Raw genomic sequence first — 45,121 nt, 5'->3', positions numbered from 1 at the left:
TTTATGAAGGCTAAAATATTCTCACCCCTAAAAATATTGTTCATATATTCGATTTTGATACTAATATACGTGTTTATTAAGTAAGTAACTCGATTAATATATTCTTCTGCTGGTAACTCAGATAACCCAAGTTTTTCTTTTTCTTTCTGAATCCGAATATTGACTAATTCTCTTTCTATACCTTCAAACTCTTTTTTGTTTTTTAAAACTTTACTTTCAAGTAATTTTAGCGAGGTTTGATGTTCAGAAAATTCAGAATCATATCCGTTTAACGTCTTTTTAATTTTTAAGTTATTTAAAATCAGATATAAACATATTGCAGTAAGAATAATTATTATGGTAATATTCATTTCGTTTTATCCTTGATTTTAGCTATGCCTAAGGTTGATGTATATGAGTTGTGGCGTGTAGCACGAACCTCTCCAAATAAAAACTGGCTTTGGAAAATCCGCAGCATTTTCCAAGAAGGCACGGACTCAGCCATAGCTTATATACGGTGCTGTATACAGTCTTTTATCACTTGTAAATTTTCATAAATTCCTCCATACTTAATTTATAACCTTTCATAAGTTTAAACAACTCTTTTCCAACAACGAACATATTAAATGCGTAATCAACTTTTTTATGGACTGGGAATTCAGTTGTTTCTGCGAGACGTATATACATTATGAAATCTTCGTTATTTTCAACTTTATCATTATTTATAGCAATATGTTCTTTCGAGAAATGAATAAAACCACTTGTGTTCTCATAAAGCATTTTAAATCCAGGATAAAGAATGTCCAGTTTTTTTGACAAGTAATTGTCAGTCATTTTATTTCCTTCTCCGTCTTTTAAATTCCTAATATGCTCTCCGTTTAAAATTCTTTGATAGAAATCAAGTCGGTCAGGAACTAAACTTAATGCAAATAATCTCATACAATTATCGGATTGCAGTCTAATTAAATTAATTGCGGTAATCCAATTATTCGCTTCAGATAGTGTTTTAAAACCTCTATTTAATTCTATTGCTCTGTGAACAATTGAAAAAGTAAAATGACTTGGTTTAGACAACACTTTTTTATCAGTCTCATTTTTGAAAATTTCCAAAGCAACATTATTTAATTCCTTATTTAATTCATCAATAGAATTATAAATAAGGTTTAAATCTTCTTCGTTTACATTTTTGTTAATCGGTTGGAAGTCCATTTCAGTTCTTAGATTGCATACAACTTTTATATATGTTAGGCAATATCGACCCTATACACCCAAATCAGGGCGACTTTGTATAGCAAACGCCACATAAACGTTAACCGTAAATATATAAAAAATGACTAGTGATTTTAAGGTCAAATTTAGAATGCCAATCGTAATATACGTGCTATATTTATCAATAAAAAATCGCTCTTTAGGGTTAATCTAACAAGTTAATTCCCCTCAAAACAAAATCACCGCCTGCTTCACAATCAAATATCCCGCAAGGCAAAAAAGAAAAATAGCAATAGATTTATTGATGATGAGACTGCTGAGCGTAAATTTTTCTTGTATATACGTGGCAAAATGTGCGTAGCAATACAGCGCCAGCGCAGAACCGAAGCCAGAACCTATGCTAAAGATAACGAGCGAAAGGTAATCGGTATTTATCCAGTTATGTAGAATTACATAATTGCCAAAGAATAACCAAAACGGAATTTGAACGGGATTAAGGACGCCCAGAATCATGCCGTACCAAACGCTATTGCTTCCTTTGCCTTCTTCTTTGGTAACAGGTTGCTTTTTTCTATTGACCCAAGTAATGGTGCCCATCGCAGTAAGCAGCACAATCATAAAACAATCTACCAGGGTGCCGAGCCTTACTTGGCTAACAGCAACGTTTGGATTTATATCGCTCATTGCCCATCGCGCAAAGCGCATCATACCAAAAGTAAAACAGACTTCTACGCACGAAAAGGAAAGCACAAAATTCCACACTTGGCGCATGCCCTTGTTAATGGAAATTTGTGCAACAGTAAGGTTAATGTTTCCCGGCGGGATGTAACCCATGGCATTTAAGGCCAAGCCAATGAAAAACGTTAAAAAAAGCATTGCCTAAATTATGATTTTAATTTTAAATGCCCAGCCAAATATTTGCCCGTGTGTGATCCTTTAATTTTCGCTAAATCTTCTGGAACGCCTTCAAAAACCAAGTGTCCGCCGCCATCGCCACCTTCTGGGCCAATGTCTATTACCCAATCGGCGCTCTTTATCATATCCATATTATGCTCTATAACCAAAATGCTGTTTCCTTGTTCTATTAAGGTATTTAAAGCGATAAGCAGTTTTTTAATGTCGTGGAAATGGAGTCCTGTAGTGGGTTCATCAAAAATAAACAAGGTTTTATGTGCGTTATTTCCCTTTATTAAAAACGAAGCTAACTTTATACGCTGTGCTTCGCCACCCGATAAGGTATTGCTAGACTGGCCTAAATGCACATAGCCTAAACCCACATCTACCAACGGCTGCAGCTTGTTTGATATTTTTTGTTCTTTGGCGAAGAAAGCAACAGCGTCTTCTATGGTCATTTCTAAAATATCTGCAACGTTTTTTTCTTTGTAGGTTACGTCTAACACCTGCTGCTTAAACCGTTTTCCGTTGCAAGCTTCGCAGAGCAGATAAATGTCGGCCATAAATTGCATCTCTATTTTTACCTCACCTTCGCCTTGGCAAACCTCGCACCTCCCACCTTCTACGTTAAAAGAAAAGGCCGATGGTTTAAGGCCTGCCGCTTTCGAAGCAGGAAGTGCTGCAAACAGCGCACGCACATCATCCCAAGCTTTTACATAAGTTACCGGGTTAGAGCGGCTGCTACGGCCAATGGGGTTTTGATCCACCAATTCTACCTGACTCACCAACTCTACCGCGCCGCTAATGGCATTGTAAGCGCCTGTTTGTTCGCCAGAATAATTTCCAATAGCTTTTTGCAAAGCAGGATAAAGAATTTTTTTAACCAAACTGGTTTTACCAGAACCAGAAACTCCGGTAACGGCTGTGTAAATGCCAAGAGGGAATTTAACATCTATGTTTTTGAGGTTGTTTTCTCTCGCACCTTCAATAAGAATGTTATCCTTCCATTTTCTACGGTGTTTAGGAATTTCAATTCGTTCCTTTCCAGACAAATACCTTCCCGTAAGGCTATTTTTGTCTTTTAAAATTTCTTTGTAATCGCCACTAAAAACTAAATTGCCACCATGCGTACCAGCTTCTGGACCAATGTCTATAATATGGTCTGCAGCACGCATCATTTCTTCCTCGTGTTCTACCACCAAAACCGTGTTGCCCACGTTGCGCAAACTCAACAGCACTTCTATCAATTTATTGGTATCTCTTGGGTGCAGCCCGATACTGGGTTCATCCAACACATAGATAGAACCAACCAAGCTGCTTCCTAAAGATGTAGCCAAATTTATCCGCTGAGACTCGCCGCCAGAAAGTGTATTCGACAGCCTATTGAGCGTTAAATATCCCAAACCCACGTTATTAAGATACAACAGGCGGCTTTGAATTTCTGCAAGCAATCTTTTTGCGATTTTTGCCTGATTGGCTTCGAGTTTTAAACTATCGAAAAAAACAATTGCTTTGTCGAGTGGCATTAACACTGCATCTACGATAGATTTCCCATCAACCTTAACGTAAGAAGCATCTTTACGCAACCGAGAGCCCTTGCATTCTGGGCAGATGGTTTTGCCTCGATACCTAGAAAGCATTACCCGATACTGAATTTTATAGGTCTGCGCCTCTAAATCTTTAAAAAAAGCATCTAAGCCTTCAAAGTATTTGTTTCCGCTCCAAAGCAAGGCCTGCTCTTTTTCAGTTAATTCGCTGAAAGACCTGTGTATTGGAAAGTCGAATTTACCCGCTACCTTGATAAAATTCTTCTGATAGATTCCCATTTTTTCACCACGCCAGGGCGCAATCGCATTGTCATATATACTTTTGCTTTTATCTGGAACAACAAGATCTCCATCAATACCAATCACATTCCCATAACCTTCGCAACGTTTACACGCGCCGTAAGGGTTGTTAAAAGAGAAAAAGTTTGGAGTGGGTTCCTCAAAAGTAATCCCATCTAATTCAAACCGATCGCTAAAGTGTTTTATAGTTCCGTTTGCGTCTACAAAACAATCGCCTTTGCCTTCAAAAAAAGCAGTTTGCACACTATCTGCCAATCTGTTAAGCGTTTCCTCTTCGTTGTTAACCACCACTCGGTCTACCAAAATCTGGACAGTTTTTTCGTCTGTAAGCTTTTTATCTTTAAAGCTAGCGTCGTCTAAAACGGCTTCTATTTTCAAAACCTCATCAGCAATTAAAACCCTTAAAAAACCTTTTTGCAGCAAAATAGCCAACTCTTCTTTAATCGTACGTTCGTTGTGCGGGTATAATGGACAAAAAATGGTGGCAGCTGTTCCTTCTTCTAAGTCAGCTATAAAATTTACAACCGTTGTTACGGTATCTTTCTTTACTTCTTTACCACTAACGGGCGATAGTGTTTTGCCAATGCGAGAAAAGAGCAGCTTTAAATAGTCGTAAATCTCGGTAGATGTTCCAACTGTAGAACGTGGATTGCTGGTAATAACCTTTTGTTCTATGGCAATGGCAGGTGCTATTCCTTTAATATAATCTACATCTGGCTTGTTCATCCGCCCCATAAATTGCCGGGCATAAGCAGAAAGACTTTCTACATAGCGCCTTTGCCCTTCTGCATACAGTGTATCGAAGGCCAAAGATGATTTACCCGAACCAGACATGCCAGTAATGACCACCAATTTGTTTTTGGGGATGGCCACATCTATGTTCTTTAAATTGTGTACACGGGCACCTTTTATTATAATATTTTTTTGTGGATCTTTCTCGGCTTCGTTTTTGCTCATAGATGTTGTGTAAACTTACGCTCTTCTTGAAATAGAAGAATTAAAGAGTACAAAAATAAGTTACTTGCGCCGCTTTTTTCTTTTTAATATGTTATTTTTTGCTTTTTGAAAAAAAAAACACTTTCTTTGGCAATTAACAGGCTCAAAGCCAAATCATTCAATAAACATAGGAGATACGTTATAGAAATTAAACTTCTACCAAATTAATTTTTAGAAACATACTACATTACTGTCAAGTAAAAACCTATGAATTTACGACCACACAACGAGCAGGAGCTAGTAAGGCTTTATATTACAGGCAATGAACTTGCGCTTGAAGAACTTATAATTAGACACAAAACAAAAATTTTTACCTCCATTTACCTGATGGTTAAAGATCAGTATTTGGCAGAAGATATTTTTCAAGACGCTTTTATTAAGGTAATAAACACCTTAAGATCCGGAAAATACAATGAAGAGGGGAAGTTTTTGCCTTGGGTAATGCGTATTGCGCACAACTTGGTTATAGACTATTTTAGAAAAGAAAAGCGCACACCTGTAATTACAAGTTCAGATAGTGTAGATGTTCTTAATACCCTACATTTTTATGATGAAAATGTAGAAGAGAAAATGCTGAGAGATCAAAGCCATAAAGATTTAAAGGCACTTATTCGCAATTTGCCCGAAGAGCAAAAAGAAGTTTTGCTGATGCGCCATTACGCCGATTTGAGTTTTAAAGACATTGCCTACGTTACAGACGTAAGTATAAACACAGCTCTTGGCCGAATGCGCTATGCGTTGAGCAATCTACGTAAGATGTTAAGTTCGAGAGAAATTAGTTATAAAGGTTAATTTTATTTTTCTTAACTGTAAAATAAAGCATAAAATCAAGCGTTTAAATAGAAAATATAAAACTATTTATTGCTTATGATTAAAACCTCTACAACTAAAAACAGTGTAAATTCTCCTCAAAACCATCCCGACGTTACTCAAGAAGTAAAGTTCGGTGTAGATTTGGATGCCTTTTATGGTCACATCAGTCCTAAATTAGACCTTCTCAAACGAAATCCGTCCGCAGACATAATTCAACGGATTTTAGATTACAGCAAAAGCAAGTAATTTACCACAAGAAACCAAGCCGCGCAAAATGTGCGGCTTTTTTTATGTCCATTATTTTTCCAACGCTAATGAAATTGTGTTGAAATAATTTATTTTAAATCGTTTTTTGGGCGTTTTAACACGCTTTCTCCTATATCTTTTACCCTGCTAAAAAGCAGGACAAAAGGATGCCGGGTCAATCGTTAACGCGCATAACCGTCGATGGGCTACCTTTAAAAAACTCGAACTAGATCACCGATTAATTATTTCTAAAAAACAACCGACACATAAAAGTTTGCTCGTTATATTTGCCTATGCTAAAGAAAGAACGCTATACACTTTTTGTAGATTATTTTTCTGCTCATCAGCCCGAGGCCGAAACCGAGTTACATTACCACAACCCTTACCAATTATTGGTTGCTGTAATTTTATCGGCACAATGTACCGACAAAAGGGTAAACATGGTTACTCCCGCGCTTTTTCAACGTTTTCCAGATGCAAAAGCACTGGCAGCGGTTACATCAGATATAGTTTTCGACTATATTAGGAGCATTAGCTATCCAAACAACAAAGCAAAACACTTGGTAGGCATGGCAAATATGCTCGTAAACACCTTTAATAACGTGGTGCCTAGCAATGTAGACGACCTCCAAAAAATGCCTGGTGTGGGGCGTAAAACAGCTAACGTTATCGCATCTGTAGTGTACAATGCGCCTGCAATGGCTGTAGATACGCACGTTTTTAGAGTATCGAGGCGTTTGGGCCTAACAAATGGAAAAACACCCTTAGCAGTTGAAAAAGATTTAGTTAAAAATTTACCCCAAGACAAAATTTACATTGCACACCATTGGCTTATTTTGCACGGCCGGTACACTTGTTTGGCAAGAAGCCCAAAATGTAACATCTGCCCGATAAGTGCTTTGTGTAAATATTACGCAAAGTTGCAAAAGGCAGAAGCAAATACCGAAAAAACTCCAACCGTTAAAAAAGATTAAAATATTTAAATAAATACTATTGTATTTAGCAAAATAACATTTACATTCGCTAAATATATTAGTACAGATAATTTAGGTTTAGCATATAAATAATAGGTATATTTACGAGATACGTTCCGATAAAAATTAAAGATGAATAGCAATTCAAATCCAGACAAATTAAAAGCCTTACAGTTAACGCTTGATAAATTAGAGAAATCTTACGGCAAAGGCGCTATTATGAAATTGGGCGATAGCCCAATAGAAAGTATAGAATCTATTTCTACAGGTTCCATCAGTTTAGATATCGCCTTAGGGATTGGCGGCATACCAAAAGGTCGTGTAATAGAAATTTACGGACCAGAATCTTCTGGTAAAACTACCTTGGCAACGCATATTATAGCAGAAGCCCAAAAGAGAGGTGGCATTGCAGCCTTTATAGATGCAGAACACGCTTTTGATCAATTTTACGCTAAAAAATTAGGCGTAGACACTGACAATCTACTAATTTCTCAACCAGATAATGGGGAGCAAGCTTTAGAGATTGCCGATAATTTGATTCGCTCTGGAGCAATTGACGTTATTGTAATTGACTCGGTTGCGGCATTAGTACCAAAAAGCGAAATCGAAGGAGAAATGGGCGACAGCAAGATGGGGTTACATGCCCGTTTAATGAGCCAAGCCCTTAGAAAACTAACCGGTACCATTTCTAAAACCGGATGTAGCTGTATTTTCATCAATCAATTGCGTGAAAAAATCGGTGTAATGTTCGGAAATCCAGAGACAACTACAGGCGGTAATGCATTAAAATTTTATGCTTCAGTGCGGTTAGATATACGTAGAATTTCTCAAATCAAAGATTCTGATGAAGTATCGGGAAATAGGGTAAAAGTAAAAGTTGTGAAAAACAAAGTTGCCCCTCCTTTTAGAATTGCCGAATTTGACATTATGTTTGGAGAGGGAATTTCTAAAAATGGCGAAATTGTAGATTTAGGTGTCGACTTTGGAATTGTTAAAAAGGCTGGCTCTTGGTATTCTTATGGAGACACTAAATTAGGGCAAGGAAGAGATGCTGTAAAACAGTTGTTAAATGACAACCCAGAATTAGCTGACGAGCTGGAAAATAAAATTAAAGTGGCTGTTTTGGGCGATAAGCCAAAGACTAAATAGAACCTATTGCAAAAAATACCTAGGCTATCGATTTTTATCGATAGCTTTTTTTGTTTATTTTGCTTGGTAATTAGGATATTTGGCACAGAAATAGGTTTTACAAATCAACCGATAATATGCCTTTCTTTAATTTATAGATCAGATTCTAAATAGTATTAATGGATACCGACGACTTATCAAAAGAAGCATACAACGGCATACTTACAGAGGCAGGAAAATTTAATCGAGATTTGACATTGCAATTTGGCCTATTGGCTTCTAATTGCGAAAATGATGATGATTATTTGAACCAAACAGAAGCTTTAATTACAGAATGGCTAAATGTAGAAGATTTTGAAGACATTATAGATGACATTTTCTTTGGAGAAGAGGTAAACCTAAAATTATTTAGAAATGTACTTAAAAAAATTCTTGGAAACATTTCAAAAATTAGAAAAACGGCAATGGACAAACGCACATTTGAGGATTGGTAAAAATGATTTTAAAAAATTAAATTTCCTAGAAAACAAACTTTGTTTTAGCCAGTCTCTGAGAGGGGCTACTTAATGCTTCCAATTATCTTGAAAAATCCTCAGAAAACATTGCATTAAAATCGTTTGTTTTATATAGGATCATTAACACACCTGCCACAATCAACAAAAACAAAATAATCATGCCAATGCTACCCGCAAATTTGTTCTTATCTTTCCTAATTAGCCAATAAATTAATCCTATTAAGGGTAATCCACATAAGATCCAGAATATTAAAGATGCCGCTGCCATAGAAATACTTTATTTTGCCAATTATACTTCAAAAAACTGTAAGTCGAGTTCGACTGATGTAAAATTTTCTTTTTTAAAATTCCATCCTTGCCATAGGCGACACACTTTGGTCTACGAAGTCTTTCTCCAAAAACTTATAATAACCTGCTATGGCGATCATTCCTGCATTGTCTGTACAGTATTGAAATGGTGGAATAAAGGTTTGCCAACCTAACTTTTCATGGTTTGCTTCTAACGCATTTCTCAATCCAGAATTTGCAGAAACCCCGCCAGCTATGGCAACTTGCTTTATCCCAAACCTTAGCGCCGCTGTCTCTAATTTGTTCATCAAAATTTGTACAATGCTGTACTGAACCGATGCACAGATATCATTAAGGTTTTCTACAACGAAATTTGGATTCGCTGCCACATGTTTTCTCAAGAGGTATAAAATAGATGTTTTAAAGCCACTAAAGCTAAAATTAAGATCAGCAATTTGAGGTTTCGCAAATTGGAAAGCCTGCGAATTTCCAACTTTTGCATGTTTGTCTATCAGCGGGCCGCCGGGGTAGGGCAAGTTTAAAAGCTTCGCAGTTTTGTCAAATGCTTCACCTGCGGCATCGTCTAAAGTCTCGCCCACAATTTCCATATTAAAATAATCTTTTATCAGCACAATTTGTGTGTGACCTCCAGAAACAGTTAAACACAAAAACGGAAACTCGGGCGGATTTTTATCGCCAGGAATAAAATGTGCTAGAATATGGGCGTGCATGTGGTTTACAGAAACTAATGGGATGTTTAGCGCCAATGCAAAGGATTTGGCAAAAGAAACCCCAACCAAAAGAGACCCTAACAACCCTGGGCCACGGGTAAATGCAACCGCATCTATCTCCTTTTTGCTAACTCCCGCTTGTTGAAGCGCTTGATGGATTGCCGGAACAATATTTTTTTGATGTACCCTAGAAGCGAGCTCGGGAACTACACCACCATAATTTTGATGAATTGTTTGGTTTGCAATAACATTGGATGTAATTTTACCGTTGTTACAAATAGCGACCGATGTATCGTCGCAAGAAGATTCAATAGCGAGTATAATTGACAAGATATAATATTTAAGCTGCAAAATTATTAAAAAACTATTTAAAATACTCATTTGGGTAATTGCATCGATAATATTATTGGTGACACTTATTATTTTTGTTTTGCAGTTTAAACCTGTACAAACTTATGTTGCCCAAAAAGCGGCTAGTTATCTTTCGAAAGAACTTAACACGACAGTAGCAATAAAAAGCCTATACATAAAGCCCTTTAAATCTATTGTTTTAGAAGATTTGTTGGTGTTAGACTTACAGAAAGATACGCTACTAAGTGCCCCAAAATTTCTGGTAGATATAGGTAACTTTTCTATTAAAAATAAAGTTGTAAAAATTAATACCGTTCAGCTAAACAGCGCACATCTTTTTTTAAAGGAATATAAAGACGCCACAACCAACTTAGATTTTATCATCAATTATTTTGATACAGGCCAGGCGACACCAGTTAAACAAGACAGCACCAAAAAGCCGTTCGATTTAACTTTTGGTAAGCTCATTTTAAATAACGTTGCCTTTAAATATAAAAATTATACCGCTAAAGATACCGCGCAGGGTAAAAGCATAAACTTTGATAACGCGGCCTTGCGAAATTTAAGCGGCATTATTGAGGGGATAGATTTTAAAAACCACTTATTTAAAGCAGACATTAAGAATCTTACCTTCAGGGAAAGAAGTGGCTTTTATCTTAAAAATCTTACCGCCCAAACCACGGTAGACAGCAATGCCATAGAGCTGAAAAACATGTTACTGGTAACTGATAGAAGCAGGCTATCTAACTATTACCAAATGCGTTTTAAAAGTTACAGAGACTTTAACGACTATGTGAATAAGGTTAGGATGAAGGCTATTTTTAAAAATAGCCACCTCAGCAGCCGAGATGTTGCCTATTTTGCGCCAGAGCTTGAAACTATGAAGTTGGATGTGGATGTTGATGGACAGATAACGGGCTTGGTAAATAATTTGCGAGCAAAAAAGTTGATGGTTAAAGCGGGAAAAGCCACCTACATAAGAGGGGATTTTAGCTTAAGGGGACTGCCCCACTTGCAGAGCACTTTTATGGATTTAGACATAGATTTGGCAGGCACAAATAAAAAAGATCTTGATGAAATTTTAGGGGGCATTACCGGAAATAAAGCAAACATTACCCCCGCCATTGTAGAAAAATTTGGCAATGTTAATTTCAACGGTTCATTTACCGGCTTCCAAAACAATTTTATTGCCTATGGCGAATTTAAAACAAAACTGGGGCGGGTGGTTTCTGATGTAAATATGAAGATTGATAAGCAAAACATTCCCTCCTATTCTGGCAACGTGAAGACTTACGATTTTGATATAGGGAATTTAATTGACGAAAAATCGCTGGGCAAAATTAGTTCATCTTTATATGTACAGGGGCGTGGAACCGAAGTTAAAACACTTAACGAAAAGTTACGCGGCCAAGTTGCTTATTTAGATTTTAATGGTTATCGTTACCACAATATTAAGGTCGATGGGAATTTTGACAAGAAATTCTTTAAGGGCAAACTGAGCATAAACGATGCGAACGTTAAGCTTAATTTTGATGGCGGGGTTAACTTAAACCCAAAACTACCTATCTTTAACTTCAACGCAAATATACAAAATGCCAATTTGCGTAAATTAAAGTTGCTAAAAGACTCCATATCCATAAGCGCAAAATTTAACACTAATTTTTCTGGAACAAATCTTAACAACATAGAAGGTAGGTTGTTGGTGCAAAACATTACCATGAGAAATCCTAAAGGCATTTATGCCGTGGATTCTGTACGGTTGGTAGCAGAAGGTGTTGGCCGCGAAAGAAATTTGGCCATCAACTCTGATATATTAGATGCAAGTCTTACTGGCCAATATGATTTGAACTCCATCGGATCCTATTATAAAGCCATTGCAAAAACCTATATTCCTTCACTTAATACCAAAGTATTTAAGTACAATGATCAGTTGTTTACGTTTAGTCTAAAAATAAAAAACTTCGAACCTTTGGCGCAGATTATTGCTCCGGGTCTTGTTTTGGATCAAGGCGCCTCCTTTTTAGGAGATTTCGATTCTAAAAACAATAAGGCCTCACTAGCAGGCTCAATCAAAAGCTTAAATTATAAAGGTATTCTGGTAGATAATATCATTCTGGATGAAAATACTTCTGCAGAGCAATTGCAAGTAATCTTAACCTCTGATAAAGTGCAGATAAATGATAGCCTTTATTATAAAGATGTAAACATTAGCAATATTTTGAGGAATGATAGCCTGGCATTCAACGTAAAGATGTCTAATGCAGATGAGGCAAATCAGCTGGATTTAAACGGCTTAGTAGAGTTTACCAAAAACATAGATACCACTGCAAGGCTAAGTCTATTGCCATCTATTGTTAAAATAAACAATGAAGAATGGCGAATTGAAGAAAAAGTTAGAATTGTGCTCAACAACGGCAAAACAGAAGTTTCTAATTTCGATTTAACCAATGGAACACAAACGATTACCGCAAATGGATTCATATCAGACAATGAAGAAGATGCGTTAAAAATTGGTTTTGAAAACTTTAATTTGAGCACCTTAAACCCGTTTACAAAAGGCTTTGGGGCAATTCTTAGTGGCAATGTAAATGGAACGACCAAACTATTTGGCATTTTAAATAAGCCCAAAATAGACGACAACGTTAAAATAGATTCTCTAAGTTTTAACAACATCTATTTGGGTACGCTAACAGATACTTCTTCTTACAATCAGAATACCAATAAAATAAACGTTTACACCAAAATTATAAGCAACGATAAAGAAAACCTAAAACTCACCGGCGATTTAGACTTAAAAGATGAAACAATAAATCTGGCAGTCAAAATGCGAGACAGCAAACTAACTATTTTAGAGCCGTTTGTAAAAGAATTAGTTTCGAACCTTAGCGGCAACATTTCTTCTGATCTAACGGTAACTGGCAACTTGAGCAGTCCAGATATTAACGGTAGCGTTTCTTTAGATAAAAGTAAACTTACGGTTAACTATTTAAAAACTACGTACATCATTACCGACGAAGTTGAGGTAAATAACAGTAGCATAACACTAAACGATTTTAAACTTGAGGACGTTGAGGGACATGAGGGCATTGCCAATGGAACAGTAGATTTAAAAAACATTAACGATCCCACCATAAACGTTACGCTAAATGCTACCGATTTTATGGCGCTAAACACAACTTCTAAAGACAACTCGGTGTATTACGGCCGTGCCTACGGAACAGGCGAGTTTAAATTTAACGGGCCTACTTCTAAAATGAAGATTGTTATTAAAGCAAAGACAGAAAAAGGCACTGTATTTAATTTGCCCTTAAATAGTTCGGAGACCGTATCTAACAACGATTTTATCAACTTTGTAAGCAGCGATACCAGCAAGATAGTTAAAAAGAAAACCAATTTTGATGGCCTTACTTTAGTCTTTAAATTAAACATCGACCCAAATACAACGGCAAATATTTACACCGATCTTGGAAATTTAAGTGGTAAGGGAAATGCCGATTTAAACCTAAACATAAACAGTTTGGGCGATTTTGAAATGAGTGGCGATTACATTATCGAAAGTGGAAGTTTTGATTTTACGGCTCAAGAGGTCATCAACAAAAAATTCGACATTAGACAGGGCGGCACCATTCGTTGGACTGGAAATCCAAGTGCTGCTCAGATTAATTTAAAGGCCATTTATGCCGTAAGGGCAGATTTAAGCGAGCTCTATCGTGCGGCAAATAGAGACATTAGTGCCGAGGCCAACCAACGTGTAGATACAGAGGTAGAAATGGGCCTAACTGGTCTTCTACTCCAACCAACAATAAAGCTAGATATTAATTTCCCATCTCAACCTTCGGTTAAAGAAAGGCTGCAAACTTATTTAAGCGATGTGAATAATGTAAATCTTCAGGCATTTAGCCTAATTATTCGTAGAAGTTTTGCGCCTGGAAATGGTGGGGAATCTTTTGGAAATCAAATTGGTTCAACCGTTTCTAAAACAGCAACAGAACTGGTATTTAACCAGTTTAACAATGTATTGTCGTCATTAAACCTAAATTTTGTAGATTTAAACGTAAGGTCTTTGAGTGAGGCAAATGCGTCTTTTAAATTATTTAGCAACAGACTGGTTATTAATGCAGGTATTGTAGATAGGAATAGTGTAAATGATCTGTCGTTAATAGATTTTTCTAAAAATAACGTGGGCAGCGAAGTTGAAGCACTTTTCTTAATTAAAAAAGATGGTAGTTTAATTGGTAAGTTAGCAAATAAGCCACCAACACAGCAGAGCATTTTCTTAAACAGCGGCATCAATCCAAATGCAAATGTAACCTCATTTGGCCTTGTTTACGCGCAACAGTTTGATACATTTAAAGAATTTATCCAAAAAATATCTGGCGCGTATCGTAGAAATCTAAAGCGTAAGCAAGCAGAAAAGCCAAACATAACCAAGAAGGCATTGGATAGGAAAATCATCGAGGCCGGAAAAAATCAACCGCGCAGGTAAGTTTTAAACAGAAGAGCAGTTTTTTGAAAATAAGGTCTGAAAACAAATATTGATTTTTATAAACGTAAAAAAGATTTAGATTTACCGTTATAAGCCGTTGCAAAATACCGTCGACCAGCACTATATTTTGCTGTCGAATTTTAAGCCTCTATAAATAGTATTTAACCTATATCATCAAAATTAATTCATCAATGAAAAGCACCGTAAAAACCTTTCTTTTTTTATTTCTAATTTCTTTCTCGGCTGTTGCCGGAACAAAAATTAAGTTTTTTAAAGCTAACAACTCTAGTATACAATATGTTGGACGGATTGATTTTTCTAACAAAGCGATGCCAAAGTTTTGGGCACCGGGAGTTTATCTGCAAGCAACTTTTGAAGGGAAAAAGTGTGAGGTTTTAATAAATGATGAGGTAAAGGACCCAAAACTCCATAACTACATTACTATTGTGGTAGATGGTGGCATTCCTAAAAGGATCCAATTAAAGGATAAACAAAATACAGTTTTAGTTGGCGACAATTTCTCGGCTGGTAAACATACCGTGTTAATTTGTAAAGCTACAGAGGCAAGTATTGGCTATTTAGAATTTGTTGGTATTAAGTGCAATAAGCTTTTAAAACCAGTACCACTTCCACAACGTACCATAGAATTTATTGGAGATTCTATAACCTGTGGTTTTGGTGCCGATTTAACAATTCCGTGTGGCACTAACGAGTGGTACGACGAACATAATGCGTATTTGGCTTACGGTCCAACAACAGCCAGGGCATTAAATGCACAGTGGCACCTAACCGCGGTTTCGGGCATTGGACTTATACATAGCTACGGTGGTGCACCATTATTAATGCCGGCAACATTCGATAAAATAAGTTTACAGGAAGATTCTATCAAATATAATTTTAACTGTTACCAGCCAGATGTGGTTTCTATTTGTCTTGGCCAAAACGATGGCATCCAAGACTCGGTAGCGTTTACTTCTGCTTATGTAAAGTTTATCAATCGCTTGCGCACCATCTATCCTAAATCAACTATTTTGTGTTTAACTAGCCCAATGGCAGATAGAAAGTTAAATATAGTTCTACAAAAATATATTGCTGCTGTAGTTGCAAAAGCGCTCGAAAAAAATAATAATGTGTACAAGTATTTCTTTTCGAAGCAATTCTCGGGCGGCTGTGGCGGTCACCCAGATTTAGCGGAGCATAAAGTGATGGCTTCTGAGGTTACAAATTATATTAAACAAATAAAAAATTGGTAAAACCTTTCGACTTTACTGATTAAGCCAATTCCTCCATAACATTAATTGGGTATTATTTCTACATGAAATTAAACGATACTTTTTATAAGCGAGACGACACCGTAGAAATGGCAAAGGAACTTATTGGGAAGTTTGTGTACACCAATATCGACGGCGAAATAACCGGTGGAATGATTGTAGAAACCGAAGCCTATTTGGGCGCCACCGATAGCGGCTGCCACTCATTTAACAATAAAAAAACACCCAAAAATGCTACCATGTTTAATAATGGCGGCGTTGCCTACATGTACATTTGCTATGGCATACATGATATGCTAAACATAGTTGCCGGCGCAGAAGGAACCGCCGAAGCAATATTAATAAGAGCAATTGAACCGACCGAGGGCATAGACCTAATGCAAATACGAAGAGGAAATGTTCTCTTAAACCGCTTGGCAAAAGGACCTGGGTCTTTGGCGAAAGCGTTAGGCTTAAATAAAACTTTCGATAATATTTCGCTTTTGGGCGATGTTCTTTGGATAGAAGATGAGGCAATAAAAATTGTAGAAAGCGATATTGTTGCAAGTCCACGCATTGGCTTGGGCTGCCCCGAACCTTATTTTTCTATACCTTGGCGATTCTTTTTAAAAGGGAATAAGTTTGTTAGTGGAAAGACGAACTATATTTGAAATTTCTCGTTTCTAAGCTCTTTTTGTAGCAATTATAATCCCTGTCGACCAGTTCATTTTTGTAAGGCTTAAATCTTTTCTGTTCTCCAAATAGTCAACTAAACCATCTACATTTTCCTGATGTCCAAGTGGCCAGTTCGGCTGAGCTTGCATATCATCGATGACGTAAAATCCACCAACCCTGATTAACGCTAAAATTTCGTCTAACTCGCTGTATTTTCCAGGCCAGGCATCTGCAAAAACTAAATCGAAAAGTTCGCCTTCGTAATTTTTGATCCAATCACTTCCATCGGCGCAAATTAGTTGTACACGTTTGTCTTCGCCAAAAAACTCCTTGGCAATAGCCGTTAAATTTTTGTCGTTATCTACACTCGTTAATTTTGAGTTCTCATCCATTCCATCAATCATCCACGATAAAGACAAGCCGATTCCGGTGCCAAGTTCTAAAAGGTTGCTATTAGGTTTAGAGGTAATCAAAGTTTTTAAAAGTGTGCCTATGTACAAGTCAGAAGGCATGGTAAAGCCAATTTCTTTAGCCTTTTTTTCAATTTTCGTGTGGACTTTCGGTTTGTCGGTTATGTTAGTATCGTTCATGTTAGAATGTTCGTTTTTACGAAGTGGTTCAAATCTCCTGTGCTAAAAATTCTTTGGCAGTTAAAACGGGGAGTTTTGAACTTTTAAAATCTTTTTTATTGCGCGTAATGATTATATCTATTTTGTTCTCGATAGCCGAATAATACTGTAATCCATCTTCTAAATCAAAAAAATCATCGTCGCTAAGGGCTAACTCAGTAATTTTATCGTCAAGAGCAAGAATTTCCACCAGCACCTTAAACTTTCTTAAAATCCCCCTAGTTTCTTTGGCCGATTTCAGTTTAGTTATAATGTAATTAGTGTTGGCAAACGTTAGGGCAGAAATCGTTAAAGCAATTTTCTTTTTGTCGCCATGAGAAAACAAATCAGCTGCGTCTTTATAAAAGGGCTCTCTTTTTGCAAGCAGATCAATAACAATATTATTATCAATCAATATTCTCCTCATTTGTATTTTTCGATTAAATAGTCAGTATATGCGTCTTTGAAATCAAAATCTTGATTGAGCTTGATTACGCCACTTAAACTTTTTACTAATGGTGTAATTTCTGTTTCAGTTTCTTTTTTCTTAGTTAGCGAAGCTAAATACGATTCGATTAGTTTAGATAAACTTATACTATTTGATTTTGCATATTCTTTGGCAACTTCAATAATTGATTCGTTAAGACTTAGTGTGAGTTTTTTATCCATTTCTTTTAATCTACGTACAATTTTAAGTATTTGTTACGTAATATACAAAAAAATAATTCAGAGTTTGATTTTTTTTTCCGTTAAGCTTAAACTTATGGAAACGACTTGCTATCATTCAGTTCCTTTTGATTTCTTTCTTCCTCAAGATCAAAATCATCTTGTAAGCCCAACCAAAATTTTGCGCTTGTTCCGAAAAACTTAGAAAAACGTATTGCCGTATCAGCGGTAATTCTTCTATTTCCCCTAACAATCTTAGAGATACATGTTTGTGGAATAAAAGTTTCCTTTGCCAAAAGATAAGCAGAAATTTCCATCGGAAGCAGAATTCGTCATTTAGAATTTCACCTGGATGGATATTTTTTAACTTTTCCATTGCTTTTATTAATGATAGTCGCTGCTGTTGTGAAGTTACACATTTTAAGGCATGTTATTCTAAACTAAAAAAAGAAGAGTAAACATGGCTTAAATAGTAGTGGAAGCTCCAACCTATGTTACGGGTGTCGTGAACAATCTCCTCCGCTCGATCTTTAAATTCCATAAGCAAATTTTCTTTTCTCATCAGTTTCAAAGCAGCGCCATAAGTCGCCTCTAGGACAGAATAGAAGCTTTCGCTAATGTCGCCATATTCGTTGGTAAATTTCACACCTGTTTCCACATAAAAAAGCATCAAATCAACAATAAGTATTGAGGAGGGACCTAGCTTCTTAAAATCGCTAATGGCCTTTTTACCGTCGCTAAGTTTAAAATCATAGCCCCGTTTGGGATAGAAAGCCTCAAACACCTTACTGCGGTATTTCTAAAAGAGTGCTGCCTCATTTGGGTTTACGTAAAAATCGAGGTATTCCTTTACCGACTTGTTATTTTTATATAACTCAGAAATTAGGCTTATCAATTTTTCTTTACCTAGTTTTTTAAGCTCTTTCTTTATGTCTGTTAATCCCATGGATTAGTTTTCTTACTGAATCACTCTAGCGTTAATTTAGGTTTTCATCGTAGTTGCTTGTTTTCATTACATACCGACTCTTGCAATCTCTCCGTCAAACAACAAGAATAGAATCTACTAGTATGCCTAAATTTTACACTTTACATCCACAAAAAAAGCGGCTTCGTCGCTGAAACCGCTTTTTATATATTTAACAGAAATTATTTCGCTAATTCCTCTGCCATGGCAACACCAATCTCAGCAGGACTTTCCACTACTCTAATTCCGCATTCGCTCATAATCTTCATTTTTGCCGCAGCGGTATCATCTGCGCCGCCAACAATGGCACCAGCATGCCCCATTCTTCTGCCCGGAGGCGCTGTTTGCCCTGCAATGAATCCAACAACTGGTTTTGTACCATTCTCTTTGATCCAATAAGCAGCATCGGCTTCCATACTTCCGCCAATTTCGCCAATCATAACAATACCGTGCGTCTCAGGATCGTTCATAAGTAATTTTACAGCTTCTAGAGTTGGTGTTCCAATAATTGGATCTCCACCAATACCAATCGCCGTAGTAATTCCCATTCCTGCTTTAACCACTTGATCAACTGCCTCATAAGTTAAAGTTCCCGATTTAGATACCACACCAACGTGGCCTTTCTTAAAGATAAAGCCTGGCATAATACCGATTTTAGCTTCATCGGCAGTGATAATGCCTGGGCAATTTGGCCCTATAAGCGTAGTGTCTCTACCTACCAAATATTCTTTTACCAAAATCATATCTTTTGTGGGTATGCCTTCGGTAATACATACAATTACTTTAATTCCACCTTCAGCAGCTTCCATAATAGCATCTGCAGCAAACGCTGGGGGAACGAAAATGATCGATACATTTGCGCCAGTTTTTTCTACCGCATCTGCAACCGTGTTAAAAACAGGCTTTTCTAAATGCAATTGCCCACCTTTGCCAGGAGTTACACCACCAACTACATTTGTACCATAGGCAAGCATTTGCTCTGCATGGTAAGTCCCCTCGTTTCCGGTAAACCCTTGAACGATAACCTTAGAATCTTTATTTACTAAAACGCTCATGTATCAATATTTTTTTGTGCAAATCTACTATTATTGCAGGGTAAATCAAACGTTCTGCGTATTATTTCTGTGAACCGACCATTTAAAACCAATTGCAAGATTAAAAAAAACAGTAGAAACAAAAAGCATTTCTGCTGGAAATTTTTACACTACATGCGTAGAATATGAGCGTAAAATACAGACTCTCGAAACGATGCAACCAGCAATGAGGACAGCTTTTCATGAATCGGCGGCAAGGTTATTTTTACGTCAAACTAATTGACCACACTTTCCTCTTCGAGCATTACTTCTTGCACCACAATATCGGTGGTATAGCGTTTGCCGCCATCTTTTGCAGTATAGGTGCCCGTTTGCAGTTTGCCCTCGATCGTCAATCTTGTACCTTTTTTAATCTGAGCCTCGGCAATATCTGCCTTTGCGCCCCAAAAAGTAAGGTTGAACCAATGGGTCTTCTTCACTTCCTCACCTGCCGCATTCTTATAATTTTCGTTTACCGCAAGGCTTACCTTTGCCAATTTCTGATTGTCAGATAAGTTTTTCACTTCAGCATCTGCTCCTGCAAACCCTGTTAATACTACTTTGTTAAATGCACTTTCCATAATGATAAAGATTTAAGTGATAGAAATGATTAAAGTTCTAAACGCTCTCGACGCTCTTAACGCTCTTAACGCTCTTAATGAATAGCAACCGCCTTGGCTACCGACAGAACAAAGATGCACAGTTTGCTAACGCTAGTCGGATGTTAAACGGATATAGTCGATTATACACGGATGTGGAGCGCTGAATCATTACAAGATTTGATTAGAGATTTAGTGTCGACTACAGCGAAAATAAACTTGCAGCATCATCAAAACTCTTGAACTGGTTTTATTTCACACGTTTATTTCGCGAGTTAAAATATTGTTATAAATTTGTAACCCTTGAGTAAGGTTAGTTAACTTGGTTATGAATGAATATTTAACATTATCAGAAGCGGCGGAGCTAATTGGTAAAAGTAAAGAAACGCTGAGACGTTGGGATCGGGACGGCAAGTTACCTGCTGTTCGCGAGCCAATGAGCAATTATAGAGTTTATAGACGGTCTGATGTGCAGACGTTGTTTTCTGATTTTATGAATCCAGCGGTCGAAGAAGTGTGTTCGAATTTTGTTGAGGCCAAAAGTGAATATAATGTTTTAGAGTTGTTTGCCGGTGCTGGTGGTTTGGCAATTGGAATGGAAAAAGCGGGCTTAAAATGTGTTGCACTTAACGAAATAGATAAATTTGCTTGTCAGACATTGCGTAAAAATAGGCCCAATTGGAATGTGTTAGAAGGCGATATCAAAACATTTGATTTTTCCGAATATCATAATAAAGTCGATGTAGTTACAGGTGGATTTCCTTGTCAGGCATTTAGTTATGCTGGCAAAAAATTAGGGCTTGCTGATGCCCGAGGAACGCTTTTTTATGAGTTTGCAAGAGTGGTAAAGGAAACAAACCCGCCAATTTGCATTGGCGAAAATGTTCGTGGTTTATTGAGTCACGAAAACGGAAAAACTCTGGAAGGAATGCTTTCAATTTTGGATGAAATTGGTTATAATGTAGTTCCAGTTCAAGTTTTAAAAGCCATCAATTTTAAAGTTCCACAAAAGCGCGAGCGGCTGATTTTGGTTGGTATTAGAAAAGATATTTGTTTAAAATACGAATACCCGAAACCTTCAAAGAAAACATACAACTTAAAGGACGCTTTAAAAAAGGGCGAGTTATTTAGCAGTGATGTTCCAAAGTCTAATGGTGCAACTTATCCAAAAAGCAAAATCGAAGTCTTGGACCTTATTCCTCAAAAAGGTTATTGGCGTGATTTGCCATTAGAAATTCAAAAATCTTTTATGGGCGGCAGTTTTTATCTCGGTGGTGGAAAAACTGGTATTGCCCGAAGAATTGGTTGGGATGAACCTTGCCTAACGCTAACTTGTAGTCCTGCACAGAAGCAGACAGAACGTTGTCATCCAGACGAAACTCGGCCATTTACTGTAAGAGAATATGCAAGAATTCAAACTTTTCCAGACGATTGGGAATTTGTAGGCTCTACGGCTCAACAATATAAGCAAATTGGCAATGCTGTTCCGGTAAATTTAGGCAAGGAAGTCGGTTATTCGATTATTAAGTTTTTAAATGAATATTATGATTTACTAAAATCAAAAAGTTGAGAACTTTCTATTTCGTTAGCTAGTTGGGCAACACCTTTGTTCATCAAGTCTTGAGTATCAATATTGTCGATGAGTATGCGAAGGTTTTCTACCAATCCATCATAGAATGTCGGAAAACCGGTTACTCTTGCCCAAAACTCTTTCCCAATTAGAACTGGGTGGGTCTTATCAATCACTTTATAGTGCATGCTCAAGTCTACTTGTTCACCATAAAGAACCCCGACAATAAAATCTGTGTTATTAATATTTTTAAATGCCTTATTTGTTCTGGCGAGATTAATTGTGTCGGTAAACTTCCTTACCAAAGGTTTAACATCCTCAGAATTAATGGTGTTTGGGCCAGATTTTAATTGGCACCATTTTCTTCTGTTATCAATTTTATCCATAAACTCTATGTCCATTCCTTTAATTAAAGAGCCTTCTGCAAGTTTCAAGTCGACGAACATATTTTGTATCCTTGTACCGAACGACGTATTTATCGATGTTCCTAAAACTCTCGGATAAAATAAAGCTTTTGCGACTCCAACAGCTGTATAGCCGCCTTCTAAAACTTTAGATAAGTATTTTACAACTATTGGATTAATATTGTAACTCTTTAGCTTTGAATGGGTATTGATTGAAGCCTTGATGTGATTTTCAAAAATATATGTCTTAAAATATTCTACTATCTCCTCAATAGTTTCTTCTTGAGTTTGCTTTTTCATTCGTTTCCAAAGTGATTTCAGCAGGCAATATAGCACTTAATTTTTGAGCATTTTAGTCTGTAAATTAACGAGAAGTAAACTGGTTTTTACTGATGAAAGATGAGCTAGCACGTTCTGCCAACTTTTTTAACAATAAAAAGTATAGATTAGCTTCTTAGTTTAAGATTATAAAACCAAAAAAGGTAGAAATGATTATGCCTTAACAATCAATTCTAAATAGATTTTTAACAAATAGGTTACTCAATTGTGGCAATCAATATTCCTTACCGTCAAAGAATAACATGAATCATTTACAAAACATAAAGGCCTTATTATTCGGTGTTTCCATAGGCGACGCGCTTGACGTACCAGTAGAATTTAAGGACAGAAAAACAATAGGCAACAATCCTATAACCGACATGGTTGGCTACAAGACGTATAATCAGCCTGCCGACACATGGTAGAAATGCCAGCCGCCATGGTAACTACTTGGAATGAAATTTGGGGAAACGACAAACGACTAAATAGAAAGTACAATTACGATTTTGAGGTTTATGGCGAAGATGCTCAAAAAGGCGAGAATTCTAAGGTTGATATTTATGTGCCGTTGAAAGGTTAGAGACCAAAGCGGAAAGCATAAAGCGAAAAGCGAAAAGACCAAAGCTAAAAGCCGAAAGAATAAAGAATTAATATGTAAGGAGCAAAGATTGAGCGAGTTCGAATTTCTCATATCTCATGTCTCAAATCTCATATCTAACTACTTCTAAACAAGGGATGTCTTGCGTGAGGGGTAGCAGCGGAAAACCCACAGCGAGAAACAGCCTGTCCCGATTTTGTTTCGGGAAGCGAGGATTTGGAGCGAATGACCCGACCCTTGCGCAGCTTGGGGCACGCCCAGAACAATATTTTTTTAAAAAAATAAAACGAATATTAATTTTATAAACGATTGCGATGATAACAATGGCGAAAAAAATCTTGAGAAAAAGCAGCTTATTGGTCTGTAGTTTTGCGATAGTGGGTTTGGCCAGCCAAGAATTACGTGCGATGGTGTTGCAAAAAGCCCCGCAGAAAGACACCATATATAAATCAAGTCAACTGATGTTGGTGAAGCTGTCGAACCACACCTATCAGCACATTTCATTTTTAAAAACGAAAGATTTCGGCAATGTTGAATGTAACGGAATGCTCGTTATAAACGATCATGAGGCAGTGATTTTTGATACGCCGGCAACCAATTCAAGCACCGAAGAACTGATACAATACGTAACAAAAAAATTAAAGGCGGAGATTAAGGTAGTGATACCCACTCATTTTCACCAAGATTGTGTTGCGGGTTTAAATGCGTTTCATAAACACCGCATTCCGATAGAGGCCTCTACCAAAACGATTGCCTTTTTGAAAAGAGCAGGAAATAAATACTTGCCCTTTATAAAAAGTTTTAACCACTTACTTACCCTAAATATCGGGAATAAGAAAGTGTACGCCCAATTTCTAGGCGAAGGCCATACCAAAGACAACGTTGTTGGCTATTTCCCGGCAGATCAAGTACTATTTGGTGGTTGTTTGATTAAAGAGCTTGGAGCACAAAAAGGAAATTTAGAAGATGCAAACGTAGCCGCTTGGCTAGGCACGGTAAAAAATGTAGCCCGCAGCTGTCCGCATGCAAACATTGTTATCCCTGGGCATGGAAAATCTGGCGGAACAGATTTGCTGGATTATACGGCATCTTTGCTCGAGTAAAAAACTACTGTAATGCTATTATAAAAAATGTTTCAAAATAAGGTTTCAGTTGCTAGATGGATGTAAGTTTTATGTGAAGCGAGCAAGCCATGACTAAATTTACTCGGCACTAAATTTAACATCCGTAATGATGTTGCCTTGCAAAAATGATTGACGACCAGTTTGGATTTAATTTCTCGACACCAATTTTCCTTTGCACTTAACTTGCAATTAATTTCTTGCTATATTTATCCTGTCAAATAAGGAAACATCTTAATATAGCATGAACAATTCCGAACAAATCAAACTCATAAACTTAAAAATAGAAAACTTATTGTTGCGTCAGCAGGGTTTCGAAGCCGATATAAATGCGTTGAAAGCGGAGGTAAATCAGCTTCAAACTCCTGGTTTCGTCAAACCGCAAGCTACACCGCCACCTTTGCCGACGCCAAACCCTTTGCCTTCGCAACAACCAATATTTCCACCTAAAAACGCAGCTGCTGGCGACCAAACAAACAATCTCCAATCTCAGCCTCAACCTTGGTCTCAACCGCAACCTCAATTTCCACCGAAACCGACTCAGAATAGGTTCAATAAAGAAAACCTTGTAAAGTCTGATTTTGAAAAATTTCTCGGCGAAAACCTCATTAGTAAAATCGGGATACTCATTTTAATTATTGGGGTGGGCATTGGCGCTAAATACGCCATAGAACACGATATGGTTAGTCCGCTAACCCGTATTGTTATAGGTTACGCTGTTGGCTTGGGCTTAATGGCTTTCGCCATCAAATTAAAGCTGAAATATGAGAATTTTTCTGCGGTGTTGGTTAGTGGTGCGATTGCTATTTTTTACTTCATAACCTTTGCAGCTTACGATTTTTATGCGCTCATTCCGCAGGTTTTAGCCTTTGCGCTTATGGTGTTCTTTACCTCATTTACCATTGTTGCCGCCATAAAATACAACAAACCCGTTATTGCGCACATTGGCCTTGTTGGTGCTTATGCTGTGCCTTTCTTGTTGAGTGATGGCTCTGGAAAAGTGGGGATCTTATTTAGCTACATGGCCATTATCAACATCGGTATATTGGTATTAAGTTTTAAAAAATATTGGAAATCGCTACTGTACGCATCTTTCGGACTAACATGGATTATATTTTTAAGCTGGCGAATGAACGTAAGTCCAAGCGATAAATTCTTCGCCTTATCTTTAATATTTGCCTCTGCATTCTTCGCTATTTTCTACATCGCCAACCTTGCCTACAAGCTTAGAAAAAAAGAAGCTTTCGGTCTTGGAGACGTAGTTATTATACTTTTAAATGCCTTTGTTTTTTATGGGATAGGTTATTTTATCCTGTACAATCATAAAAATACAACCGAACTGCTTGGCTTATTCACACTGGCAAATGCGGTTGTCCACTTTGTGGTAGGCCTAATTATCTATAAGCAAAAATTGGCAGACAAGAATTTGTTCTACCTTATTTTAGCGATGGTAATTACCTTTATTACTCTTGCGATACCGGTACAGCTAGATGGAGGTTGGGTAACCATCTTTTGGCTGGTAGAAGCTGCACTCTTATTCTATTTGGGACGGGCAAAAAAAATATTTATCTACGAAAAATTATCTTACCCATTAATATTCTTGGCTTTTTTCAGTTTGACACAAGATTGGATGTTAGGCTCTAGCTTTTATGGCGCAACTGTTACACCTATTGTTCCATTTTTTAATGTTGGCTTTCTAACTTCATGTATTGCCATTGTGGCGTTTGCCTTTCTACTCAAAAACAACAAAATAGAAACGGAAGATAAAGAGGGATGGACGTGGATGAGGCAAATTTTAACCTTTGCCATTCCGAGTATGCTGCTGTTAATTATCTATATCGCCTTTAGGTTAGAGATTTCAAAATGCTTCGCCAATCTTTCTCAATCTACCCGCATCAGTCTTAATCCAAAAAATCCAGAAGATTATTACAGTTTTCGATACAATTACAATTATCAACTTTTAAAAGATGTTTGTCTGCACATCTATACCTTATTATTCGCTGCAGCATTAACAATCATAAATCTTAAAAAGATAAAATCTAAAGAGTTGGCGGTTGCAAATTTGGTTATCAATGGCGTAGTTATGGTTGTTTTTCTAACCAATGGCCTTTATGTTTTAAGTGAATTGAGAGAGGCATTTTTGGCGCAAAGCGATAAATATTTTATTAGTGGAGCAGAAAACATCTGGATCCGCTACGTAGCAATTTTGGTCTTTGCATGGCTGATTTACGCTTGCTACAAACTGAGTAGAAGTGCGTATTTTAAGGTGAGTTTAATCAAAATCTTCGATTATGTTTTCTACATTTCATTGTTATGGGTTTCAAGCAGCGAGCTCCTCAATATCTTAGACCTTACACACACCAGCGGTAGCTATAAATTGGCATTGAGCATTTTTTGGGGCGTGTTCTCGTTGTTCCTAATTTCGATGGGTTTGGCGCAGAACAAAAAATTTCTCAGAATTGGCGCGATGGTACTTTTTGGAATTACCTTGCTTAAATTGTTTTTTTACGATATTGCCTACCTCAGCACCATCTCCAAAACCATTGTTTTGGTTTGCTTGGGGATACTGTTGCTTATCATTTCTTTCTTATACAACAAATACAAACACCTTATTATAGATGATGTTAAAGCTTAAATTAACGGGTATATTGCTTTTTTTAACAGCCAGTTTGTTTGCCCAAACTGCTGCCTTTGAATACAAAAGAGACATGGGCAACATCAGCGATACCTGGCAACGCTTGGCGCTTCCAAACAAACTGTTCTCAAACGCCCAACCCAACCTCGCCGATTTACGGATTTTTGGTGTTGCGCAACATGACACCTTAGAAGTTCCTTATCTTATTAAAACACTCGATGACCAAGTTACCTCTACAGAGGTTTCCCTAAAAACGATAAACACCTCCAACAACGAAAAAGGTTTTTTCTACACTTTCGAAGTGCCAAGTAAAGCTACAATAAACGAACTGCATTTAAATTTCGAACAGAAAAACTTCGATTGGAACGTAAACCTAGAAGGCAGTAACGACAATAAAGAATGGTTTACCGTGCTCTCTAATTACAGAATTCTTTCAATAGAAAATGCAAGCACCAAATATAATTTTACCTCGCTCAAATTTCCTTCAACCAAATATTTATATTTCCGTATTGCCATAAAAGCAGAGAAACAACCTACACTAAACGATGCAAAAATTTATAAAATAGATACTGTAAAAGGCGTTTATCATGATGTTGAAGCACAATCTTACCAAATAAAAAACAACAAAAACGCTAAAGAAACGGTTGCCAACATCTCTTTCCAAAACCTTACACCAATTTCTTATTTAAAAGTAAACGTACAGCATAATTTCGATTTTTACAGACCAATTAAAATAGAATATGCCACCGATAGCTTTAAAACCGATAAAGGAATAGCGTATAATTACGCCTTGTTGGCCGATGGCACATTGAGCTCCTTAGAAGATTTAACCTTTAACTTTAACAACACCTTGGCAACCAGATTGCGCATTACCGTGCAAAATAATGATAATGCGCCGCTACTATTTTCGGGCTTCGAGATTAAGGGAAACAGCTACGAAATGTTGGCCAGGTTTGACAACCAACATGCAAAATACGCCTTGTATTATGGCAATACCAAAGCGGTTGCCCCAAACTATGATTTAGACAAATTTAAATCTAAAATTCCGCTAGAAATGCCAACTGTAAATCTCGGAAACGAGCAAAAAAATTCAGCCTACAGCGTGCATAAAGAAAAACCGTTGTTTGAAAAAAAGGCCTGGCTTTGGGTACTTATGGCCGCAATTATTGCGTTGCTCGGGTGGTTCTCTTTTAAAATGTTGAGGAATTAAAATTTAAAACTGTCTCCTGCAATCGTACTCCGTCACTTAATCGCGAGTAACTCTCCTCCTCTTTTTTCAAGGAGGCGTCGGGGCAATGTCATTAACTTAAGCAATTTTTAGTCTGAGCCTGTCGAAGACCATCCACAAATCGAAACCTAACAAAATGATTATCCTTCGACGGGCTCAGGATGACAAACATTTTGTTAGTTTTTCCTTAAATTAATGACATTTGGGGGTTGGGGGAGGTTTTGGGCGCTTTTACTCGCTTTCCATTATATCTTTTCTTGGCAAAAGAAGCCAACAAAAGGATGCCATTGCAATCGGTAGCGCTCTATCCCTTGGCAAAACTGCGTCTCTAATATTATTTCATCGGGTTGAAACCCGATGCCATTAATTCGGTCGTGCCGATGGCACTGTTTGTTTCAACTTCAACATCAATCTAAACCTAAACCTCAGTCTAAACCTCAGCCTCAACTGTGCAGCGCTTTCAATACTTATAACTTACAACCTACAACTTCTTCCAAACCTCAATCTTAAAGAGATGGCTTCGCACCTCGCCATGAGGGGCGGACAGTAATTTCGTAATTTCAAAACTTATAACGTATAACTTAAAACCTACAACTCCCTTACCCTCTTTTTTCCTATTTTTGTACCTCATGGGAGTTTTCGATCATAAAAAAGCTTTAGAAGCCATTCCGCATAAACCGGGCGTTTACCAATATTGGGATGTGGATGGGAAGTTAATGTACATCGGCAAGGCCAAAGACTTACGAAATAGGGTCGCATCGTATTTTAACACCGATAAACAACAATTTAACGGCAAAACCCGTGTGCTTGTTTCTCGCATCAGGAAAATAACCTTCACCATAGTAGATACAGAAATAGATGCTTGGCTGCTCGAAAACAGTCTGATAAAAAAGCATCAACCAAAATTCAACATCAACCTAAAAGACGATAAAACCTATCCGTGGATTATTGTGAAAAACGAGCGTTTTCCTCGTTTGTTCTGGACAAGAAAAGTAATAAAAGATGGCTCCACCTATTTCGGCCCTTATGGATCGATTGGGATGATGCACACCATTTTAGATTTAATAAAAGAAAGTTACCAGCTCAGGACTTGCAGCTTGCCGCTAAGCAAAGACAATATAGAAAGCGGCAAATTTAAGGTTTGTCTCGAATATCAAATTGGTAATTGTAAAGGTCCTTGCCAAGCTTACCAAACAGAAGCAGATTACAACAACAGCATTGAGGAAATTAAGCAGATTTTAAGTGGGAAAATCGGCAATGTGATCCGCGAAGTAAAACAGGTAATAAAATCGGCCTCAGAAGAAATGAATTTCGAACTTGCGCATACTTTTGCGCGAAGGCTGCAAGTGTTAGAAAAATATCAAAGCAAAAGTACTGTGGTAAACTCTGCCATTACCAATTTAGATGTGGTGAGCATTGCATCTGATGAGCGTTATGCTTTCGTAAACTACCTCAAGGTAATAAATGGATCCATCATCCAAACGCAAACCATAGAAATAAAAAAATTGTTAGATGAAAGTGATGATGAGCTTTTGACAACCGCATTATTAGAATTTAGAACCAAGTTTAAAAGCACCTCGAAAGAAATTATTGTGCCCTTCGAACCGGAATTACATGATGAAAGTCTTCGTTTTACCATCCCAAAGTTGGGCGAGAAAAAAAAGCTACTGGAGCTTTCGCAAAAAAACGTGTTGTTCTTTAAAAAGGAAAAGCTAAATCAATACGAAAAGCTAAATCCAGATTTACGCACAGACCGCATTTTAACCACCATGCAAAAAGATTTGCGGCTGTCGCAATTGCCACGGCATATAGAATGTTTCGATAACTCTAATTTTCAAGGTAAATATCCGGTTTCGGCGGTGGTGGTTTTTAAAGATGCCAAACCCAGCAAAAAAGATTATCGGCATTTTAACGTAAAAACCGTAGAAGGGCCAAACGATTTTGCCACCATGGAAGAAGCAGTTTTTCGGCGCTACAGAAGGTTGTTGGAAGAAGATTTGCCGTTGCCCCAACTTATCATTATAGATGGAGGTAAAGGGCAACTTTCATCGGCAGTAAAAAGTTTAAAGTTACTAGGCATAGACAATAAAGTAACCGTTATCGGCATTGCCAAAAGACTAGAGGAACTTTTCTATCCTGGCGATTCTTACCCGCTATACCTGGATAAAAAATCTGAAACCTTAAAAATTATCCAGCAACTTAGAGATGAAGCACATCGGTTTGGAATTACTTTTCACCGCCTTAAAAGAAGCAAAGGCACACTTCAAACCGAGCTGGAGCAAATTGATGGCATTGGAAAAACAACTGCCGCCAAATTACTTACGCACTTTAAATCGGTTAAAAAAATAAGAGAAGCTGGTGAGGCAGACCTCGCAGAAGTGCTCAACAAAAAACAATTGTCGACGCTGCTAGATTATTTTTCAGAAAAACAACAATTAAGCCCGCTAAAACCCTAAATTTAATTGGCTCAACCCAAGTAAAATGCAATTGTTAAATTATGTAAACTATATCTATTAGGAGCAATAAAACCGTATTATTGTGTAATTACGTAAATACCGAAATGATGTGTAAGAATTTAAAATCGTGGTTGTTTCTCAGCTTGTTAGTGTCTGTACAACTTGTTGCCAATGCACAAAAAAAAGATGTAACACTCCCGCCAAACTGGTTTAATTTGGATCTGGCAGAAACTGGTTATTTTGGCATCAGCACAGAAAAAGCGTATCGCGAAATCATAAAAAATCAACAGCCTAAACAAAAAATAATTGTGGCGGTAATTGATGGTGGTGTGGACATTACGCACCCAGATTTGAAAAACGTGTTGTGGACAAACTCCAAAGAAATACCCGGAAACGGAATAGATGACGACGGAAACGGCTATATAGACGATGTGCACGGATGGGATTTTATAGGCTCTAAAAAAGGTGACCTTCAATATGATAACCTAGAATTAGTTAGGCTGTACAGGGTTTATAAACCCAAGTATCAATCTGTAACTAATTTAACACCTTTAGATAGCACCCAGAAAGAAGAATTTAAGCTGTACAAACGTATTGTTGGCGATTTTGGAAAGAAATATGAAGAAGCTAGCCAGACATACTCCGTATTGATAAAAATTAAAAAAGTATTGGATTCTACAGCTATTTTAAACCATAAAAAATTACCGACCCTAGATGATGTAGAGTTGTATAAAGCCCAAGACGACGAGGAAGAGCAAGTAAAGAGCATTATTAAACGGGGCAGTAGGCAAGATGGAAGTTTCGAAAAATTTTATGCCAACATTATGGATGCTTACACCCAATACGATGCGATGCTAAAATATAACCTCAACCCTAATTACGATATGCGGCCCGAATTGGTAGGCGATGATTACTCAAATCCATATCAAAAAGATTACGGAAATAACGATGTTACTGGGCCAGATGCAAAACATGGCACACATGTTTCGGGCATTATCGGTGCCGAAAGAAATAACGGAATTGGCATTAATGGCATTGCAAATAACATAAGTATTATGGCCATTAGGGTTGTGCCCACCGGCGATGAGCGAGATAAAGATGTGGCAAACGGCATTAGGTATGCGGTAGATAATGGCGCAAAAGTAATAAACATGAGTTTTGGAAAAGCCTATAAATGGGATAAAAAAGTAGTAGACAGCGCAGTAAAATATGCCGATGAAAAGGGTGTGTTATTGGTGCATGCAGCTGGTAACGACAACCAAAATAACGACGTAAAAGAAAATTATCCAAATAAATTTTACGACAGTAAGGAAGCAGAGGCTTATAAAGCAAAGCATAAAAAGCCTGCTATACCCGCATTTGTACCGCCAGACCCAAAAAAACAGCAACAAAGACAGCCAAATTACGGTTATGGTTATGGCGGATATCCCCAAGGCACTTATAAGCCAACCATTAAACCCGTTCCTTTAGATTCTGCAAAATACCAGCTTCCGCATGCAGGCAATTGGATTGAGGTTGGCGCTAGCGCTTATAAAGACGACGACAACCTAAAAGCAGACTTTTCGAATTACGGAAAATATACGGTAGATGTTTTTGCGCCTGGATTTATGATAAACTCTACTGTACCAGGGAATAAATATGAAGAATTAGATGGCACGAGTATGGCCTCGCCAGTTGTTGCAGGTCTCGCCGCTTTAATTTTAAGCTACCATCCGCAGTTAACGCCCGAACAAGTTAGAGACATTATTATTAAATCTGTTGCTAAGGTAGACCACAAAGTAAGGTATAAAGATGAAAAAGGAGCAAACACTAGAGCAAACTTCTCTGAACTGAGCGTTAGTGGAGGAATTGTAAATGCTTATAACGCCTTAAAACTAGCTGAAACATATAAGTAATGTTTTTGTTTAATAAAAGGAGCTTGACAAATTGCTGTTTGATTAATTCTTGAATCTTTGCGAGGTTTTGCATAAATTTTTTAACATTACCCTGCAAAGTATTTTCATAACCAACGAGCTCTTTAAAACAAACTAAATATGACTCAGTTGAAAGCCAATAAACAAACAACTTTACGTTTTTTAATTTTACTATTTATTTGCACAGCACTTAGCAGCTGCTCCAACAAAGTGATGTTTAATACATCTCGGGTAGTTCCGGCTGCAGAAGGATATACCAAAATAACCAAAGATGATAATGGAAATAAACTTATAACAATAGAAATTAAACGACTTACACAACCCACTAGGCTGCAACCATCAAGAAATTTGTACGTAGTTTGGATGGACACTAAAGATAATGGATTAAGAAACATCGGCGAATTGCGAACTGGTTCTGGATTTTTCTCTAGCACTTTAAAAAGCAACTTTTCTACCATTACCCCATTTACCCCAAAGAGAATATTTATTACTGCAGAAAACAACGCCGATATTGTTAGACCGACCGGAGATACAGTTCTTTCAACCGATAGATTTTAAGATGAAGATAAAGACCATCAGCATCGTTTGAAACATTATAATCGGTTATTTTAAGGATGATAAGTGTACTCATTCCAACTTTCAATGAAGAAGATGTTATATCGTGGACTATTAAATGTTTGCTTGCTTTAGATACCCAGAAGTTTATTAAGGAAATAATTGTTGCAGACGGAGGAAGTACCGATGCTACTTGTGCAAAGGCCATAGGTGCAGGTGCCTTAGTTTTAAAGTGCCCTAAAAAAGGTAGGGCTGCACAAATGAATTTTGCAGCAAAAAACGCCACCCAAGAAATTTTATATTTTATCCACGCTGATACGCAGCCCCCCTTGGGATTTACAGAAGACATTCTAAGGGCGGTGCACAGTGGCTTTGATGCAGGAAGTTACAGATTAAAGTTTGATTGCGACCATTGGTTTCTAAGTTTAAACGCTTGGTTTACGCGCTTTAACGTAGATGCGGTTCGCTTTGGTGATCAAAGCTTATTTGTTACCAAATCTGCGTTCGAGAAATCTGATGGCTTTTTAGAAAGTCTTGTTGTGATGGAAGATCAACACATAATTAAGGAGTTGAAAAAGTTGGTAAAATTTAAACTTTTTGACAAAGCCGTGGTTACTTCTTCTAGGAAGTATTTAGAAAATGGAGTTTATAAAACGCAAGCAGTTTTCTTCCTTATCTTTTTTATGTATAAGCTCGGCTATTCTCAAAAGACCTTGGTAAAAACTTATAGAGGGTTGCTAAAACAAAACAAAGTATAATTACAACCTGTTGGTTATGGGAATAATTAAGAAAGTTTTCGATTTAAAAGGGGTACCAATTCTGGCAGTTGTATGTATTATTTTGTTCATCGCAGAGCGAAAAAAACCATTACGCAAGCAAAGATTGAAATTAAAAAATCGGTTAATCACAAATACAGCGGTTGCCGCCCCGTCTTTTTTATTGGCTCGATTGATATTTATTCCTACTATGGTTGCCATTGCACGCCACAATCAACATAGACATTCTAGAATTTTTACGAGAGGACAAAAAGATAATTTACAACCTTTGATTGCTTTCCTATTAATGGATCTTGCAAGTTATATATGGCACAACTTAAACCATAAAATCCCTCTACTGTGGCGCTTTCACGTAGTACATCATACCGATTTAGATTTAGATCTGAGCACTGCCATCCGTTTTCATTTTGGCGAAATGGTTGGTTCTATATTCTTCAGAGGATTTTTTGTATGGCTATCTGGAGCAACGCCTTTAAATGTGCTTATTTACGAGATTATCTTCGAGGCCGAAACACAGTTCCACCACAGCAATCTCAAATTGAATAATACGTTAGAGAAAGCGCTTAACCTTATCATTGTAACGCCGCGCATGCACGGGATTCATCATTCTAATCAACCGTTGCAAACTGACAGCAACTACGCTGTAATTTTTTCCTTTTGGGATAAGATTTTCCATACGCACAACCTAAATCGAACTCAAGAAAGCATAACCATTGGTGCTCCGTTTATTTACAATTCTACTGATTTCAGTATAAGAGAGCTTTTAAAAATGCCTTTTGTATAGCATTTACAGCAAATGCGGGAGGAATCTGCCAGCGAAGATAATGCCGCTAAGTAGAGCGCCAACGACAGAAACGGCATCCTTTTAGTGGCTTTTTTGACACTAAAAGATATAGTGGATGGCGTGTAAAGGCGCCCAAATTACTTATAAGCTAGGAATAATATTTGAAAGCAATTTTGATGGTTTAACCAAAAAGCTTAAATGCCATTTTAAGCAATCTTTTTACCTGCGTGGTTATATTTTTACTTCTATACTTTACAATGGCGCTCTGGTTAACCCTAGAAGCGGTTGGGTATGGGTAGATTTTATTAAACAAAGTATTGATAGATAAGCCCTGAGCATTTGCCAAGATAAGCTCTTGGATCATTTCGCCCGCGCTTGGCGCAACCATACAGCCGCCAAGAATTTTTTGCTTACCAAATATGTTTTTTTTAGAAGCGTATAGCAACAGCTTTCCATACGTATAGCCATCTGTAAGCGCTCTATCATCTTCCTTAAAATCTTGGGTATTGACGTCATAGCTTATAGATTTCTCTTCCATTTGCTTTTGCGAGTAACCAAACGTAGCAATCTCTGGTTTGGTAAAGGTTACCCAAGAAAAGTGCTTATTATCTAATTTCTTTTTAAACGGCGATAAAAAATTATTGATAATAATTCTTGCATGAAACTCTGCCGCATGAGAAAAATAAAGGTCTCCGGCAATATCGCCGCATACATAAATATTTTTGGCTGTGGTTTGTAAATATTCATTTACCACAACTTTTTTGTCTTTGATTTTTATCCCTGCATCTTCTAACTTTAAACTATCAAAACAAAGTTCTCGTCCAATTGCAACAAATAGGGCATCGTACGGCACATATTTAAATTCGTCATTGCTAAATTTTACAATTGCTTTTTCCTCAGACGAAATCTTTTCTATTTCTGCGCCAAAATGGAATCTAATTCCCTCTTTTTCTAACTGTTTCTGTAAAATAGATGCAATCTCTTCTTCCTCATGCGGTAAAATTTGCTTGCTTCTACTTACCACCGTTACTTGGCTCCCAAGTCTAGCCATGGTCTGTCCAATTTCTATCCCGATAGGGCCAGAACCAACAACAAGCAGTTTCTTAGGAATATTCGGCAGGTTAAAGATACTTTCATTATCGTAGTAAAGTGCCTTTTCTATTCCCAAAACTTTTAACCTTACCGGAGCTGATCCCGTAGCTAGAACAATCTTCTCTGCGGTTACTTCTAAACCATTAACACTAACTGTGGCTGAGTTGAGGAAGAAAGCTTCGCCGAGAAGGACATCTACTCCTTGGTTTTTTAACCACGCACTGTTCTCGTGATCTTTAATTGATTTCTGCGCATCTTTGATGTAAGTAACAATTGCTTTTGGATCTACGTCTCCAGTAAGATCTAGTCCAAATTTTTTTGATTGCTTTGCCTGATAAATAATTTCTGCAATATGTATCATTGCTTTGCTGGGAATACAGCCATCATTTAAACATTCGCCGCCAATATCTCGCTCATTTTTTGCAATCATTAACACATTAAATCCTAAAGCGTTCATGCCCAAGCCGACACTTAAACCACCAGATCCGCAACCAATTACAATAACATCATATTTCTTTTCTTGCATCTACAGCTATGGTTTATTTTACAGACCAAACCGAATCGACAAAATAATGATTTGTATCGTAAAAATTTGTAACGTATTCAAATCCTGCATCGGTCATAAGTTCACCAATTTCTTGCTTGGAATATTTTTGAGAGATTTCCATATCGATGTATTCATTCTTTTTGAAATGAAGAATGTTAGACCCAATTTTAACTGTTTGATCTTTTAAACTTATCAAATAGCTTTTGCAAGCGCCAGATCTAGGATCGTAGTTGGCATAGTGATCAAAATCATCTAAAATAAAATCGGCATTTAGTTCTGTGTTTATTCGCCTCAACAAGTTAAGGTTAAAACGCTTTGTAATTCCTTCACTATCATTGTAAGCGGCTAAAATTTCTTTAGGATTTTTCTTCAGATCAAAACCAATAATTAGCATATCTCCTCTAAGCAGACTGTTTTTCAATTTAATACAGAACGCCTTTGCTTCGATCGGTAACATATTGCCAATGTTGGCTCCCATAAACAACACTACTTTTCTATTGCTACTAAACTGAACCGCTTGATCTAGCATATCGAAATAATCGCCAGTAAAGCCATGTATTTGGAGTTTTGGGAGCTCATTTGGTAAGTGATCTTCTAAATGACGAATAACATTTGCAGAAATATCTAGGGGCAAATAATTAAAACTAACGCCTTCTCTAATAAGCTGTTGTAACAAGTGGATGGATTTGGTAGCGTCGCCGGCGCCAAGTTCAATCAAATCGAACGGCGTATTCTGCTGAGTTAAGGAAGCTGCGATATCTGCCGATTGTTGAGTTAGAATTTCCATCTCACAATTGGTGAGGTAATACTCTGGCGAAGCCATAATTTCTTGAAACAGCTTATCGCCCTGCTTATCGTAAAAATATTTCGAATTAAGCTTCTTCGGGATGGAGTTTAGGCCATTGATTACGTCGGCAAAAAACTGTTTGTTAATTTGAGCAACCGGCTCTGCTGCAATGATGGTATCCATATAATGTCTTAATCGTTATTTAGCTAAACGTATTCCTGTAAACTGCCATTTTAAATCTGGATGAAAAAAATTTCTATAGGTAATTCTACTGTGATTTTCTGAGGTAACTTCTGATCCGCCCCTTAATACTTTTTGGTTGACCATAAATTTGCCATTGTATTCGCCAATGGCACCGGGAGCTTTATTAAAACCAGGATAAGGAAGGTAAGCGCTTTCTGTCCATTCCCACCTACTTCCCCAATCAAATTGTTGCGCAGCAATTTCCCACTCAAATTCAGTCGGCAACCTCATGCCCTTCCAACTTGCATAAGCATAAGCCTCATAATAATTTACATGACAAAGCGCTGCATTAAGGTCTAAAGCCTGCAAGCCCGAATAGGTATAATTATACCATTGGCCATCGATGCTATGCCAATACATCGGCGCCGATGCATTATTGGTATTCACCCATTCCCATCCATCAGCATGCCAAAAACTAAAATCTTTATAGCCACCAGATTCTATAAATGCTAAATAACCAGCATTACTAACCAAAGTAGGACTAATTGAAAAAGCATTTAAATAAACCTTATGCCTGTTCAATTCGTTATCAAAACAAAAGCCATCGCCTTTAAAACCAATTTCGTAAACACCTTCTTCTATTTGGATAAAGTCTTTGCTTTTCGAGGCAGATTGTTTAGCCACATTTCTATCGCCATAAGTAGGAAACAATGGATTGTTGCCCAAAATGTATTTTATATCTGTTAACAATAACTCTTGATGTTGCTCTTCGTGATTTAAGCCCAAAACCATCAACTCTTGTATTTCAGAAAGATTTGCCGTTTTTAGAAACGCCACCATTTTTTCATCTACATATTTTCGATATTTATAAACGTCTTGTACGCTAGGTCGGCTTAAATTACCGCGATCGGTTCTGATAACTCTCGCACCAATGGTTTCATAATAACTATTAAAAACGTAATTGTAATCAGCATTATAAACCTGATAATTTTTAACAAAATTTTTGAGGATGAAAGTTTCGAAAAACCACGTTGTATGACCTAAATGCCATTTTGGGGGCGAAACATCTATTATGGGTTGTACCACATAGTCCTCAACCTGCAAGGGTTTACATATTTTCTCGGTGGTGGTCCTTACTTTTAAAAAGTGTTCAGTAATAGTCATTAATGGTTGTCCAAATAGCTTGTAAGTTCTGAAATAGTTTTAACACCTAGTTTATTAGATTGTTTTTTTCGCATCATTAAAGCGTAAGAATTGTTAAAACCTATGGGTTTGAGCCAGCGCAATTTGTACTTTTTCAAAAATTTCGTTTTCACATATTGATAAGTTGCTTCTGGACTTTTACTCACGCTAGCAATGGTAGCAGCATCTGGTTGTAACAGCACCAAAAGACCGGTACCTGTATACTCTGGATAAAAATCTATTTGATTATTGGTTAAGGCGTCGAAGCAAATTTTTGTTCCGCCAAGGCCAGTTTTAGTCTCAACATTATAATTGGTGTAACCTTTAATTAACAAGGCATACATTTCAGCTAAAATATATTGCTCACCGAATATTTTAGACCCAATCTTTACCGTTCCGTTCTGTCCCTTCCTATCTGCTTTAAACAAACCCTTGGCAATTAAAAAGTCCTTTGCTACTCGCTCTGGTGTTTGGTGGAGGTAATCGGTACGATAGTTTAATTCCGTCATGACAGAATCTGTAATCTTCCCCGCCAATAAATTCAACGTTTGTTCTAGCGCTGGAAATTTAACCAAGGCCTCTTCTCTTACCACCGGAGCCGCATAATACGGTGGAAATATGTCTTTATCATCCTTCAAAATGGTTAAGTCGAATGCTTTCAAACGCCCATCAGTAGAATAGCCACTTATTACATCTATTTCTTTGTTGTAGGCGGCTTTGTACATAACAGCATCGCTGATTACCGTAGTTTTTATTTTTAGCCCATAAACAGATTTGAGGCCCAAATCTCCATCTTGTCTTCCCATAAACTCAGGTGTAAAGCCTGCGGTAAGTTTATTGGTCTTTGCAGAGGGCCAGAAATAGAAAGCCGCAACAATGGCCGAACCGACTAAAATACTCAGAAAAAACCATTTGAGTTTTCTTGGGTCGAATTTTTGAATCAGCGATAAGAGAAAATCTAAAATAATGGCCAATAAAGCAGCCGGAATTGCTCCAGCTAAAATCATGTTGGTGTTGTTTAATGAAATGCCACCAAAAATAAATTCACCCAAACCACCAGCGGCTATATACGACGCTAGCGTTGCAACACCAACATTAATAACCGTTGCTGTTCTAACGCCTGCCATAATAACCGGCATGGCAAGTGGCAACTGCACTTTAAAAAGTAATTGATTGTTGGTCATTCCCATTGCACGCGCGGCCTCCACTACATTAGGGTCAATCCCAATAATGCCGGTATAGGTATTTCTAATGATGGGCAAGAGCGCATAAATTAGCAGGGCCACAATTGCGGGTTTTACCCCAATACCCAAAAGAGGTATCATAAAGCCTAAAAGCGCAATACTTGGAATGGTTTGAAGAATGCCGGCAAAACCAAGAATACCAGAGGCCAGCTTCTGCCTTCTTGCAACCAAAATACCTAAAGGAAGCCCTATTGCGATGGCAAAGAAAAGAGAGATAAAAGTTAGGCCAAGATGCTGTAACGTTTGGTGGAAAAGCTTATCGCTTTCCTGATACATGAATTGCCATAAAGTCTGCGTGTGCTCAGTCATCCGCATTCGTTTTTTGGTATCGGTTAAAAGCTTGCGCAAGCTCATCAAAATCGAAAGTGCGACCTTCACTTTCGGATTTTCCCGATACACTTAATTTGTTGCCTGTAACTCTTCTAAGTTCCTCCATCGCTTCCCAAACAGAAATGGTCTGTGCAATGCTTTCGATAGCACCGTCTTGTTTTTGCGGCAAATAAATTCTCAAATCAGCCAAGGTTGTTGTTTTAAACTGAAGAGCTAGCCGCTGCCCATCTAAAAATGATTTAGCAAAAGCATCTACGGGCTTAAAAAGCAGCTCTTTTGGAGTGCCAACCTGAACAACTTTTCCGTTATTCATCAAACAAATTCTATCAGCAAGTGTAAAAGCTTCCTGCACATCATGGGTAACCATAATAATGGTTTTGTTCTTTAACTCATCCAATCCTAAAAAATCAGTATGAATCTTACTTCTAGTTACGTTATCTAGTGCGCCAAAAGGCTCGTCCATCAATAATATTGGCGGATTGGCGGCTAATCCTCGTGCTAAACCAATGCGCTGTTGCTGGCCACCGCTCAATTCTTTTGGAAACAGGTTAAGGTAACCGGCAGGCAGGTGTAACTTTTCTAATAACAGTTCTGCGCGTTTTTTAATCTTGGTAGTACTCCAACCAAGCAGTTTAGGTACTACGGCTATGTTTTCTGCAATGGTATAATGCGGAAAAAGGCCTATATTCTGAAGGACGTAACCCATTTCCCTACGTAAAACCTCGGGTTTAATTGAAGCTACATTTTTGCCTTTTACTAAAACTGCGCCTTCACTTGGATCCAATAGCCGGTTTATGAGTTTTAACGTCGTTGTTTTACCACAGCCACTCGTTCCAAGAAGCACCATATTTTCGCCTTCTTTTACCGTTATCGAAACATCGTTTAATGCTTTTTTTTCTCCAAAAAACTTGGTTATATTCCTTAGCTCAATCATCAGTCAAGCTGCATAAATAAATTATTCAATGCCTCTGCATAAGTTGGGTGGGCAAAAATAAAATACCTTAATTGTTCATAGGTAATTCCACCAGCCATCGCCATCTGCAATATCGACATTATTTCTCCGCCTTGCGCAGCTAAAATAGAAGCGCCCAAAATCTTTTTCGTTTTTGTATCTATAATAGCTCGCATTAATCCTTTTGTTTCGCCTGTTTCTATCGCTCTACCAATCGTATCCATAGTTAAGGTGGCCACTTTGTAATCAATTTTTCCTTCTTTAGCTTCTTGCTCGGTCATTCCAATACTGCCCAATTGTGGATCGGTAAACATGCAATACGGTACTTGCCTGTTTTTTGTGCTCAGGTTTTTTCCTTCTAAAATATTTCTGTAGACAACCGCAAAATCATTATAGGCAATGTGGGTAAATGCCGGACCACCGTTTACATCGCCAAGAGCATAAATACCTTTAATGTTTGTTTCTAATTTGGTATCTACCTCAATAAACCCCTTACTATCCATCTTTACGCCCGTTTTTTCCAACTTCAAAACTTCGGTAGTTGGCTTTCTGCCCACGGCAATTAAAACGTGAGTACAAGAAACTTGCTTAACATTTTCGTTATTTTTAAGCTTTGCAATAATTTTGTTTTTTTTATCTGTAACGAAAGAATCAACTTCAGAATTAGTTAAAATCTCAATTTTTTCTTCTTTCAAAAAATCACTTACCGCTGAAGATATCTCCTTGTCTTCCCTTTTTAAAAGTCTATCAGATCTTTCTATTATGGTAACTTTGCTTCCAAACCGACTAAACATTTGTCCAAATTCTAAGCCGATGTAGTTTCCTCCAATAATTAATAAATGTTTGGGAACTTCGTCTAACTCCATAATTGTGGTAGAAGTTAAATACCTTATGGCGCTCAAACCTGCTATCGGCGGAATAATTGCTTCGGTACCCGTATCAATAAAAAAAAGTTCTGCTTTAAGCCCCTTTGTTTCGCCATACTTTCCCTTTATTTCAATTTGCTTTTCGCCTGTAAAACTCGCTTCGCCAAATATTAAATCTAAGTGCTCTGTTTTCCTCAAACCCTTTTCACTTCCCTCTCTAAACATTTTTACAACCGCATTTTTTCTATCTATAATATCGGCCATCTTCACACTAACCTTACCAACACCAATTGCCATATTTGTTGCATTTCGGGCGCTAAAAGCAAGTTTTGCTGATGCGATCATCGTTTTAGTTGGCGTGCAACCATAATTAATACAGGTTCCACCTACCACATCTTTTTCAATGAGCACAGTCTTCTTACCGGCCTGGGCAAATTTTTTAGCTAGGGGATTGCCTGCCTGGCCCGACCCAATAATGACAACATCGTAATTTTTCAACATAAGCTAATATAACAGTTTTTAAAATACATAGTTTCAAAATTCTAAACAGCCATGGGTTAAACACAATCGAATGCCTATTTCCTTTATATTTGAACATGAATTTCAAAGACGAATATCCCGCTTTACAAAATTGCATTTATTTAGATACCGCTAGTTCGGGTATTATTTCATTAGAAACTCTAAAATGGAGAAGAAATCATGATGAATCGTTTCTAAATCAAGGAAGCTCTTTCAGAGCAAACCAAGCATTTTTTTTAAATGGAGTTAGAGAAACCATTTCAAACTTCTTTAACGCAGCGCTAGAACATTGTTTTCTAGTGCCAAATTTCTCTTTTGGCTTTAATACGTTCTTAAATGGATTAAAGCCAACATCAAAGTTTTTACTATTAGAAAGTGACTATCCATCGGTTAATTATGCAGTTAAAACACATGGATTTCAAAATGAATCAATAGCGATTACATCAGGTTTGGAAGAAAGGCTATTTGAAAAAATCCAGAAAACTAAACCGGATGTCTTCGCTTGTAGCCTCGTCCAATATTTAGACGGCTACAAAATAGATTTAAATCTCTTAAAAAGAATCAAAGAAAACTTTCCAAAGTTAATCATCGCTGCCGATGGAACACAATATTGTGGGACGGAAAATTTTGATTTTAACAGTAGTGGCCTTGATTTCTTGGGAGCGAGCGGTTATAAATGGATGCTAGCCGGATATGGAAACGGTTTTGTTTTTTTAAAAGATCTGGCAGTTAGTAGCATATATGAAGAAGCAAAAAAAACCTCTACGCCGTCTGAACCTTTTTTAAAGGAAAGGTCTACACTTGGTACTTTCTTTGAACCAGGACATTTAGACACGTTGGCTTTCGGAACTTTAAAACAAGCCATTATTGAACGAAAAGAGATTGGTTACGAATATTTTACAACAAAAATTAGTCAGCTCGGCCAGTTAGCTACAGAAGAATTTAAAAAGAGAAATATATTGACTAAACCATTATTAAGTCACGAATCACCCCAATATATTTTTAATTTATCGTTAAGCGAGGGCGTGCTAAAAAGGCTGACCGAAAAAAATATAGCTTTTACCAGACGGGGCGACGGTATACGTATCGGCTTCCATTTTTACAACGAGATAGCAGATCTAACCCAGTTGCTTTCCATTATCGACGATGAATAATAACGCTGATTACACAGAATGCATTAACATTTTTTTGGACGTTCTCCTCGGCAGCGCTTTTGCCAATTCCGAGGGTAAGCTCATATTGAAGTTCTACCTTTGACTAAAGGGATTTAGTTGTCAGATTTGATCTTTAAGCTTTGAAATTTGATTATTTGAACAAACGAACGGATGATAATTCCTTTAGGAAGATGGCGGTTTATCTATCTCGCACGCACACATCGATAAAAGAGGTTCATGTTTGTTTCGTGAAGAAACCGAGCACGACAATGTTTCTTGATGCTGTTTCTTGCAATAATATTGAGTCGAGGCCGAGGTATTATTTTAAATCTTTTTTAAAGTAATAATATATTTCAAACCCATTATCAAAATTACGGGTTACGGCTGTAACCAACTCCCATCCATCATCCCCCATTAAATCCAACGCTTGAGACGCTGAGCTGCCTGTGCCAACAGCATTTATCAAATCTTGGCTTACGTACTTGCCAGTTACCCAAATTTTTGAAGCAATAGCCCTATTTTGGTAAACAAGTTCAGCGTATGCAAATTTTCCGTTGCTGTAAATACTAGAACGTGTAGTAACGGGAAATAGCTTTTTGTTATGTTTTACTGTACTGTCAGTTAACGATTTGGCACATACGGTAAGTGATGTAAACGCAATAAATAATGAAAGGGCTATTGATTTCATAAATGATATTCTGTTTCTTTTATCTTGTTAACCTTACAATTTTTTAAAGATAGAAATAATAAATGGTTATTACCACAACCTAAGGTTTGCTTAGAAATTCAAAATGCTTGCTATCATTATGATTGCAGGTTGCACAATTGAAATAATGTGCAAGGCAATGAGCGATAAGCTAATAAAATGTTTGCCCGTTGAGCAATTTTTCTATGGTGCAGCGCACCAAAATATTCGTAGAAAACTCCATAAAAGACGAGCCAAGGTGCAGGGCACCGAAATCTTACAATTGTTCCCTATTCATGAGCAGATCATATTACGGTGCGCTGAACCTCATACGCAGCTTCAATAAACAGCTACAGATATTTCGGTTCGCTGTACCTTAAATTACAGACTATATCTACAACATTGAGTTTACTAGCAGGCTCTACTTACTCTCCCGCATTGTTATGCAGTACCATCGGCACATACACAGATCGGGCTTAACTGTACTTACACAAAAACACTCACAGTTTCTTGTAAGGGTCTTTATAAATGACCATAGTCTGCCCCGAGGCAATCGAGAGCAGCAACCTGCTCTCGGCCACATTACTATACAATACCGTCGGTGAATTACCAGAGTGGACTGTTGCCAACGCAAAAAAGCCCGTCTCTCGCCCAGCCTTTCCAATAGCCTAAAAGAATCAAACCGGCAAACATGGCCACACACAGAAATCTCGCAGGATGAACTTTCTCGCAGGATGAACTTTAAAGATCTAAAAAAAGCTTTTGAAAAAGGTTTTTAAAGCTATTAAGTAACCTTTTTGTTCCGCATGGGTATGACCTTGGTAGGATATTTAGGAAAGTCCATAAACAGGAAGGTCCCCGTAGCGTTTCCGCTACGGGGACCTTCCCTCTTTTAAGATCTGGCACCGACCTACTCTCCCACGTGTTACC

General features: G+C 37.4%; 39 protein-coding genes and 1 pseudogene. 20 read left to right on the top strand and 20 right to left on the bottom strand.

Features of this window, described 5'->3' with window-relative positions; translation table 11 throughout:
- From ABIB40_RS18700 to uvrA, 4 genes are all read right to left on the bottom strand, one after another.
- Positions 1 to 350, bottom strand: a 350-nt coding sequence (locus tag ABIB40_RS18700) for a hypothetical protein (RefSeq protein WP_354361092.1), incomplete at its 3' end; no start/stop codon positions are given.
- 166 nt (positions 351 to 516) lie between these two features.
- The gene (locus ABIB40_RS18695; RefSeq protein ID WP_354361090.1) at positions 517 to 1,188 is read right to left on the bottom strand and encodes a hypothetical protein; all 672 of its coding nucleotides are present in this window, start codon (positions 1,186 to 1,188) and stop codon (positions 517 to 519) included.
- A 228-nt stretch (positions 1,189 to 1,416) separates the two neighbouring features.
- A complete protein-coding gene (locus tag ABIB40_RS18690) occupies positions 1,417 to 2,064 on the bottom strand; it encodes a LysE family transporter (protein ID WP_354361088.1) in 648 nt (215 codons plus the stop codon).
- A gap of 8 nt (positions 2,065 to 2,072) precedes the next feature.
- Positions 2,073 to 4,886, bottom strand: coding sequence for an excinuclease ABC subunit UvrA (uvrA, locus tag ABIB40_RS18685; protein ID WP_354361086.1), 2,814 nt, complete (start codon positions 4,884 to 4,886; stop codon positions 2,073 to 2,075).
- 246 nt (positions 4,887 to 5,132) lie between these two features.
- On the opposite strand from uvrA, the gene ABIB40_RS18680 reads away from it, so the two are divergent.
- The 5 genes from ABIB40_RS18680 (at position 5,133) to ABIB40_RS18660 (ending at position 8,580) form a co-directional block, all read left to right on the top strand.
- Entirely contained in the window at positions 5,133 to 5,717 is a 585-nt protein-coding gene (locus tag ABIB40_RS18680; protein WP_354361084.1) for an RNA polymerase sigma factor, read from the top strand.
- Between the two features lie 75 nt (positions 5,718 to 5,792).
- Positions 5,793 to 5,984: a hypothetical protein gene (locus ABIB40_RS18675; RefSeq protein ID WP_354361082.1), complete on the top strand. Its 192-nt coding sequence runs from the start codon at positions 5,793 to 5,795 to the stop codon at positions 5,982 to 5,984.
- 293 nt (positions 5,985 to 6,277) lie between these two features.
- Positions 6,278 to 6,958, top strand: coding sequence for an endonuclease III (gene nth, locus ABIB40_RS18670; RefSeq protein WP_354361080.1), 681 nt, complete (start codon positions 6,278 to 6,280; stop codon positions 6,956 to 6,958).
- A gap of 132 nt (positions 6,959 to 7,090) precedes the next feature.
- The gene (gene recA, locus ABIB40_RS18665; protein ID WP_354361078.1) at positions 7,091 to 8,107 is read left to right on the top strand and encodes a recombinase RecA; all 1,017 of its coding nucleotides are present in this window, start codon (positions 7,091 to 7,093) and stop codon (positions 8,105 to 8,107) included.
- Between the two features lie 158 nt (positions 8,108 to 8,265).
- Complete coding sequence (locus tag ABIB40_RS18660) at positions 8,266 to 8,580, top strand: hypothetical protein (RefSeq protein ID WP_354361076.1); 315 nt, start codon at positions 8,266 to 8,268, stop codon at positions 8,578 to 8,580.
- Between the two features lie 362 nt (positions 8,581 to 8,942).
- On the opposite strand, the gene tsaD is transcribed toward ABIB40_RS18660, so the two are convergent.
- A complete protein-coding gene (gene tsaD, locus ABIB40_RS18655; RefSeq protein WP_354361074.1) occupies positions 8,943 to 9,950 on the bottom strand; it encodes a tRNA (adenosine(37)-N6)-threonylcarbamoyltransferase complex transferase subunit TsaD in 1,008 nt (335 codons plus the stop codon).
- Positions 9,951 to 10,029: 79 nt separating this feature from the next.
- Here tsaD and ABIB40_RS18650 point away from each other — a divergent pair, with 79 nt between their 5' ends.
- The 3 genes from ABIB40_RS18650 to ABIB40_RS18640 all read left to right on the top strand — a co-directional run bounded on the left by ABIB40_RS18650 (position 10,030) and on the right by ABIB40_RS18640 (position 16,378).
- The gene (locus ABIB40_RS18650; protein ID WP_354361072.1) at positions 10,030 to 14,457 is read left to right on the top strand and encodes a translocation/assembly module TamB domain-containing protein; all 4,428 of its coding nucleotides are present in this window, start codon (positions 10,030 to 10,032) and stop codon (positions 14,455 to 14,457) included.
- A gap of 191 nt (positions 14,458 to 14,648) precedes the next feature.
- Positions 14,649 to 15,710: an SGNH/GDSL hydrolase family protein gene (locus ABIB40_RS18645; RefSeq protein ID WP_354361070.1), complete on the top strand. Its 1,062-nt coding sequence runs from the start codon at positions 14,649 to 14,651 to the stop codon at positions 15,708 to 15,710.
- 62 nt (positions 15,711 to 15,772) lie between these two features.
- Complete coding sequence (locus tag ABIB40_RS18640; RefSeq protein ID WP_354361068.1) at positions 15,773 to 16,378, top strand: DNA-3-methyladenine glycosylase; 606 nt, start codon at positions 15,773 to 15,775, stop codon at positions 16,376 to 16,378.
- Positions 16,379 to 16,390: 12 nt separating this feature from the next.
- On the opposite strand, the gene ABIB40_RS18635 is transcribed toward ABIB40_RS18640, so the two are convergent.
- From ABIB40_RS18635 to ABIB40_RS18605, 7 genes and pseudogenes are all read right to left on the bottom strand, one after another.
- Positions 16,391 to 16,972 (bottom strand): O-methyltransferase, encoded by a 582-nt coding sequence (locus ABIB40_RS18635; protein ID WP_354361066.1) that lies wholly within the window; start codon positions 16,970 to 16,972, stop codon positions 16,391 to 16,393.
- A 28-nt stretch (positions 16,973 to 17,000) separates the two neighbouring features.
- On the bottom strand, positions 17,001 to 17,417 hold the full coding sequence (locus ABIB40_RS18630; protein ID WP_354361064.1) for a type II toxin-antitoxin system VapC family toxin: 417 nt from the start codon (positions 17,415 to 17,417) through the stop codon (positions 17,001 to 17,003).
- Positions 17,414 to 17,659 (bottom strand): DUF6364 family protein, encoded by a 246-nt coding sequence (locus ABIB40_RS18625; RefSeq protein WP_354361062.1) that lies wholly within the window; start codon positions 17,657 to 17,659, stop codon positions 17,414 to 17,416. The genes ABIB40_RS18630 and ABIB40_RS18625 overlap by 4 nt, the downstream gene beginning before the upstream one ends.
- 92 nt (positions 17,660 to 17,751) lie before the next feature.
- Entirely contained in the window at positions 17,752 to 17,973 is a 222-nt protein-coding gene (locus tag ABIB40_RS18620) for a HigA family addiction module antitoxin (RefSeq protein ID WP_354361060.1), read from the bottom strand.
- A gap of 113 nt (positions 17,974 to 18,086) precedes the next feature.
- Positions 18,087 to 18,602: pseudogene (locus ABIB40_RS18615) on the bottom strand (DUF6155 family protein).
- A 200-nt stretch (positions 18,603 to 18,802) separates the two neighbouring features.
- Complete coding sequence (gene sucD, locus ABIB40_RS18610) at positions 18,803 to 19,675, bottom strand: succinate--CoA ligase subunit alpha (RefSeq protein ID WP_354361058.1); 873 nt, start codon at positions 19,673 to 19,675, stop codon at positions 18,803 to 18,805.
- A 254-nt stretch (positions 19,676 to 19,929) separates the two neighbouring features.
- Complete coding sequence (locus tag ABIB40_RS18605; protein ID WP_354361056.1) at positions 19,930 to 20,274, bottom strand: single-stranded DNA-binding protein; 345 nt, start codon at positions 20,272 to 20,274, stop codon at positions 19,930 to 19,932.
- Between the two features lie 346 nt (positions 20,275 to 20,620).
- Between ABIB40_RS18605 and dcm the strand changes: the two genes are divergently transcribed.
- Positions 20,621 to 21,862 carry a DNA (cytosine-5-)-methyltransferase gene (dcm, locus tag ABIB40_RS18600; RefSeq protein WP_354361054.1) on the top strand — a complete coding sequence of 414 codons (1,242 nt, stop codon included), beginning with the start codon at positions 20,621 to 20,623 and terminating at the stop codon, positions 21,860 to 21,862.
- Here the strand turns inward: dcm and ABIB40_RS18595 are convergent.
- Positions 21,835 to 22,566, bottom strand: coding sequence for a PmeII family type II restriction endonuclease (locus ABIB40_RS18595; RefSeq protein ID WP_354361052.1), 732 nt, complete (start codon positions 22,564 to 22,566; stop codon positions 21,835 to 21,837). The genes dcm and ABIB40_RS18595 overlap by 28 nt on opposite strands.
- Positions 22,567 to 22,847: 281 nt before the next feature.
- Between ABIB40_RS18595 and ABIB40_RS18590 the strand changes: the two genes are divergently transcribed.
- The 10 genes from ABIB40_RS18590 (at position 22,848) to ABIB40_RS18545 (ending at position 34,650) form a co-directional block, all read left to right on the top strand.
- Positions 22,848 to 23,009 (top strand): ADP-ribosylglycohydrolase family protein, encoded by a 162-nt coding sequence (locus ABIB40_RS18590; protein ID WP_354361050.1) that lies wholly within the window; start codon positions 22,848 to 22,850, stop codon positions 23,007 to 23,009.
- Positions 23,003 to 23,164 (top strand): effector binding domain-containing protein, encoded by a 162-nt coding sequence (locus ABIB40_RS18585; protein WP_354361048.1) that lies wholly within the window; start codon positions 23,003 to 23,005, stop codon positions 23,162 to 23,164. The genes ABIB40_RS18590 and ABIB40_RS18585 overlap by 7 nt, the downstream gene beginning before the upstream one ends.
- Positions 23,165 to 23,505: 341 nt before the next feature.
- Positions 23,506 to 24,285, top strand: a complete 780-nt coding sequence (gene bla / locus ABIB40_RS18580; protein ID WP_354361046.1) for a subclass B1 metallo-beta-lactamase — start codon at positions 23,506 to 23,508, stop codon at positions 24,283 to 24,285.
- A 262-nt stretch (positions 24,286 to 24,547) separates the two neighbouring features.
- On the top strand, positions 24,548 to 26,938 hold the full coding sequence (locus ABIB40_RS18575) for a DUF2339 domain-containing protein (protein ID WP_354361044.1): 2,391 nt from the start codon (positions 24,548 to 24,550) through the stop codon (positions 26,936 to 26,938).
- Positions 26,922 to 28,148 carry a DUF3999 family protein gene (locus ABIB40_RS18570; RefSeq protein ID WP_354361042.1) on the top strand — a complete coding sequence of 409 codons (1,227 nt, stop codon included), beginning with the start codon at positions 26,922 to 26,924 and terminating at the stop codon, positions 28,146 to 28,148. Before ABIB40_RS18575 ends, ABIB40_RS18570 begins: the two co-directional genes overlap by 17 nt.
- 647 nt (positions 28,149 to 28,795) lie before the next feature.
- Positions 28,796 to 30,622, top strand: a complete 1,827-nt coding sequence (gene uvrC / locus ABIB40_RS18565; protein WP_354361040.1) for an excinuclease ABC subunit UvrC — start codon at positions 28,796 to 28,798, stop codon at positions 30,620 to 30,622.
- A gap of 107 nt (positions 30,623 to 30,729) precedes the next feature.
- Positions 30,730 to 32,517 (top strand): S8 family peptidase, encoded by a 1,788-nt coding sequence (locus tag ABIB40_RS18560; protein ID WP_354361094.1) that lies wholly within the window; start codon positions 30,730 to 30,732, stop codon positions 32,515 to 32,517.
- Between the two features lie 138 nt (positions 32,518 to 32,655).
- A complete protein-coding gene (locus tag ABIB40_RS18555) occupies positions 32,656 to 33,093 on the top strand; it encodes a hypothetical protein (RefSeq protein ID WP_354361038.1) in 438 nt (145 codons plus the stop codon).
- Positions 33,094 to 33,149: 56 nt separating this feature from the next.
- Positions 33,150 to 33,848: a TIGR04283 family arsenosugar biosynthesis glycosyltransferase gene (locus tag ABIB40_RS18550; RefSeq protein WP_354361036.1), complete on the top strand. Its 699-nt coding sequence runs from the start codon at positions 33,150 to 33,152 to the stop codon at positions 33,846 to 33,848.
- Positions 33,849 to 33,864: 16 nt separating this feature from the next.
- Complete coding sequence (locus tag ABIB40_RS18545; RefSeq protein ID WP_354361034.1) at positions 33,865 to 34,650, top strand: sterol desaturase family protein; 786 nt, start codon at positions 33,865 to 33,867, stop codon at positions 34,648 to 34,650.
- A gap of 181 nt (positions 34,651 to 34,831) precedes the next feature.
- Here ABIB40_RS18545 and ABIB40_RS18540 read toward each other — a convergent pair whose 3' ends face one another.
- From ABIB40_RS18540 to lpdA, 6 genes are read right to left on the bottom strand one after another with little or no spacing between them, the layout of a single operon-like run.
- On the bottom strand, positions 34,832 to 36,268 hold the full coding sequence (locus ABIB40_RS18540; RefSeq protein WP_354361032.1) for a dihydrolipoyl dehydrogenase family protein: 1,437 nt from the start codon (positions 36,266 to 36,268) through the stop codon (positions 34,832 to 34,834).
- 13 nt (positions 36,269 to 36,281) lie between these two features.
- Positions 36,282 to 37,259 (bottom strand): L-histidine N(alpha)-methyltransferase, encoded by a 978-nt coding sequence (locus ABIB40_RS18535; RefSeq protein WP_354361030.1) that lies wholly within the window; start codon positions 37,257 to 37,259, stop codon positions 36,282 to 36,284.
- A gap of 15 nt (positions 37,260 to 37,274) precedes the next feature.
- Entirely contained in the window at positions 37,275 to 38,423 is a 1,149-nt protein-coding gene (gene egtB / locus ABIB40_RS18530) for an ergothioneine biosynthesis protein EgtB (protein WP_354361028.1), read from the bottom strand.
- Positions 38,423 to 39,994, bottom strand: coding sequence for an ABC transporter permease/substrate-binding protein (locus ABIB40_RS18525; protein WP_354361026.1), 1,572 nt, complete (start codon positions 39,992 to 39,994; stop codon positions 38,423 to 38,425). Before ABIB40_RS18525 ends, egtB begins: the two co-directional genes overlap by 1 nt.
- Positions 39,987 to 40,949, bottom strand: coding sequence for an ABC transporter ATP-binding protein (locus ABIB40_RS18520; protein WP_354361024.1), 963 nt, complete (start codon positions 40,947 to 40,949; stop codon positions 39,987 to 39,989). The genes ABIB40_RS18525 and ABIB40_RS18520 overlap by 8 nt, the downstream gene beginning before the upstream one ends.
- Positions 40,949 to 42,334, bottom strand: a complete 1,386-nt coding sequence (gene lpdA, locus ABIB40_RS18515) for a dihydrolipoyl dehydrogenase (RefSeq protein WP_354361022.1) — start codon at positions 42,332 to 42,334, stop codon at positions 40,949 to 40,951. Before lpdA ends, ABIB40_RS18520 begins: the two co-directional genes overlap by 1 nt.
- 95 nt (positions 42,335 to 42,429) lie before the next feature.
- Here lpdA and ABIB40_RS18510 point away from each other — a divergent pair, with 95 nt between their 5' ends.
- A complete protein-coding gene (locus ABIB40_RS18510; RefSeq protein WP_354361020.1) occupies positions 42,430 to 43,506 on the top strand; it encodes an aminotransferase class V-fold PLP-dependent enzyme in 1,077 nt (358 codons plus the stop codon).
- Between the two features lie 319 nt (positions 43,507 to 43,825).
- On the opposite strand, the gene ABIB40_RS18505 is transcribed toward ABIB40_RS18510, so the two are convergent.
- Positions 43,826 to 44,194, bottom strand: a complete 369-nt coding sequence (locus ABIB40_RS18505; protein WP_354361018.1) for a hypothetical protein — start codon at positions 44,192 to 44,194, stop codon at positions 43,826 to 43,828.
- Between the last annotated feature and the right edge of the window lie 927 nt (positions 44,195 to 45,121).

Source organism: Pedobacter sp. UYP30, from assembly GCF_040547165.1.
GTDB lineage: Bacteria > Bacteroidota > Bacteroidia > Sphingobacteriales > Sphingobacteriaceae > Pedobacter.
The sequence above is the reverse complement of the archived record's forward strand: the minus strand, read 5'-3'. Positions and strand labels throughout refer to the sequence as shown.

Bases quoted from the DNA above. Each gene is read 5' to 3' on its own strand.
- ABIB40_RS18695 (WP_354361090.1), bottom strand. From the start codon at position 1,188: ATGGACTTCCAACCGATTAACAAAAATGTAAACGAAGAAGATTTAAAC.
- ABIB40_RS18690 (WP_354361088.1), bottom strand. From the start codon at position 2,064: ATGCTTTTTTTAACGTTTTTCATTGGCTTGGCCTTAAATGCCATGGGT.
- uvrA (WP_354361086.1), bottom strand. From the start codon at position 4,886: ATGAGCAAAAACGAAGCCGAGAAAGATCCACAAAAAAATATTATAATA.
- ABIB40_RS18680 (WP_354361084.1), top strand. From the start codon at position 5,133: ATGAATTTACGACCACACAACGAGCAGGAGCTAGTAAGGCTTTATATT.
- ABIB40_RS18675 (WP_354361082.1), top strand. From the start codon at position 5,793: ATGATTAAAACCTCTACAACTAAAAACAGTGTAAATTCTCCTCAAAAC.
- nth (WP_354361080.1), top strand. From the start codon at position 6,278: ATGCTAAAGAAAGAACGCTATACACTTTTTGTAGATTATTTTTCTGCT.
- recA (WP_354361078.1), top strand. From the start codon at position 7,091: ATGAATAGCAATTCAAATCCAGACAAATTAAAAGCCTTACAGTTAACG.
- ABIB40_RS18660 (WP_354361076.1), top strand. From the start codon at position 8,266: ATGGATACCGACGACTTATCAAAAGAAGCATACAACGGCATACTTACA.
- ABIB40_RS18645 (WP_354361070.1), top strand. From the start codon at position 14,649: ATGAAAAGCACCGTAAAAACCTTTCTTTTTTTATTTCTAATTTCTTTC.
- ABIB40_RS18640 (WP_354361068.1), top strand. From the start codon at position 15,773: ATGAAATTAAACGATACTTTTTATAAGCGAGACGACACCGTAGAAATG.
- ABIB40_RS18635 (WP_354361066.1), bottom strand. From the start codon at position 16,972: ATGAACGATACTAACATAACCGACAAACCGAAAGTCCACACGAAAATT.
- ABIB40_RS18630 (WP_354361064.1), bottom strand. From the start codon at position 17,417: ATGAGGAGAATATTGATTGATAATAATATTGTTATTGATCTGCTTGCA.
- ABIB40_RS18625 (WP_354361062.1), bottom strand. From the start codon at position 17,659: ATGGATAAAAAACTCACACTAAGTCTTAACGAATCAATTATTGAAGTT.
- ABIB40_RS18620 (WP_354361060.1), bottom strand. From the start codon at position 17,973: ATGGAAATTTCTGCTTATCTTTTGGCAAAGGAAACTTTTATTCCACAA.
- sucD (WP_354361058.1), bottom strand. From the start codon at position 19,675: ATGAGCGTTTTAGTAAATAAAGATTCTAAGGTTATCGTTCAAGGGTTT.
- ABIB40_RS18605 (WP_354361056.1), bottom strand. From the start codon at position 20,274: ATGGAAAGTGCATTTAACAAAGTAGTATTAACAGGGTTTGCAGGAGCA.
- dcm (WP_354361054.1), top strand. From the start codon at position 20,621: ATGAATGAATATTTAACATTATCAGAAGCGGCGGAGCTAATTGGTAAA.
- ABIB40_RS18595 (WP_354361052.1), bottom strand. From the start codon at position 22,566: ATGAAAAAGCAAACTCAAGAAGAAACTATTGAGGAGATAGTAGAATAT.
- ABIB40_RS18590 (WP_354361050.1), top strand. From the start codon at position 22,848: ATGAATCATTTACAAAACATAAAGGCCTTATTATTCGGTGTTTCCATA.
- ABIB40_RS18585 (WP_354361048.1), top strand. From the start codon at position 23,003: ATGGTAGAAATGCCAGCCGCCATGGTAACTACTTGGAATGAAATTTGG.
- bla (WP_354361046.1), top strand. From the start codon at position 23,506: ATGGCGAAAAAAATCTTGAGAAAAAGCAGCTTATTGGTCTGTAGTTTT.
- ABIB40_RS18575 (WP_354361044.1), top strand. From the start codon at position 24,548: ATGAACAATTCCGAACAAATCAAACTCATAAACTTAAAAATAGAAAAC.
- ABIB40_RS18570 (WP_354361042.1), top strand. From the start codon at position 26,922: ATGATGTTAAAGCTTAAATTAACGGGTATATTGCTTTTTTTAACAGCC.
- uvrC (WP_354361040.1), top strand. From the start codon at position 28,796: ATGGGAGTTTTCGATCATAAAAAAGCTTTAGAAGCCATTCCGCATAAA.
- ABIB40_RS18560 (WP_354361094.1), top strand. From the start codon at position 30,730: ATGTGTAAGAATTTAAAATCGTGGTTGTTTCTCAGCTTGTTAGTGTCT.
- ABIB40_RS18555 (WP_354361038.1), top strand. From the start codon at position 32,656: ATGACTCAGTTGAAAGCCAATAAACAAACAACTTTACGTTTTTTAATT.
- ABIB40_RS18550 (WP_354361036.1), top strand. From the start codon at position 33,150: ATGATAAGTGTACTCATTCCAACTTTCAATGAAGAAGATGTTATATCG.
- ABIB40_RS18545 (WP_354361034.1), top strand. From the start codon at position 33,865: ATGGGAATAATTAAGAAAGTTTTCGATTTAAAAGGGGTACCAATTCTG.
- ABIB40_RS18540 (WP_354361032.1), bottom strand. From the start codon at position 36,268: ATGCAAGAAAAGAAATATGATGTTATTGTAATTGGTTGCGGATCTGGT.
- ABIB40_RS18535 (WP_354361030.1), bottom strand. From the start codon at position 37,259: ATGGATACCATCATTGCAGCAGAGCCGGTTGCTCAAATTAACAAACAG.
- egtB (WP_354361028.1), bottom strand. From the start codon at position 38,423: ATGACTATTACTGAACACTTTTTAAAAGTAAGGACCACCACCGAGAAA.
- ABIB40_RS18525 (WP_354361026.1), bottom strand. From the start codon at position 39,994: ATGACTGAGCACACGCAGACTTTATGGCAATTCATGTATCAGGAAAGC.
- ABIB40_RS18520 (WP_354361024.1), bottom strand. From the start codon at position 40,949: ATGATTGAGCTAAGGAATATAACCAAGTTTTTTGGAGAAAAAAAAGCA.
- lpdA (WP_354361022.1), bottom strand. From the start codon at position 42,334: ATGTTGAAAAATTACGATGTTGTCATTATTGGGTCGGGCCAGGCAGGC.
- ABIB40_RS18510 (WP_354361020.1), top strand. From the start codon at position 42,430: ATGAATTTCAAAGACGAATATCCCGCTTTACAAAATTGCATTTATTTA.
- ABIB40_RS18505 (WP_354361018.1), bottom strand. From the start codon at position 44,194: ATGAAATCAATAGCCCTTTCATTATTTATTGCGTTTACATCACTTACC.